Consider the following 57,671-nt stretch of genomic DNA (forward strand, 5'->3'; position numbering starts at 1 on the left):
TGTAAGCTATGCTGGTTTCAGCGCATTCTGATGTATCCCCTGACCCTTCTACTCGGGATCGCCTATTTTCGAGGGGATTCGGGGATACGCCGTTATGTCATGCCGTTGGCTATCATTGGAGGTGCGATTTCGGCCTATCATTTTACCATTCAGCGCATCCATGCAGCCGCCAAAGCAGCTACGCAAACTTCAACTTCCTGCGGCAGAGTATCCTGTGAACAGGATTACCTAAACTGGTTCGATTTCATCACCATTCCTTTTCTCGCACTGATCGCCTTTATCCTTATTATTGTAGCCATGGGTTATATCATACGAAAGGAGAAAAAGTCAGCTCAGGGAGAGGTACAAGCAACAGAACTCGCATAAGTATGAAAGAGACCCAATTATAGGGCCAGTGTTATCACCAAGAGGCGTATAATCCGCTTGCCGGGGGAGAGACTGTAACTAAATATATCCATTGCATATGTGGTATAATGTGAAAGGTTTGCAGTCTGTCCAATAACGCTTATATTCCTTATAGAGGGGGCCAGTCCATGTTTCATATTAGCACCCCATTGCTGCAATATGGCGCAACCTTCGGTATGATCTTAATCGCTATATCGGCTATTTTCATCCGTATGAAGACAGGTCATCGCCCGATTAATGCCAAAAAAATCATCATCCCTCCGCTCGGCATGAGCACCGGTTTTATGATGTTCGTGGTACCGGAAGTACGGGTTCCCTGGCTTTGGGCGCTGGGCGCTTTTCTGGTCGGCTGGTTTATTTTTTCTTACCCGTTGATCCGCAGCACCAAATTTGAGTTGCAAGAAGGGCTGGTTTTCGTGCAACGCTCACGTACCTTCTTCTTTATCCTATTCAGCCTGCTGATCGTCCGATTGCTGCTGCATGAATTTATTCAGCATTACATTACCATTCCGCAGACAGCAGGGCTATTTTTCATCCTAGCCTTCGGCACCTTGTTACACTGGCGGCTCCGTATGTATTTTCAATATCGTCAATTCGTTCCGGACGAGACAGAAGTCCGCATCTGACCAACGGTTTTTTAACATGCTTGCTAGCATATTGCTGTATAGACCAAAAAAGGACACGTTCTCCCAGCCAGGAGGCCGTGCCTTTTTGGTCTTTTCGTCTTTTTAGTCTATCGGAGGCTACATTTCCGTCTTGCCCGGACGCCGGGCGCTAGGCACTTACTGGGAGCTTTCTTTTGTAAACAGCGTGCTGCCGTTTATGTTGTTCTGCGGAGCATAAGCGCCGTCCCAGGTGATAAAGAAGCTTGCTCCGGTGTAGATTTCATTCAGGGCCTTGTTCCAAAGCGAATAATCGAATTCCTTGAGCTGATTATTGTTGCGATCCACATGGTCGCCACCCACGGCTGGTCCAATTTCGCAGAAGCCATAAGTTTTTCCAAGTCCTTTGATGTCATTGTAAGCCATCTTAATTTCATTGTCATTGGACGGATCGTCGCTGTAAGCGTCGATGCCAATCCAGGTGACATAGCTGGAGCCGGGGTAATAAGCAGCCGCGTTGGCTCCTTTATTTGGAGCATAGACAAAATTGACGTTGGACATGCCATTGGTCGTCACAATGTAATTGTACAGATTGATGTACAGGTTCTTATAGTCCGTCGTGTTCTTGTCCCCCCACCAGAACCAGCCTCCGTTCATTTCATGGAAGGGTCTGTAGTAAACGGGGGATGAGTTAAACTTTTGCAGGCCGTTCACGACGTTGTCAACCTGGGCCTTATAATTTTGCAGCCATGCGGGGCTGGACGAATTGATGGATGAAATGTCTGTATTAGCCAAGATCTCGAAATCGGAATCAGACATCGGGGCGTTTACATTTCCACCCTGGGGATTGGGCATGTGGGTGGAAACGGTGACGATTTTCCCCAAGGCTTGGATGGCGGAGGCGCTATTGGAAGTAATGGAGGCTGCATCGGTTCCCCCCTGGTTCCAGTTCAGCAGATCATAGGAGACGATGTCAGGGTTGTAGGTCCAGACAGGACTGGTGTTTACACTTCCGTCATAGCCCAGGAACATGCCAGTATAGTTGATATTGCTCTCCGCGCCTGCCGTCATTGGTAGCGAGAATAATAATGCAGCCCCGGTCAGGGCGCTGATCAAGCTCTTCGTTTTCTTGAATGAATTCATAATGGTTATCCTCCTGATGTTTATATCTTGCTGTTTGTAATCGCAAGACTTAAGATGTGACCGATATTCCCCTAGGACAATCTGACTCGCAACCTACATGTTTTTCGTTTTAGCGAGTGGATCTCCATCTTCCTAAAGGAATACGTTTTTGTGATCCTCAATTACATCGACATCAAGGAAAAAAGTTGAAATAGTTCTATTAGAGCAAAAAAATAATTCATATAACAATGAACAAACAATTTCTGCAAAATGTGGTAGGGACTAAATGTGTAATAAAGGAAATTTTTTCATTTCATTCTTATGAATTTGTTTTCAAATTATTGTTATTTTTGTACTATATAGAAGATTCATAATCACACACTTAGCGTATCCTAGCGTCCAGAACTAAGCTGATCACTCTGATGGCATAGTGTATATTTCGTTAAAATGGTGGCCTGGCACTCATGAAATGAAAAAAACCGATATTCGCCTTTTGGCCAAAATCGGTTTTTGGAGGTGAAACCATTATTCCCCGCAGTAAGGCACGAATGTTCCGGGCTAAAAGCTCAGGTTCTTCACCCGCCGCAGCAATTTTTTTGTACTGGACCTTTATAGAATGCACGTAGCAAAAGGGACTGTCCTCTGGACAGCCCCTTTTCTGTAATATGTCCAGACCATTCACCACGGTAGTCTGTATGCTTGCGGTGGATGCCTGCTTTTATTATTGCTGGGTCAAAATGATCGGACCCTCTGCTGTAATGGCCAGCGTATGCTCGTATTGCGCAGACAAGCCGCCGTCCAACGTGCGTGCGGTCCAGCCGTCCGCATCAATTTTACTGCGGTATGTGCCTGTGTTGAGCATCGGCTCAATTGTAATGACCATACCCTCTTTTAAGCGTGGTCCACGGTGTGGAGGTCCGTAATGTGGAACCTGCGGTTGCTCATGCATCTCTTCTCCGATACCGTGCCCAATAAATTCGCGTACGACCGAGAAGCCTTCCGCTTCCGCGTAGGTTTGTATCGCATGGGAAATATCACCGATCCGGTTACCGATAACGGCTTGCTCAATCCCTTTATACAGCGATTCCTTGGTAACATCCAGCAGCTTTTGCGCCTGCTCAGACACATTACCCACCGCATACGACCAAGCGGAATCTGCCAGCCAGCCATTCAGGTTCACAACCATGTCGATCGTCACGATGTCCCCGTCCTTCAACGGTGTCTTATTCGGAAAGCCGTGGCAAATCACATCGTTAGGTGAGCCACAAGTTGCAAACTGGTAGCCGTTATAGCCCTTTTGCTCCGGTGTTGCGCCATGCTTCTTCATAAAGGATTCCGCAAAGGCGTCAATTTCCAGTGTCGTAATGCCCGGCTTGATCATTTTGGCAATTTCCCGGTGGCAAGCAGCCAAAATGTCTCCAGCTTTTTTCATATTTTCAATTTGTTCTTTGGTTTTAATGATAATCATTAAACGGTCTCCTTCTTTTCCGTGTTCGTTCCACTTTTCACTGCTTCTTTTTTCTGCTTCTATTGTAACGCTAAAAGCAGCGAAATGGAACCGATGTCAACTGATACCGTTTACAATGATCTTAAACGGGGTATATAATATTCCATAACTTGTATACCAGTATGCAAAATCATTTCCTAGATAGGAGTATCCTATGAAATATCCAACAACCTGGTTACAGGGCGCATCGCTTGGGGAAAGGATTGCTTGTGAACTTCGGCTTCAGATTATACGCGGCGTTCAGACACCAGGCACTGTGCTATCTGAGAATCAGATTGCTGCCGATTTTGGTACCAGTCGTTCTCCGGTGCGTGAAGCCTTGAAGGCACTCTCAGGCGAAGGACTGATCCGTTTGGAGCGCATGGGGGCGATTGTCGTCGGCATGACACCCGGTGATATGGAGGAGCTATTCGATGTGCGAATGCTGATTGAACATTTTGTTGTACAAAGGTATGTACATAGTGATAATGCCACATTGGTGACTGTTTTGAATCAGATGATTGACAAAATGGAAGTCGCTCTCAAGTACAGGGATGTCGTTGAATTTTCTCTTCAGGATTTTAATTTTCATGAAGCTCTGGTTCTGGAAGCTGGCCATACCCGTATTCTTCATACCTGGAACGGCATGAGACAGCTAATCCTGACGGTCATGTTAGCTGCAACAGAACAACGATTTGCGTCCAACATCGAAGAATCACAAGTCACGATTCACAAACATCGAACCTTTGCAAACGCTTTAAATCAGGGGGATGCTCAGGAGTTGTCAGGATTTATTGAGGATCATTATCGAGATACCCGCAACGCGGTTAACGATAGCGTCCTGTCTCCCTACAGAAGAAAGACATCGTCCTAGCCACAATATGCGTGACAAAGAGCAGATGTACCGCGCTTTATGCGTTTCTCGCTGGCGCGGCTCTCTTTTAATTGAAGTTGTCGACAAGTATACATTTAGCTATACATATAAGAATAAGGAGGCATACCTTCATGAACACATTATTCGGCTTAAGCCATAACGCGTCCCTGCTCATATGGGCGCTAGTTACCGTCATTCTTTTGATTTTGCTGATTGCTAAATTCAAATGGAATCCCTTCGTTTCACTGCTGCTTTCGTCGGTATTTCTCGGACTGGTTAACGGGATGTCTGGACATGAAGTTACTGCCTCCATCACCAAAGGGCTCGGCAGTACACTCGGCTCCATCGCCATCGTGATCGGTTTAGGCACAATGCTCGGTAAAATGATGGCAGAATCCGGCGGCGCCGAACGCATCGCGACTACACTGATGGATCGTTTTGGTGAAAAACGCGTTCATTGGGCGATGATGATCGTAGGCTTTATCGTGGGAATTCCGGTGTTTTTTGAGGTTGGTATTATTTTATTAATTCCCATCCTGTTCACGGTTGCCCGTAAAATGAACATGTCTCTGCTGAAAATCGGTATTCCAATGCTGGCAGGACTATCGACGGTACACGGCCTTTTACCACCCCACCCGGCTCCGATGATCGCGATTGAAGCCTTTAACGCCAATATTGGACGCACGATAGGATATGCACTCATCGTGGGCATCCCATCCGCCATTATTGCAGGCCCGGTCTTCGGCGCTTGGATTGGCAAAAGAATCATGGTCAGACCTTCCGAGAGGCTGGACGAGCAGTTCAGAAATACGACGGGGCGGTCGTTGCCTCCCTTTTGGATTACTTTGTTCACCATTTTGTTACCTGTTATTCTAATGCTTAGCAGATCAGTCGCTGAAATTGTAGACCCGGCCAATACACATCCGCTCACTGTATTTTTCAAATTCATTGGTGATGAGGTTATGGCATTACTGATTGCGGCCGTGTTTTCTTTTTTCTCGCTAGGCTATGCACGTGGTCTAAAGAAAGAGGACTTGTCCCGTTTTACCAGTGAATGTCTGGCACCAACAGCCTCTATTATCTTAATTATCGGGAGCGGTGGTGCATTTAAAACGGTATTGATCAACAGCGGTGTAGGTCAGGCCATTGCAGCGGTCGCTACAGGAGCCCATATGAATGTGATTGTATTTGCTTTTCTGGTCGCTGCGCTCATTCGTGTAGCCACTGGGTCAGCGACAGTCGCGATGACGACAGGCTCCGGTATTGTTGCACCTGTGCTGGCACTTACACCCAGCGCGAATGTCGAACTGGTCGTCCTTGCTACAGGAGCAGGGTCGCTGATCTTGTCTCATGTGAATGACGCCGGTTTTTGGATGATTAAAGAATTTTTCAATATGACGGTTCCGCAGACTCTAAAATCATGGACCGTTATGGAAACCATCCTCTCCCTGGTCGCTTTCGGTTTGATTATGCTGCTGAGTGTGTTAACTTAACGATAATGAGCTAATAACGGTAAGTGAAGGGGAGATTGAATATGACAGACACCCGATATATGATCGGCGTCGATATCGGTACGACCAGTACCAAAGCAGTTCTTTTCGAAGAAAACGGCAATATTGCCGCCCAGCACCATGTGGGCTATCCGCTCCATACACCTGAGCCGGATGCGGCAGAACAAGATCCGGAAGATATTTTCAAAGCTGTTGTGACGACGGTGCAAGAGGTCATGAAACAAAGCGGAGTGTCAGCTGAGCATGTACTGTTCGTCTCCTTCAGTTCGGCCATGCACAGCGTACTGGCAGTGGATAAGAACGGCAAACCGCTGACCGCCTCTATCACTTGGGCAGATAACCGTAGCGCCAAATGGGCCGAAGCGCTCAAACATGAATACAACGGACACGATATTTACTTACGTACCGGAACGCCTATTCATCCTATGTCACCGCTCACAAAACTAATGTGGATTACACGGGATTTACCAGATGTTGCGACCCAGACGTACAAATTCATTTCCATTAAGGAGTACGTTTTTGCCCGGTTATTCCACCAATATGTCGTGGACCACTCGATTGCCTCTGCAACCGGACTCATGAATTTGCAGCAGTTGGACTGGGACGAGGAAGCGCTGCATATTGCAGGTGTGACGAAGGAGCAGCTATCCGAGCTGGTGCCGACAACTCATGTGCTCAAAGGGCTGGATGAGACCTATGCACATGACATGGGCCTACTGAAGACGACTCCTTTTGTGATCGGGGCCAGCGACGGTGTCTTGTCCAACCTCGGTGTGAATGCGATCAAGCCTGGAGTTGTCGCTGTTACCATCGGCACCAGCGGAGCCATCCGCACCGTAGTTGATAAGCCGCTCACGGATGCCAAAGGGCGCTTTTTCTGTTACGCCTTGACCGAAAAGCTGTGGGTCATCGGCGGCCCGGTGAACAACGGAGGTATAGTCTTCCGCTGGATCCGGGATGAATTTGCAGCCTCCGAAGTGGAAACGGCCAAACGACTGGGACTTGATCCATATCATGTGCTGACCCAAATTGCGGAACAGGTACGTCCTGGCTCCGACGGTCTGCTCTTTCTTCCGTACTTATCCGGTGAACGTGCGCCCCTATGGGACCCGAATGCTCGCGGCTCCTTCTTCGGTCTGTCCCTGCGTCACAAAAAAGAGCATATGATTCGCGCCGCTCTGGAGGGTGTGCTGTTCAATTTGTATACCGTCATGCTCGCCATGGAAGAAGTCATCGACAGACCGTCAGTCATTCACGCCACGGGTGGATTTGCACGCTCGGAGCTATGGAGACAGCTCATGGCAGATATATTTGATCAGGAAGTCATTATTCCCGAAAGTCTGGAAAGCTCATGTCTGGGTGCAGCTATTCTAGGCTTGTACGCACTGGGACGGATTGATTCGCTGGATGCTGTGTCTGGTATGATTGGTACCACTCACCAGCACAAACCGGTAGCAGAACACGTGGATATTTATCGCGATTTACTGCCGATTTATATTCGCATTTCACGTAAATTCGAAGAAGAATTCAAGGATATTGCGGAATTTCAAGCCAAGTCCCTACAGTCTTGAGTTACAAGGTAAACCGAATGGAGTTACAGCAGCGAAGCCATAGGCCCTTAAACTTGTAAAGCGAAGACCCTTCTCATCAAGGGTCTTCGCTTTATTGTTGTGCGCCCTTCGTCACGTAGAGCAGCATTCGTGCATTTTACAGGAAATCGGCCAAGACCGAAATTACAGAAACAGGGTTTTAGAGATGATCACCAACAAAATAAACAGAACCAGAATCGCTCCTACAGAGGTCCATGCGCCTACGCCGCAACCCATACCGCCTACTCCGCACATATGACTCATTTACAACACTCCCTTCGCTCATTTACAGGATCATTGTATGTAGACCTGGTCAAATGCGTAAGGGGGGCATTCCCCCATTTTTACGGCGAATGCCTGTTTATTTTGGAGACTAGCATTATGTATTAACCTCAAAATTATAGAACCCCTCAAGTGTTGCTCTCTTCATCATCAATACTGCACAAGTCCCAAGGAATCCACTCAGCAAGCCACACCTCATGCCCTGCATAATAAAATGCGATTCCCTCTTCTCTTGCTTTAATCGTGTTTACCTTGAGCATGACCAATTCACCTCTTCGGCTCCCTGCTAATGCTGCAAAGTTAGTGCTTTCAGATAAATGTACATACTTTCTGCCAACAGGATCTAAACCATCCGCCATAATAAATGGCAATGCTTGCTTATTCGTACCATGGTATAGTACATCTGGTGGATTCCCGGGAGTATACTCTATCTTTTGATAGCTATGTCCATATCTAGCTCTGATTCTACCGTTATGGATTTCAAAACGCTGCTTATCTGAATTGCGCACGATCCGCTCAATATCAGTCTGCTTTACACCTGACCAGCCTGGCAAGCTTTGAATGATTTGAAGTAAGTGTTCCACAGTACAAGAGCCGTCTGTAATGTCTAACTTTAGCCCGGATTCCTCGGGTTTGTGTCGCAGCATTTTGCTCATTATTTTACTTAGCTTCATATCTTCCTTTTGTTTCTTCATTGAATTTCTCCTTCCTTTAATATAGTAGATCAAAAGATATTTCTACATAAAATTAAGGATTCCTCTTATTTCTTCTTTATACGCTAAAAGACCATCAGAACCGGGAAGGTCTGATGGTCTTTATCAGAAAAGATGCTAGTTATGCCTCTCTGCGTCTGCGTGGTGTCAGACCAAGCCAGGACAACAACGAACTGCGCGATTTTCGTTGTCTGCCCTGGTAGGTACGCAAATTCGTAATTAACTGCCGATCCCGTTCCTCGTCGATCTTTTCTTTCATCCAGCGTTTTTGATCCTCCAGTTGGTTAGACAAGTTGATATTCTTTTCCACCAAACGGCTGTGCTCTGCTTCCAGTTCCTCCAAACGGCTCCGCATTTCCAACAAAGCGTTTTGCACCATGTCCTGCATCTGCGCCAGTTCTTGTGGCTCTACGGACTCCTGTGTTTGTACAGATACAGGCGCTTGCTTCAATCTATACTCAATAGTTGATGCCAAAGTCTGGAACTCTTCCTGCAACTGTAGCTGCATGGGTTCTTCTGACAGTGTCTGAGCATTCATTTCATCCTGTAACTCTGTCAGTTCAACCGTAGCAGCGACTTGAGCCTGCATGACCGTCTCTTCCCTGCCTTCAGCCGCCGCCATTATTTCTTCCCAGGTTGCGGTCAGTGACTCAGCATCCGAGATGGGTGGCAAGCGGAATTCCTCATCCTCCATTGGAAAGGGAGCGGTCACTCTCTCAAGCACCACCTGAACCGCCTGCTCCATCGTCATATGCTGCTCACGCAACGCCCTCCGCATCACCTTCAAGCACTCAACATCCTCAGCACTGAACATTCTTGATTGATTCGCGGAACGCTGAAACACATACCCCTGCTCCTCCAGCGCCGCTGCATATTTACGAAGGGTACTCGCCCCGATTCCCAACTGTTTTGCTGCTTCCGTCGTCGATTTGATTTCTTCCATTTAATCATTACCTCCCCGGATGGTATGGAAAGAAATAAGCTTGTATATGTAGAATTCGCGAAATCCATTGGAAACCCTTTGGCAAAAATGTTCTAATATTGCAGACTGCTAAGAACCTTTGTCATAACGGAATCTTTGTAGAAATACAAGAAACGACATTGCAGAGAATACTTCGTTCTATGTACACTAAAGACTCTTTAAAGAGCGTCACATAAATGTCATACTTTTATAATTCCTATGGCACTATTCCTTCCATCAACATAGTTCATGTTATAATTTATACAGCGGTCACCTTAAATATAAATTGAAATGCAATCTCCTACCTTCCAGTAAAAGTATTGATAATTTACGTTGATTCTACAATTAATCGCAGAAAGACACCTCTTTCACAGTTCATTTTTAATTTTCCGGAATGGAGACAAAAAAATGGATATTTTCAAAAGATCAGCAATATGTTATGTTATGTAACGTAAAATGGATTTCAGGCATAATTTGTAGCATATTAACGTTCGCTGGAACGAGGAGGCAACATAGATGAAGGGGAAGGCAAGGAAAGTAGCTATTGTCGGCGCGGGAATGGTCGGTTCGAGCTGTGCCTACTCAATGGTTAATCAGTCCATTTGTGATGAAATCATGATGATTGACCGCACGTATGATCGGGCTTTGGCCCATGCACTGGATCTGTCCCATTGTATGGAGTTTACGTCCACACGCACTAAGGTACGTGCAGGCACGTATGCAGACTGCACGGATATGGACGTGGTGATTATAACGGCTGGAGCCAACCCTAGACCAGGTCAAGACCGCCTGTCTGTACTGGACGACGCAGTGCTTATCACCAGAGAGATTGTAACAGCGATTATGGAGGGTGGCTTCGACGGTATATTCGTCATTGCCGCTAATCCTGTCGACATTGTAACGTATATGGTACAAAGTATATCCGGTCTGCCGCGCAACAAGGTGATCGGCACGGGCACCTCTATCGACTCGTCCCGGCTCAAGACGTTGCTTTCTGAGGTGTTTTCCATAGATCCGCGCAGCGTACAAGGATATGCTCTTGGCGAGCATGGCGAATCCCAATTCGTTGCCTGGTCACACGTAACGATTGGCGGTAAGCCGCTTTTACACATTTTACGGCAGCATAAGGAACGATTCAGCCACGTCGATCTGGACGACATTGCCCGTAAAACCAGGGATGCAGGCTGGGAAATCTTCACCCGCAAAGGCGCCACTTATTTTGGTATTGCCAATGCTCTGGCATACATTACCCGTTCCATTTTAAATGATGATGGTAAAATTATAGCGGTCTCTGCTGTATTGGACGGCGAGTACGGGCACACCGATGTCTGCACGGGCGTTCCAGCGATTATCGGCAGCGGAGGAATTCAAGAGGTCATCGAGTTGGAACTAAGTCCAGAGGAACAAGCGAAGTTCGACGCCTCTTGCCACTTTATCAGCAATAATATCCGTGCCATTTCAGACTTAGTGTAAACCAATAGCACAGAAAAAAACTCCTTACCCTCATTGAGGATAAGGAGTTTTTGCAATCCCCGTATTTCGCCCTATATCTCTTTATAACGAAATACCGTCAGTCCCGCCAACGTAAATACGACAAAGCTGCCCATTATAACCGTCAATAGTGTATCAGTTGGCACCATGAACGCCCCAAAGTTGTCTCTTCCACTCGGCATCATCGCCAATAAAGGCTGTGTCCATGGATAGTACGGACCGTAGGTTTGAGAATTGGCGACCAGAATATTCGGCACGGTGAACACAAAATTCAACGCAAGCGGTGCGGCAAAGCTGGACCACAAGAAGGATACCATCAACTGCAACGCAGCCAGCGGCAGGCAGGCCACCCAGCCTGCGAGCAGACTTTGAGCGATCACAGCCCAAGGAATCGGTCCGTTCATCCCCTGCACAGCTCCAACACTCAGCAACGCTCCCCCGAACAGTAGCTGGGTCAATCCGACCAAGGCCATAATGATAGTCAGCTTAGCTGCGTACAGACTGGTGCGGGACAATGGCAATGACATCAGCTGCTTCCAGCCGCCGCCCCCATGCTCGAAACGGCAGACCAGAGACCCAAACACGGCCGTCAGCATCGGCAGGAACAGCAGCGCATGAACTGTAAGCATGGCTGACAACAGCAACAGCCAGTTCCCTCCCGGATTCGCCAGCAAACCAATCAGGACGGCAATCGCCGGGCTGACGAGCGCGAGCAGCCAGACGGGCGATTTCGCCATTTTCAACCGTTCAACAGAAAGTAACCGTGCATATCCTCCGAACATTACGCCACATCCTTTCGGCTAAAATGGGCCGCTGTCAGCAGGCTGAGAAGCATACCCGTTCCGCACCCGACGGACGCAAACATCCACGCTTGAGGTGCAACCCAGGCGAATTGAGGCCAGGCCAATGGAAACCATTCGGACAGCTGTGAAGCAAACAAGCTGCCAATGCCTAACGTAATGCCCAGTGTTACAGGTAGCGCTTGATTATGGAATGTGACTGTTAACCACAACAATAATACGAGCATAGGCAGCGTGCCGCCCAAGGGCCAAAACCCGAGTCGTAGCAGTTCTCCTACGGGTGCAGGTTCTCCCCCGAAGCCAAGGATCATTCCCAACACCCAAGTCCCTACCGTCAGGAGTAGACAGGACACACACAGCATCCCAATCGCCAACGTCAGCTTGGCCATATAGACGCTGAATTTGGAAATCGGCAAGGCCAGCAACTGCTTCCATGAGTTAGATGTATGCTCCACATTCGCCAACATGGAAGCCACCATAGTAGCTCCTAGCACCAGCGCAAGGGGTACAAAAAGAGCGATGTTATCCATCAAAACTTCCCACAGATGACCCTTGTTACGCGGAATCAGATAGTCATATCGAAGTCCAAAGTTGAGCGCCTGCATGGCCACCAGCCCAAGGGGACCGAGGAACACCAAGAACCAGATTCCCTTTCTGCGTGCTTTGAGCAGATCCGCCGTGAGTGCTCGCAGCATCATAAGGAAGCCCCTCCTTTGCCCACCACCTGCATGAACATATCCTCCAGCGATTTGCGGCGTTCCTCCACACGGTATACGGCATGCGTATTTTCGACCAATCTTCTGACCAGCAGCGCAACAGCCGCATCATTCATGTTCTCGAACTCCAGCGCCGATCCGTCCTTCACCGAATGGTAGCCCTGCTCACGCGCAATCAATTGGGCTGCTTCCGGTTCCGACACGACGATCCGAATTCCGCCCGCGGATTCCTGACGGAGATTATGAATCGTGTTTTGGAAGACCAGCTCTCCTTCACGAATAATACCTACGGTATTCGCCATATGCTCTACCTCGCTCAACAGATGGCTGGACACCAGTACGGTGATCCCCCGTTGCTTGGGCATCGCCTGAATCAATGTGCGCATTTCCTGAATACCCTCCGGGTCCAAACCATTCGTAGGCTCATCCAAAATGAGCACTTCTGGATTCCCAAGCAGGGCTGCTGCAATACCAAGTCTCTGCTTCATACCCAGCGAGTAGCCTTTGACTGGACGTTTGGCATGCTTGGTCAGTCGGACGACCTCTAACACTTCCGCAATGTTTTGCTTGGGTACATTCAAAATACGGCGAATGGCCTCCAGATTTTCAATGGCGTTCAAATGACCATAATACGAAGGATACTCCACCAACGAGCCGACTTTACGCAAAATATCAAGCTTATGTCTGCGAATATCTTTGCCGAATATACGGATCGTTCCTCGAGTTGGGCGAATAAGTCCAAGCAGCATGCGGATCGTTGTCGTTTTCCCTGCTCCATTTGGACCCAGAAATCCGTAAATATCTCCCCGAGCTATTTTCAGGTCCAGCTGATTAACCGCCGCGCGGCCTTTGTATATTTTGCTGAGACTGTTCGTTTCAATAATGTATTCGTTCAAGTTCCTCACCTCGACACCTATCGTAACGTGCCAAGTTTAAAGCCAAGGGAACTCTGAGTTTAAGTTTTGTTTAAAAAACGGATTCGGGTCCCGGCTGATGAACTGAAAATCTCCCTCTCCAAATTCATTTCGCGAGCCAGCAGTTCTGTAATCGCCAACCCAATCCCGGCTCCTTTTTCACTGGACTGTTGCTCCATACCAGGCCCTTTATCTGTGATAACCAATGCCTCTGTCCCATTATCCTTCTGGACTTGAACACCAATATATCGGCCTGAGGCAGCATGGCGAACTACATTTTGAAAGAGATTGTCCAGCAGACGACGGAAGCCTTGCTCATCGACATTCCACACCATACTATGCTCAGGCAGGTCGATATCCACTTCAAAGCCCTCCTTCTCCCACACCGGATACCAGCTGGCTACACACTCCCGCACTAGCCGCAGGATATCACGCGGTGTGTTATTCATGGTGTATTTGCCACTGGATAGGAGATTATAGGTCAGCAAGTTGTCGATCAGACTCCCAAGGTCCTTTAGCTTGTTTTCCATTAGTGTAATCGACTGTTTCCCTCTGCTGCTGAGATTTTCACCATCTAGTGTATACAGATGGCTACGCACGACCGTAAGCGGCGTCCGAATATCGTGTGACAGATCCGCGACCAGTCTCTTCCGTAGCTCTTCCTCCTGACGCTCACGTCCCCGACTCTCTGCCAACTGCTCGACCATCTGATTAAATGCTTCTTCCAGCTTGCCGATTTCATCCGGGCGTCCAGTGGCAACAAGAATAGGCAAGCCGTCCTCTCCTCGCTGCGACATGGCGGCCTGAAGCTGCAACAGTCTACGCCGAATGTCTCCAAAAAACAGAAGAGATACGGATATAAAAGCGCCCAAAATCAATACAATAAAAAAGAAATAGTACATCAACATACTACTATCAGTAGGTGGCTGTTCAAAGAACGAACGAGGCACTTTTAATACCATATAGCCCTGATTTACATCATTCTTGCCCCCGCCAATAAAGGCTACTACCGTAAACGGCCCCTCATAGCTTGCTTGCTTCATAAAAGCTATAGCCTGCGCAGCGTTCCATTGTTTTGGCAGGTTAGGTTGGGTCGGTAACTCCAACCTAGTTAACCCTGCGGTATCCACCCAAAATATTTGGGATTTAGGGAACATATCTTGTTGTATTTTGCGCAGATGGACTGAGATTTGCTCTGGTGTGGCTCCCTTCAAGGCTACAGCTTCGCGATGCCAGCTATTTTCGGTATGGGTAGCAGAGGGATAGTAAGCGTTTTTAGGCTTGGACCCCGCACCCCAATTGAATAACACGCTATATATCAAGGCTGTAGCAGGCAACACAATGGGCAACAGCATCATAGCAACCACAATGATGACCAGATAACGGAACAACAGTGAACTGCGAAACCGACCTCCCTGATCCGGCTTAGAGCTGGGATGCAACCTCCTCCAACCCTTGCGCGTCCTGTTCATTATGCTTTCACCCGATATCCTACACCACGGATCGTCTCAATGATGCGAGGTGTCGCAGGATCAATCTCCAGCTTTTCGCGCAGGTGTCGGATGTGAACCATTAAAGTTTTGTCTCCGTCGATATATGGATCTCCCCATACCGCTTCATACATTTGCTCTTTCGTCATAATCTGGCCCAAATGCCGCAGTAAATAAGCAAAAATGTGATATTGCTTGCCTGTCAGTGTAATTTCCTCCCCGGTATCACGGTTCACAATACGGTTATCAGGAGAGAACACAGAGAGATGCCCCAGTTGTAAGGATTCTTCAGGCACGGTTCCTGATCGGCGCAGCAAAATCTCCATACGTGCTATGAGCTCGTCCGGGTGAAAGGGCTTGGTTACATAATCGTCGGCGAAATCCAGTCCTTGCAGTTTATCGTCTATGGAGGTACGAGCAGACAACATGAGAATGGGAAGCTCCGGGTACTCTTTCTTGAGCCGTTTCCCTATGGTGAATCCATCCAGACCAGGTAACATCACATCCAAAATCACGAGTTGGCACGTACGGGCTGCCTCCACAGCCCCATCCCCGCTGCGAAGCCATACTACAGCGTAATTCCGCTCTTCCAAATACTGATGCGTCCAAGCACCGATATCCTGGTCATCTTCGATGTATAACACATTTGTTTTCATCATGAGCACCTACTTATCGTTTTTCTTTTATGTAATGGGCATTATAGCATTTATGGTACATAACCCACTTAAAAAGGTTAATAACTATCTTATACGACATACGCTTCACATTTTCAAATTTGAATGCTTATGAAAAAAGGAGGCCTACCCGATGCTGCTGGAAGCTATATACCATCACCCGAAACGCAATTGGGCTTTTGGTTATAATGATGAAACGATATTTCTACGGCTACGTGCGAAGAAAAATGACCTGAACACCGTTCATGCTCTCACCGGAGATAAATACGATTGGGACCGCACCCAACAGCTTGTCCCGATGTCCAAATTCGCTACTGATGGCAGGTTTGATTACTATGAGTGCAGTATAAAACCTACTCACCGTCGGCTGAAATATGGATTTTTGCTAGAAGACGGTGAGGAACGTATTTGGATGAACGAGGACGACTTTACTACCCAAGAACCCGAAAATGCAGATAAACTGTTCCAATATCCGTTCTTGAACCCGATTGATATTCTGAAGCCACCTGCATGGGTGAAGGATGCGGTATTTTATCAGATTTTCCCGGAACGATTTGCGAACGGTGACCCCTCCATCAGCCCAGAAGGTGCAGAGACATGGGGTGGAACCCCACAAAGAGACAATTTTTTCGGTGGCGATCTACAGGGGATTCTGGATCACCTAGACCACCTGAACGAGCTGGGAATTAACGCCATATATATGACTCCTGTCTTCAAGGCGACGACCAATCATAAATATGATACAGAGGATTATATGGAGGTGGACCCACATTTCGGGGACAAAAAGACATTGAAAAAACTGGTCGATGCCTGCCACGATCGAGGAATTCGGGTACTGCTTGATGCGGTGTTCAACCATTCAGGGCGTACTTTTAAACCGTTCGTCGACGTCCAGGAAAAAGGCGAAGCCTCGCCTTACAAGGACTGGTTCCATGTACATAGCTTTCCCCTGAAAGTGGTGGATGGCATACCGACGTACGATACATTCGGGCTGGAACCGATGATGCCCAAGCTGAACACCGAACATCCTGAGGTAAAAAAGTACCTGCTGGATGTGGCAAAGCACTGGATCGAAGAAATCGGCATCGATGGTTGGCGGTTGGATGTGGCAGACGAGGTGGACCACGCCTTTTGGCGGGAATTCCGCACTACGGTCAAGCAGGCCAATCCGGATGCGTACATTTTGGGTGAAATGTGGAATGAATCGTCTGAATGGCTTCAGGGGGACCAATTCGATGCAACGATGAATTATCCGTTCACCTACGCGGTGAATGATTTTTTCGTCAAAAAAGTGACCGATGCCCAAAGCTTTGCCTACGCCATCGGACGACAGCTGGCCCGCTATCCACAGCAAGCATCCGAGGTTGCTTTCAATCTGCTGGATAGCCATGATACACCGCGCCTACTGACGCTGTGCGGGGGCGACAAGCGACTGATGCGGCTGGCTGCTTTGTTCCAGTTCACGTATATGGGCGCACCCTGCATTTTTTACGGCGATGAGATCGGCCTGGATGGAGATGCCGATCCAGGCTGCCGCCAGTGCATGGAGTGGGATGCCGATAAGCAGGACCACGAGCTGTTCGACTTTTACCGCGAGCTGATTGCGCTTCGTAAGGGGCACCCGGTCCTCCGTGACCAAGGAAGCATCACTTTCCTGGAGGCACAGCCGGAGGGTGCCTCACTTGCCTACGAGCGCCGCAGCGAGGAAGAAGTGCTGCTCGTGCTGCTCAATCGTTCCGATGAGGATCACGTTTTTGAATTGGACATTCCTGAGCAGGAATGGCAATTAGCCTTTGGCGAAAGCCAGTGGTCCGTAGGACCGAAGGGACTGCATGCCGAGCTTCCTCCTTACGGATATGCTGTGCTGAAGGCAACGCCTGTGCGATCAATCAACTCTGCAAAAGAAGTCGACAACAAGACGCAAAGCAAGGCATAGGCTATGTAGACGCGGATGCTGATGAAAGTACCTGCCGAATACGGCAAAAAAAAAAGCAAGACCACCAGTAACAAGATAGTTAACTTGTTCCTGGTGGTCTTTTTACGTTAAATATGAGCTTCTATCCAAGTCGATTATTTGTTTTTAACATCTGTTCTTACTACCCCAACGTCTGAAGCATTGATAGAAATGGGATTGCCGCCTTGCCCTGTTTGAGCTGAAGAAGATTGTCTAACGTCCACCCTAATTCTTTTGCCCTTAAAGCCAGTTCGTCTCCTTTTTCCCAATGCAGTGGCCTCCTTAAGTCTTCATGGCTTCATAAACCTCTCAATATGACCTAACTGTGGAGAGATATGCTATATGCATATGCCGCTGAAGAAAACAGGTCTCGGCGAATATCAGATCATAGAGAAAAGAGGCTATTAGTACCCGAGCTGGCAAGCTCCTCCAAGAAATTGCAACGAACATACTAACAGCAAAAGAGCGGAACCTGCTTTTACAGGCTCAATGTGGCTTTAAAACCATCATTGAGCCTGTAATGATTAATGATATAGAATCATTGCTTATATCAGCTATCAACAAGCCAGCAGCCTTTCATGACTATCGTTGAACGCTAGCAGATTCGCTTGTAGATAATTGAATATTTTAATCCGTAAAATTTAAAGCGTTTACAAGTTAAGCGGCAGGTTGCCGGTCAGAGACGGCTGCTTGACCGGATCACTTTACAAATTGGCTTAAGCCAATACACCAAGAGCGTATCCAATAATTCCTATTGCGAATAAAGCAAAAATCAGAGCTATAGCATTTACTTTCTTTTTGAGCAGTCTCATGCATAAAAAAGTCAGCAAGAGAGGTAACAGACCAGGTATCAATTGATCCAGAATCATCTGTATCGTCGTAACAACCTCTACTCCATCCGAACGGGTATATCGGGATACTTCGAGTGGTATATTCAGAGTAGTCCATTTGGATACGAGGGCGCCCATAACAAATAGTCCCAGGATGGAGGCCGATTCCGTAAGCTTTTGCAGTCGGTTTCCGGACATGTCGGACACAATCTCCGTCCCTTTTTTGTAGCCGTATTTCAGTCCGTACCACTTAGTGGCCAGGCGAATAACATTAAAAAGCAAGAAAAATAGGACAGGCCCGATAACGCTTCCGGACAACGCAATGGAAGCTCCTAATGCAGCCAGAACGGGGCGTAATGTTCCCCAGAAAATAGGGTCTCCTACTCCAGCCAAAGGTCCCATTAAGCCAACTTTCACACCACTTATGGTAGCATTATCAATCGGCTGGCCATTGGCTTTCTGCTCCTCCATAGCGGCCGTTACCCCCATAATCGGTGCAGAGATAAACGGTTGAGTATTAAAAAACTCCAAATGCCGCTTTAGTGCTTCTTTTTGGTCTTCCTTCTTGCTGTATAACCGCTTGATTGCCGGAATCAAGGTGACACAAAAACCAATCGACTGCATACGCTCAAAGTTAAACGAGCCCAGCAGGAACCATGAACGGAAAAACATTTTGTTTAAATCGCTTTTGGTCAACTTTTTTTCTTCCATAGTACCCCACTCTTTCATTAAGAATTTCTTTAGAGCTCTTCAATTTCACCCACTTGATCTTTGAGCTGGCTATATTTAGGATTGAGCTGGATATACAGCAGAGCCAGAACCGCTCCCATGATTCCAAAGCCAACCAGATTGATGCTTGTAAATGCCGCGATGACAAAGCCCAAGAAAAAGAAAGGCATCAGATATTTGGCTGCCATCATGTTAATAACCATGGCATATCCTACAACGACGATGAATCCCCCTGCAATTTGCAGCCCTTTTGTAATGACCTCCGGGATGGCATCCAGCAAAGTCGTAACTAGACCGGTTTCTGCTGCAATAGCCACCAATACGGCAGGCAAAGCGACACGTAATCCCTGAAGAAGGAGGGCTATGAAGTGACATAATTCAATTCCTTTGAAATTTGAAGATTCGGCATATTTATCTGCCAGATGCTGAAAGAACACGGTAATCGTTCTAACAAAGATAGTTAACACTTGTCCGCCAGCCGCAATCGGAATCGCAACGGCAATTCCCGCACCGATCGATTGGTGCCCGACAATAACCAATATGGTTGAGACTACACTGGCCAAAGCCGCATCCGGAGCCATGGACGCTCCGACATTCATCCAGCCCAAAGCCAACAATTCCAGCGTACCGCCTAGAATAATACCGGTTTTGAGATCTCCCAGGACCAGACCGATCAGTGTACACGCAACTATAGGACGATGAGTCTGTCCTTCATCCAAAACACTGCCCATTCCGCAAATGGCTGCAACCAGCGTGACCATTACGATTTCAAAAACACTCATGTTTGACCCCCTCTCTTATGCGTACGTGTTGTTAAAACTGGACATTTTGGAGCTTGTTAATCAAATTAATTTTAGGATCACTGGCCACTTTTCTAATCTCCAGTTCTATCCCCTTTTCGTGCAATTTATAAAATGCCTCTACATCCTGCTTGTCTACGGACACTGCTCCGGTAATTTGTGTTTTGCCTTCTTTGAAGCACATTCCACCTACATTTACCGATGTAAACGGTACCCCACCTTCTACAACCCGCAGTACATCCGTGGGATTGGTAAACAGGAACAAGGTCTTGAAATCGTTATATTTAGGATTGTTATAAGCTTCAATCGCTTTCGCAATCGTGACAACATAAGCTTTAATCCCCGGCGGTGCCACTTGTAACAATAAGGTTTTGCGCAGCGTATCCGCAGCGACCTCATTGCTGACGGCGATAATTTTGTTACACTTCGTTTCCTTCACCCACACAGTAGCCACCTGACCATGAATTAGACGGTCATCAATACGAACAAATGATATTTCCATACCTATAATTCCTCCTCTGTTTGTATGTCCCGGATGACACGAAAAGACTTCATTGAATCCTGACCCGCACGGATGGCCAGATCACTTAGATTCTCCACGTTCTCCAGCCCTCTATTAGTCAGCAGGTCTACGATCATTGGCAGGTTCACCCCTGTTACAATGTCCATTTTTTCATACCTGGCCACAATCCTACTGGCCGCATTATAGGGACTGCCACCAAACAAATCGACGAGAAAAATCAATCCGTCCGTCCAATCAATTGTTTCCAAGGCCGCTTTGTACTTCTCAACAAGTCCGTTAACACTTTCACCTGGTTCAAACGTTACACCCACCACATTTTCCAGATGGCCAAAAATCATTTCCGTGGATCTTAGGATCTCTTCAGAAAATTTTCCATGAGTGCCAACAATAACACCTATCATTTGTTTCACCCCCTCCTTGCATCCTTCGCCTATACTTATATGCAAGTCTCATGCCAAGATTCTGTATGATGCGATTAACTATCAAAAAAAAGACCAAACCCTCGGCTGCTCCGGGAATTTGGCCTTTTCTCACCAACTACTTATTATCCTTATCCGCATGATTAATACACATCCAGCATCGTTTTATACACTTGCGCCACTACTTGGGGATACAGTTATATACTTCGCTTAGGATTTCGCAAATATAATATTTTTCATCATTAGTCAGCTTAATGTTAATACTGGAGGCAAATATATTGCAGGAACGGTTCACCACATCGATTAATCGTTGGTCAAGCAAGGATACATCCTCCTGATACACTAGCCCTTCTCCAATGACCATTCGTTCCAGCGCATGAGCCGTATGAACAGCAAGCTGAACCTTCTTTGCATAATGGAAATCAGCCTCCAGTTCCTGTTCCAGCTGCTCGATAAATTTCATCAAAATCCCCAAAATTTTGTGAGGATTCAAATAAGTCATAAACTCCTTTAGCGTATCCTCACATAGATCTCTTACGATCACGCTTCCGTGTTCATGCATAACAGGCAACTGATTGTTGAGCAACAATTCTCTTAATGCCTGTTCACCGCTTGCCTCGATCAGTTTTTCCAAAGGGATAAACGGTACATTGAGCTCGCTTGGCCGCTTAACCCCAATCACCGCAAGAAGCGTATGCTTGGCCCGTAAATCCTTCACCACTTTATCCAATTCCCTGACCTTTGCCGGTACAACAACTATTTTCTCTTCGGTTAAGTCATAAACAACCTTCTCTACAAACTCCTTTAGCTTGGCGGCGGCACCTTTGCCGGAGGAACAGACCGTCACGATTACCTTATTACTGGTCTTTTCCGCTTTCACTCCAGCATTTCCAGTGTTATATCCACGAAAATCCTTCAAAGATTGATAAATTTCCTCTATATTCATATCAAAAATACTGGCCTTTCGCACAGCCTCCAACACAAGCGGGGTTGAAACCATATCGATAGTCTTCACCTTAATCCCGACACGTTCCATAATGGTTGCTTCAAGATTGAGCAAGGAGCCCATATCAACCAGCAGCAATACGCCTCTGCCATTGTCAATGTCCTTCACTTTTTCCACAATAACTTCCAGGATTTCTCTGGGGCTAACATCCAAAGGCATGTCTACTGCGCAAATATTTGAGCTCCCCAGCAGGCTGTCGACAACGCTAACGACACTGCTTGCCGTACTGTTGCCATGTGCAGCTACGATGATTCCCACATTTCCCTGGTGCTCCTCTTCTACCGATTTCAGAAGAATCGCCACATAGGTGGTCTCGGCATCGGGTACGCTGACTTCAAACTTGGACTCGATCAAATCCTTGATAATGAGTGCCAGTCTGTATTCTTCATCCTGATCATTCATCGGTTCATAGATTTGTTTACTGACATATTTTTTCTCCCGGATTCGCTTTAAAAAAGCACTTAAATGAAGACTGAAGGCATAAACAAACCTGTCGCTGTAATTTCTGTTCAATTCTTTTTGAGCCATCTCTTGCACCTGTTCAGCGAACTCTAGGATATTTCTGCCTACGATCTTAAGGATCCGTTCCCTTCCCCCTTTGATGTTATAAAATCGGTTATAGAAGCTTTTGATGTGAATATTGACATCTGTAGTAATAAACTTATTGATAAAACTGTCGTCGAGTCCTTCTTCTTTGAGCATCCCTATCTTGTCTTCAATCAATTTGTACAAGTTGAACGGCAGTTCAAAAGCGTCTACTTCATCCATTCCTTTGCTGCCTTCAGGAGTAATATACAGCGAGGAGTTGACCATCTCCATTTCGGCAATCTCCTTGCGGTTCTTCCCCATATTAAATAGACCTTCCTTGATATTTCCGGGCAAAATTTTAAAATCAAGTTCAATCTCTTCCTTATTTTCATGTATGCTGTTCAAAAATCCTTTGGCACACACAAGCTGAATGTTCGATTTCAACTGACCGATATTTCCATAGGTTACGCTGCCAATCAGTGCTTTTACAGTTTCCAATTCAACCCTAATAGGCTTGTTCACACGATGGGCTTCGTTTGCAAAGAGATGCTTCAGGATCAAAAACCTCTCTTCAACAGTTCGCTCTTGCAAGGAAGGAATGTTGATCGTAATCGGTATCCGTCTGATAAAGGTTTTCAGCATGGAAGAACCGGGGTCTTCGGTCGTAGCGCCGATGAGCAGCACATTCGCTTCCCGCTTGCGCTCCGACTCGCCCAATTTGTTGTAACTGTTCGTGTCCATGAAATAAAATATCATTTCTTGGCCTTCTGGGGGCAGCCGATGAATCTCATCCAAAAACAGAATGCCCCCATCCGCTTTCTCGACCAGTCCCTCTTTCTCCCGATCAGCCCCGGTAAATGCTCCTTTTACATGACCAAAAATGTGGGAAAGTAGCAGCTGAGGGTTATTGTAATAATCAGCGCAGTTAAATACGATAAACGGTGCTTGCTCTGAAAAGCGCTTCATATATTTCCCATAATTATACATCAACCTAGCGAACATTGTTTTTCCAACGCCAGTCTGTCCCACAATCAGCGTATGTAGGCCCTTCGGCGGGTATAATATTGCCGCTTTTCCCTGCTCAACCTGGTTCCTCATACTCCCCATGAAACCAATTAAGGCGTGAAACGGATCCACTTGCTCTCCAGGCAGCAATATTTCATGAATACTGTTGACTTGGATTTGTTTCTCTTTAAGCTGAACCCGAAAGGTCTCCTCGATCACCTGCTTGTGCAAAAACTTGACGGGTCTCCCCTTGATTTTAATAATCAAGTCGGCGCGAAGTAGGCTATTAAGCTCCTTGCTTACATTATTTCTTAACATATTCTGTTGATCGGCTATTTCCGCAGCCGTAATTCCACCGCCGTCCTGCAAGGCCTCTACCGACAGTTTCTTTGTCCCATTGGCAATATACTCTAAGATCTCATCAATTCGTTTCACGGTATTCCCCCATGCTGACTAGTTCTTATTTAATTAGTATATAAAAAAAGAAATAATCCTCTACAAGAAAATAAACTGACAAGTTAATCATTAATCTGATACCCTTTTTATTGAATCTATCCAAAACTCAAATTCAGCCCATTCCATTCACTTCTTTTCCAAGATCAAAGGTTGGCAGTATAATTGCATAAGCTTCACGAATAAGCTGCATAAAAAGTTATTTTTGTTTCCCAGTAAGGAGCTGAGATAAAATAATGCGCTACGGATTACAGCAAGAGCAAACATTCAGGCTGGCTATGACTCCAGAATTACGACAAGCCATCACGATTCTTCAATATTCTTCGGTCGATCTGATGTCATATCTTCATGAGCAAGCAAATGAAAATCCGATCATTGACTTGGCAGAGATCGATATGTCCATCGAAAGAATCAACACAGAAGAAGAATATTCGCTACGAAAAAATGATAATCCGGTAGACCTTCTGGACTTTGTCTCTAATCCCGCAGATAATTTATATAGACATCTCAAAGCGCAGCTTGGGATGGTCCGCGGGCTATCCAAACTACAACAGATGATTGGCATGTTTCTAATTGGGAATTTAAATGAAAAAGGCTACCTTGAGCTGGATGTAAATACAGCTGCCGGAATACTTGACGTCCCCACCGATGAGGTTGAAAATATACTTGCCCTGATCCAAGGCTTTGAACCGGCAGGAATCGCTGCCCGCAGTCTGGAGGAATGTCTTCTTTTGCAGCTGCGATATGCCGGGAATGATGATGTTTACCTGGAAGAAATCGTGCGACATCACATGGTCAATCTTTCATGTAACCGCATACAAAAAATCGCGGATGCTCTAGGGATCGACATTCACATGGTACAACAAATGATCGATCAGATACGCAAGCTGAATCCTTGTCCGGGAGCGGCATTTGCTCCATATGAACGCCAGTATCATATAGCAGATATCTCAGTGGAGAAATCCAAAAACGACTACGTTGTGACAGTTAATGATATCACAGTCCCACGCGTCGGGATTAATCCTTTTTACCAAAGTATGCTTCGAAAGCCGGCGATGGAGGAAGAGAAACGATTTCTTCGTGAGAAGATGAATACAGCATTATGGCTTATTCATAGCCTTGAGCAGCGCCGCCTGACCCTGATGCGTGTGGCCCAGGCTATTGTTGATAGGCAACGGGAATTTTTTGAGCATGGCGTTTATCATCTGAAATCGATGACCCAAAAGGAGATTGCTGGAATAACCGGCCTGCATGAATCCACGATCAGCCGGGCGGTCAGTAATAAATACATGCAGACGCCCCGTGGATTGTTTGAACTCAAATATTTCTTCACCTCCGCCCTAGGATCGAAAGACGGGGATGCTACTTCATCAGAGAGCGCAAAAATGCGGATAAAGCAGATCATCGACAGTGAAGAGAAGCAAAAACCATTTTCAGATCAGGCAATCACAGAGCGGATGGCAAAGGAAGGACTAGAGCTGTCACGCAGAACGGTAGCCAAATACCGTGAAGAATTGGGGTATTTATCCTCCGCCAGGAGAAAAGTGTATTAAAGCTTCAGCAAACGGTTGTGAAAACTAAAAAGCAGCGCTATCACATTCTCCCGGCTGCCTCCCTCGTAGAATCTCCAATAGAATAGGCCAACCAGTAATCTCCGGTTGGCCTATTCATACGACCTGAGCCAGTACAGCCGTTTACGCAGGTAGCGTCTGTGTTTTTAATTGCACGTATAACTGATGCGTCACCTGCTGCGGTTCAATACCCAACTCATCTTCCAGTATATTGGCGAAGCTTTCATAATGCTTTTGCGCAGCGGTATAATCGCCCAGTTGGGCATAGGCGGTCAGCAGCAGACTGCAGATATCGTCTGAGTACGGCTCCCGCTGCTGTAGGCTGAGCAAGCGCTGAACAGACTGCCGGGTACGACCTGAGCGAAGCTCTTCTCTCGCCAGCTCAGAAGCACATGCCAGATACATACTGCGCAGCTTCTCCCTTTTTGCATACGCCCACGGGTAATCGTGCTCCTCCAGGTAGTTGCCACGGTATAGAGCCAACAGGCTATCAATACGCGGCGTACCGCCGCTACCGGATGCAGCCCATTCGGATATTCCCCGCTCGAAGAGCTCCACATCTGTAATCCAGCCATTGCGGTTCAAGCGGTAGCGATCCAGATTGTATTCCAGCTTCGTATCTTGCATCCGTTCTTTCAACGCCTTGCGAATTTGATAAATGGACGTGTGCAGGTGAACAACAGCCTTGTCCAAATGATATTCAGGCCACAGCGCATCCAGCAATTGTTCTTTGCTCACCCATTCCCCTTCATGGTGTAGTAAAAAGGAAAATAGCTCCTGTGACTTTAATGTGCGCCATTTGAGTGGTTTCGCTCCTACTGCTTCCTGTCCAACCTCCAAAATTTCAAGTTTTTGAAAACAACGTACCTTGGGGGATTGCTCTCCCGCAATTCCCTTGCTGGAAGAACGGGAATCAGCCAGCGTGGCTGCAATCCGATCTATCGTTTTGGATAGCCGCCGGGCATGAACAGGCTTTAACAAGTAATCCAGTGCTTGCAGCTCGAACGCTTCAATAGCATATTCCGAGTACGCGGTCACAAAGACGATATGAATATGGGAATCCAGCTGTTGAATCCACTCGGCGGCCTCCAGACCGTTCATCTCTGGCATTCCGATATCTATAAAAACAATATCCGCACGTTCTGACGCCAGATGATCCAGCCCCGCTTGTGCAGACGTATATTTCCCCATTACCGTTAACCGTCCGTCCGCCTCCAGCAACCGTTCCAAGTAGGTTAATGCCGACCTCTCATCATCAATCAAAATCGCCTTCATTTGTGTCCGTGCTCCCTTCCTGCTGCAACCATCCATCATGATGCTCTATCTACATGCTATCTGCTTTATCCTTACGAATTTTAATCTCTTATATTTTATATATCGTATCGTCGCGGGCGTGACATTAGCTTTTCCGACGAATGTACTGTACTTTTTTTATTCATCGGTATTCCGGGGCGAAATCGTTTCCGGCACACGGAAGCTTACCGTCGTCCCTTGCATAGGATTACTTTCAATCCGCAGTCCTTCTCCATACATATGGATAAGACGGCGATGGATATTACGCAGTCCCACGCTGGAAGATATATGATCATCCGACAGCAGTTGTTCCAGTCGCTCCGGTGGAATCCCTACGCCGTCATCGGTCACGCTGACCACAAAATCGGTTCCATCCTCCTGCACAACCACTCGCACGGTTCCACCTGTTGCCCGTTGCATCACACCATGCCGTATCGCATTTTCCACGATGGGTTGAATACTTAACGGCGGGATGAGCGACCGGATGTTCCTCCCTACCTCTACGGTTACCTGCAAACGTTCTTCAAATCGTGCTTTTTCCAGTGCCACATACGATTCTACCAATTCCAGCTCCTTGGATAACGGTACCGTATTCTCTCTGTTCTGAAAATCAAAGCTCCCCCGCAAATACTGGCTTAGCTCCATGAGCAGCTCCGCTGCTTTGTCCGGGTCTACGGCTACGGTCGAAACAATGACATTCAAGGCATTGTACAGAAAATGCGGCTTGATTTGTGCCTGTAAAAAGGCCATTTCAGAACGCACCGCTTCCTCCGCTGAATGGCGCATGTTCAGCAGCGTGCGCACACGTGCCTTTAATTCCTCAGCATCAACAGGCTTACGTAGAAAATCATTCGCTCCGGCCATAAAACCTGCGCGGATATCGCCGGGCAGATCGCGTGCCGTCAGGAGCAACACCGGTAGCTCGGACAGGGAATACCGTTCCCTTATCCGTCGGCACAGCTCAATACCGGACATTTCCGGCATCATCCAGTCCGTAATGACCAGGTCAAATCGGGTACGGCCATTCAGCATGTGAAGTGCCTCCTCGGCATGATCCACAGCCACCACGCTACAACCTGTGGCATATAATAGTTCCTCCAGCACCCGAAGGTTAACCTCGTCGTCATCTACAGCCAGCACTTTGTAAGGGACAGTCTGGACTCGCTCCAGTGCATCCTCTTCATGCGGAATCACATTCTGACCCGACGTCACGCCAGGCTGCAATATAACCGCAGGCGAAACATCTTTTTGAGCTTCATGTCCCAACGTTCCGGTCTGCGCCAAGGGCAGTGTAAAATAAAAGGTCGAACCCTTACCTAATCTAGATTCTACCCGGATATGACCCCCATGCAGTTCCACCAGACGACGGACTATGCCTAATCCAAGCCCTGTCCCACTGTATCCTTCATCCTCAGCATTCGCCCCTCGGTTAAAAGGTTCAAATATATGCGAAAGATGCTCCTGGGCAATACCGGAGCCGGTATCCTTTATACTGATTTCCATTTCACGGGTCCCCGCTTTGGCAGAGATTACGATTTTGCCTTCCTCCGTAAATTTCACCGCATTACCCAATAAATTGTATAAAATCTGAATCAGCCGATCCTCATCCGCATCTACTTTGGGCAACGAACTGGGCCATTCTTTGACGAATTGAAGCTTTTTCTTACCCACCGTATGCCCCAATACCTCCAGCACGGAATTCACAGCTGCCTGTACATTGACAGGCCGACGATTTAAGGCTAATCTGCCATTTTTCAAATTAGAAAAATCCAGAATATCGTTAATTAAATAAGAAAGTCTGCGTCCTACATTCGCAATCAAGGCCAAATTGTGCTTTTGCGGCTCATTGAATTGTGTCCCGTAGCGGTCTAGCATGGATTGAGCGATATTAATAATTCCATGCAGAGGAGTGCGCAGTTCATGTGACGTGTTCGCCAGAAATTCGTTTTTCAACCCATCCAGTGTGAGCAATCGTCGTGACAGGTTCTCAACCTCCATAAACGAATGTACAAAACGTTTGGCCAGCAGCAGCGTTTGAGCCAATACGAATATGAGCATTTCATAGGCTGTCACCCCACGTACATCTCCCCAGCCCAGAATATACACAAAACTAGTCACTACAATCATAAGAATGCTCATAATACTAATGACTAGCAGTGCAGCGTCATCCGTCTGTTGAAGAAGCCCACGAATCAAGATTAGTAACACGTATCCCACACTGACTACACCAAAAAGAAGAATAAACAATTCAAAGGATGAGAGTACCAATGTAGGCAAAAATAGCCCCATACCCAGCATCAGTGCGGTTGTAATATGATAGAAGCGCAGCACGATCCGATTCATAACAATCTGCGTCGAAAGATGAACATAGCGGATCAGAAAATAGTAGAACAGCGTTGACGAGAACGACTGTATTTTCAGTACCCATTCATAAGGTAAATCCGGTATTCCCCAAACCAGCAGCTTTTCTCCATGTGTCAGAATATAAAATAAAGCCGCGATGCAGAAGCATCCTAAGTAAAGTAATGCCTTCTCCTTTTTACGCAAAAGGTATAGCATGATAAAAAATACGGTAGGAATAAAAAATCCTGCGATCAGTACGGTGTCCTCTGCCATTGCAACTTCCCGGCTATGCGTAATACTCTCGTAATCCCCAAATAACAGTGGATAAATAATCCCACCAGAGGAATAGCTATAATTAGCCACATGCACGGTAATATCAGCCGAATGTCCATCTACCGATGCAAACCCAACATAGGGAACATTGCCCTGCTTACCCTTGTCGGCAGAAACAGAGGGAATACCACTCGCTCCGACGTTTTCTCCGTCAATCCATACTTGGCTGGCACTGCGAATGTTTTGCATATAGATGCCGTACAGATTTTCCGCTTTTTCAGGCAACAGCACACGGATATGATAGGTTCCATATCCGGTCGCCTGTCCCTTAGGCATCCACTGATTCCATCTACCTGGCACATCCACAATCTTGGCAGAAGATCTCGTTTCCATCCCCAACTCTGAAGAACTCTGATGACTTTCCCAATCCTTATCTTGTTGCATTTCATGAAAGGATAAAGGTTGCACAAGCTGATTAGGGTAAAATTCCCACTCCCCTCCCAGCTGTACAGGGCCTTCCTTATGAGGGTCCCAATTACGCAAATCAATAATACCGTTATGAGCTTTCCAATGACTGTTTCCGGATAAAACACCCGACACTAACGGATACACTGGTAACGCAACAGCAAGCAGAAGTATAATAAAAAATAAAACACCCTGTTTTTTCATAAATCCTCCGCTCTTTTCAATAACGTCTATCTTTTGTATCGGTTATTCTATTCAGCTACATTAGAAGCGTTGTCCATACAAAAAAGGACGCCCGCCGCAGATAAAATCTGTGCGGAATCGTCCCCTTCAATACGTACTTGTAGTTTCTAGCCTCTCCTATTAAGGAATCATAACGCCATCAATACTACCGCCAGGAATCGAGCTTGAATCGTCTCCACTGTTATCGCTCGGCGGTGTTGCTCCACTGCTGCTGTCGCCGCTTCCTGTTCCGTTGCTATCGCTCGGCGGTGTTGCTCCGCTGCTACTGTCGCCGCTTCCTGTTCCGTTGCTATCGCTCGGCGGTGTTGCTCCGCTGCTACTGTCGCCGCTTCCTGTTCCGTTGCTATCGCTCGGCGGTGTTGCTCCACTGCTGCTGTCGCTGCTTCCTGTTCCGTCGCTATCGCTCGGCGGCGTTGGTCGACCGTTACTGTCACTGCTTCCTGTTCCGCTGTTTTGTTGCTGGCTGGCTACAAAATCTTTATACTCCTGAATCGCATCTTCCAGATCCATGTAATTTTTCTTAAGTTCTGGCATAGGCAAATACTGGTCCAAACGATTGAATGCATCCACTACTCTGTGAAAGTAGACCGTCGTAGGATCTGTACCATTTACTGTAAGCAGATTGTTCGCAATGTTCTTAAGCTCATTGATATCAAGATCAGTTACGATCCATTTGAATTGGTAGTTCGCAAACGCTGTAATCAGATCCGTATTAGCTTGGTCTACCTGTACCTGTGTGCTATCCGGATTATTAAGCACAAGGTTTGCCAGATTAATCTGCCCTTGAAGTTCTTCGTTATCTTGTTCCGTATAATGACGGCCGAACGTCAAAATTTCATTATTGGCCAAATTGATATTGTGATTCAACAACGTAGTATCCACCGTTATAGGTGCAGCATACTGGCTCTGTACTTGTTGCAGCTCCTCATATACAGGAACAACGTCTTGTAATTCAAAGCTGGACAAGCCTAAGAAAGTAGAGGCATGCTCTGAAGCAGAAGACAAGGCTTGCTGAGCCTCAGCGCTTAATGCGCCTGAATTTTGCAGCAAAATTCCATTGATCGAAGTCTGCATTTCAATGACTTTGTCTCTCAATTGTAGTCTTTTCTCGTTATATTTTTCAAGATAGGTCCCTTTAGCCTGACTTAATTGATTATAAGAGATGACCAATTGCTCCTCAGGAGTAAATGGCATAATGAGTGCAAAGTTGGCTTGTCCTGTTTGTTGCTCTAAAGACAGCATTTCCGTATTCAAGTAATTACGAGCCACAGGGTTAGACAGCAGTTTTAGTTGAATATCTTGAACCAGCTGCTGCAGTTTTTCCCGAGTTGTAGCAGGCAATGGCACAGTGAACTCCGTAAGCCTTTGACTCAGCTCCATGTTCAAGTTCAATACGTCCTGCTGGGTCATAGCAGTGTGCATCTTCTCTGTATATTCCTGAATCAAGTTATCTAGTTCAGCATTTTGAGAACCATTCTGATCGTAGATAACCTGCGCTTCTTGTAAAGTATTCTTAAGCACCGAGAAGTCCGCTGCTTGCAGTGCCAAGAATGATTCTGTAGCAAGATCTATTTTTTGTGTCCATTCTTCCAACTGCTCAGTTGTAGCCAATGGATTCACATATACATTTGATCCTTCTCTTACTAAGGACTTGTAACGCGCTTTATCTGTTTTCAAATTATCCACACGATCCGTTACATCGACAAAATGCAGATAGGCATCTCTGAGTTTTACTGATGCTTTGTATACCTTTATTACTCGACGCAAGCTTTCTGCTTCCCGATCCACAATATTTTGAGGCGCATTTCCTTCCAACACATTGTTGCCAAATTGAATCGCTTGACTTAGTGAGTCGTCCCAAAGAGGTGGAAATTCATCACCAACCATTCGGTTTTGTTCAAGGGTAGTCGAAGCTAACTGAACCAGTCTAGTTAATTCCTGTGTTCCAATCACCGGCTCTGTGGCTGAGGTTGTGTACACAGAAACATCCTGTTTCAATGTGCTGAGCGCTTGATCTACTTCTGCCTGTGTAGCTGCCGTATTGTTCAGTACCAGCATAGCCTGATTGATTGCTATGGACAGGTTTTCCTTCGCTGCGACCGTGTAAAGCGCCTGATCCAGTCCCCCCTCACCTGCACGCTCCAACAGTTCTTTGGCTGCATGGACTTCCGTCTCCAACTGACTGCGGTCTATACTGACGATATCACTGTCACGTTTTTTCTTATCTTTGCTATCTGTGTCCGTGACAACCGATCCAACAGAGGATGAGTTCTTCGTACCATTTACGAGACTAACTGCTTCCTTCATCGCATTATAGTTAACAATAACATCCTGCGGCTGTTTTTGTTCCGGCAGATTGAGCTGGTTGATTGCAGCCCCCTTGGCCAGTGTGATAAAAGGAACACCCACATATTGTGATGCATCCAGCAAACCAATACTTCCGCTCACCAACAGCTTGCCTAGTCCCTGTTGCAATGAAACACGACTAATCGCTGCATCCCCCTCGGTCCCGATCGATGCATCATTTTTCAGCGTAAGGTTGTCAATCTTTGTCGTCCCGGTTGCAGTCAGTTTGGCATCCTTGGAGCCCAGTTCTACACCGGACCATGTCGTATTTTCCAAAATGGCCGATACAGGCTGGGTCCCTGAGCCTTTGATTTCTAATACGTTTGTGGAGGACATGTTTTTCAAGGTTACCGAACCATTGACGATCAGGCGTCCATCAAAAGACACACCCTTACCGTCAAATACACCACCGTCTGCGTTAATTTCCAGCTTATTTACACCTGTGAGTGTACGCAAATTACGGTTAAGATCGATTTTTGCCCCTTTTAATACAGCTTTGTTATTTTCACCAAACAAGCCTTGCAAAGATCCTTCCAACTGGTACGGGATATTTCCGATTCGAACGGTATTGCCCTCTGATTTCACTTCTCCTACCGGATGATCCAGCAGGCTGACGAATACTTCTGCACCACTCTCCCGGTTCAATGGATTTTTCAAATCCGTTGCAGAAGCATCCTCTGATAACAGACCGTAAGAGCGGGCAACCTGAACTGCATTTTGCTGTGCATCCGCAGTACTTGTATCCTGCAAGTGCATTGCACGTACGAGCGAAACAATCAGTTCTTCCTTGGTAATGGCATCCCCCGGACGGAAGAGTTCTCCGTTACCTGTCATATACCCGGCTGCACGTACGGCCTCAATATAGGGAGCGCCCCATGCATCGGACGATACATCCATAAAAGAAGTCTGCGGCTGATTGTTAACTTCCAACTGGAACAGACCGCACAAAATTTTGGCCGCTTCAGCGCGGGTCAAATTCTTTTGTGCCATAAAATCGCCCTGATTCCCACCTGTCATCAAACCCAAAGTACGAGCTTGTGCTACAAATCCAGTTTCACTTTGTGTATCTGCTGTCGCTGCATAAGCAGTCTGAGCGCCCCCCAGCCAAGGCAAAGATACGATGGAGCCTGAAGCAATCCCCAATACCATCGCAGATGCAATCCATTTATTTCGATTTATAAGTTTCAACATTTCCACTCCTAGACGCTATTTATTGGCATATATCCTGTTTTATCAAAGTCTTTAGTCATGTTTAGTTCTACGGATTATGCAACCAAGGAACTATGCTAAGAGAATTATACGAAACCCCACTGAACCGATTCTGAACAATTAGTCCTATATGAAGGCATCACGCAACAAAATCGCTTGACTTGGAGTGAACTCCAAATGTAATAATATCCGGTGTAAGTAGCTGGAGTAGAACATTTGAAGAAAACAATATCTAGGAAAGAGAGGTATAATCAAATGGACTATATGAAACTTGGAAATACCGGCTTGGATGTATCCCGGCTTTGTCTTGGGTGTATGGGCTTTGGGGTTGCAGAACGATGGATTCATCCATGGATATTAGATGAAGAGCGCAGTCGTCCCATTATAAAAAAGGCCCTGGAGCTAGGCATCAATTTTTTTGATACCGCGAATGTATATTCAGACGGAACTAGCGAAGAAATCGTCGGACGGGCTTTAAAAGATTTTGCGAATCGAGATGAAATTGTCCTTGCAACGAAGGTTCATTTCCGTATGCATCAAGGCCCCAATGGTGCGGGACTTTCTCGAAAGGCTATTATGAGTGAAATCGATAAGAGCCTTAAGCGACTGGGGACAGATTATGTGGATCTGTACCAAATTCATCGCTGGGATTACACTACCCCTATTGAAGAGACGATGGAAGCATTACATGATGTGGTGAAGGCTGGGAAGGCAAGATATATCGGAGCTTCTGCCATGTACGCATGGCAGTTTCTAAAGGCTTTGCATATAGCTGAGAAGAATGGATGGACCCGGTTTGTATCGATGCAAAATCATTTAAACCTCTTATATCGTGAAGAGGAGAGAGAGATGCTGCCGCTTTGTAAGGAAGAAAAAATCGGTGTGATTCCATACAGCCCACTTGCAGGTGGAAGATTGACGCGTGATGCGCAGGAAACAACACATCGTTCCGAAACCGATCAAGTGGCAAAATCTAAATACGATGCGACTGCAGATACCGATCGATTGATCGTGGAGCAGGTTGCGGCCATCGCAGAAAAACGCGGAGTTCCCCGCGTTCAAATCGCACTTGCCTGGTTGCTACAGAAAGAACCGGTAACAGCTCCGATTATCGGTGCTACGAAAACGTCTCATCTTGAAGATGCAGTAGCTGCTCTTTCGATTACGTTAACACCTGAAGAAATCGCATTGCTGGAAGAGCCTTATGTTCCTCATCCGGTAGTTGGCGCCCAGTAAATATGGATGAAATGACAGTTTCGAAATAAGAAACGACAAGAACGCCCTATCCATTTACATAGGGCGTTTCTTGATCAGAAATCAGGAGGTGAAGTCTGCATGTTGATCGCAGAAGTAAGCAAAAAATTCGAACTATCTCAGGATACACTCCGCTATTATGAACGCATCGGACTTATTCCGCGTGTGAACCGTAATAAAAGTGGCATCAGAGATTACACGGAAGAAGATTGCAGATGGGTTGAATATATTAAATGTATGCGAGAAAAGAACTCCTAATAGAGCAGCGCAAGCAGCTCATTGCAAAAATGAAAGATATGAACAACGTATTGGAACGCATGGATTATAAAATTACAAGCTATGAACAGACAATAGGTGAAAAAAAACATCTAATTTAACCCCTGCGTGCTTTACGGGACAATAGGTTCCCCAAGGACTGAACACCTTGTACAAACAAGACTAGAATGATGACGGTAATCAGCATAACCAGCGTATCAAAACGTTGATAGCCATATGCGATCGCCAGATCGCCAATTCCGCCTCCGCCGACCGCACCAGCCATAGCAGTAGCACCAATCAGACCAATGGCTGCTGTCGTTAACGACAAAATCAGAGAACTGAATGCCTCAGGAAGCAAAAAGTATCGAATGACCTGGAACGGGGTCGCCCCCATCGCATCTGCTGCCTCCAATATCCCCGGATTCACCTCCAACAGCGAGTTTTCGACCAGCCTTCCGATATATGGCGCAATATATATAATCAAGGGGACAATTGCCGCGCTGGTCCCAATGGATGTATGCACAATCAGACGGGTTAACGGAATGATCGCAATCAGTAAGATAATAAACGGTAAGGAACGAACAATGTTAATGATCGGATTCAAAATATTGTGCAGCCATTTGTTCTCCAGAATTCCGCCCGGGCGTGTGATGACGAGTAAAATACCGATAGGGATACCGATCAGGGCGCCAATGAATAAGGATATGCTGACCATGAGCACGGATTCATACAAAGCTTCCCACAGTTGATCCCAGGTTATCGTGGTTCCTGTAATCATCATAGACTCTCTACCTCCTGAATATGGACTCCTTTGCTCTTGATAAAATCAACAGCCTGCTGAATGGAATGCTGTCCACCACGCAGTTGGATTGTCATATAGCCAATCGTCGTTTCTTGAATCTCCGTCATGTTGGCAAACAAAATGTTCACATGGATATCATGCTGCCGAATTAATTCATGAACTACCGGATCAGAAGCAACCTGTCCTATAAATTCCAGCTTGTAAATCCGCTGTGATTCTTGCTGTTCGAACGTTTGTAGCACACTCTCGGGTACTGCATCGTGAATGACCGTGCGTACAAAGCTCTGCGTCGTCGGGTGCTGCGGCTGTCCGAATACCTCCAGGACATTGCCCTGCTCGATGATTTCCCCTTTTTCCATTACGGCAACCTTGTTGCAAATTCGCTGAATCACCGACATCTCATGGGTAATGATCAATATGGTGATCTTGTATTCCTTGTTGATTTTGCGAAGCAAGTCGAGAATAGACTGTGTGGTCTGCGGATCAAGTGCCGAGGTCGCCTCATCACAGAGCAAAATGGATGGGTTGCTCGCAAGCGCCCGTGCAATCCCGACACGTTGCTTTTGTCCGCCGGAAAGCTCGTTGGGATAGCTGTCCGCCTTGTCCGACAATCCTATGAACGCCAAAAGCTCTTTCACACGCCCCTCTATTTCGCGTTTGTTGCGCTTAAGCAGCACCAACGGAATTGCAATGTTGTCGAACACCGTTTTTGATTCCAGCAGATTAAAATGCTGAAAAATCATTCCAATCTTCTTCCTTACCTTCCGCAGTCCAGAGGTAGAATAGGTATTTAACTGCTCCCCTTCAACAAGAACCTCTCCGCTGGTTACTTTCTCAAGACGATTGACCAAACGGATTAGCGTACTTTTCCCTGCGCCACTGAATCCGATAAATCCGAAGATGTCCCCTTTATCCACTTTGATATTTATATTTTTTAACGCTTCAATACTTAGGCCTTTTCTCACGTAGGTTTTAGATACATTCCTAAGTTCAATCATGAGTCCTAACTCCTTCCGTTCTTACAAGTATGTAAGATATTCTGAGCTGATGCTTTTCTTCGGCATAAACGATCGAATTAAATCCGAGTATTCTAGTGAGTTTTATAAAGTATACTACTTCGATTTAATATTCATGTCAATATGAGTTTTACATTCGGTCAAAGCATGTCCTTGCATAAATCAGTACGATATTGCAGATGGTATGAAATATGTCGAAGCATACACACCTTACCCGAACGGGACGAAAGCGGAGGAACATAGATGAAGCGAATATTTACCTTGTGGCTATGCATTGCAGTAACGGGTATGTTGGCAGTTACGGCGGAACCCGCATGGGCTACTCAGACTGTTGACGGACAGCCTTATCATTTTGGGTTTAAAAAAAGTAAAGGAGGGGAGCTGCCTTCCATCGCACAAGAAGGCTTTATGCACCTGATCGAAAGACAAGGTGGCATCTTTCTGGGGGATACGACTAAAAAAGAATTATTTCTCACTTTCGACAACGGCTATGAGAATGGGTATACTCCGAAAGTGCTGGATGTATTGAAGGCCAAAAAGGTTCCGGCCGCCTTCTTTGTGACGGGGCATTTTGTAAAAGACCAGCCAGCTTTGATGCGACGCATGGCGAGTGAGGGCCATATTATCGGCAACCATTCATGGAGCCATCCTGATATGAGCACCATTTCTTCGGCAGAGATCCGGTCTGAGCTGGATCGGGTACGAAATGCATCGGCAGAGCTAACCGGGCAAAAAGAAATGAAATATGTCCGGCCGCCTCGCGGTATTTTTAGTGAAAAAGCATTGGCTTCCTGTCGAGAAGCCGGATATACGAGCGTATTCTGGTCTGTGGCTTACAAGGACTGGGACACAAAAATTCAGCAAGGAACGGACTATGCCTATCGTCAAGTCATGAAGCAGCTCCACCCTGGAGCGGTCATTTTGCTCCATTCCGTATCCAAGGATAATGCCGAGGCGCTTGCTTCTATCATCGACGAGGCTCGCAAGCAAGGGTATGAGTTTAAAAGTCTAGACGACCTTAAGGTGAAACATTATCACTAAAAAGTAACTACATTTAATGAGACCATATCATAATGAGCCCGATCCACACCTGCCCATGGTAGCCAGTGTGGATTGGGCTTTTTAGTTTACTCCAAGGAAGGGAAGGCTCTATGGGCCTTCCCTTCTTTTACCATTCTAAAGATAGCAAAGCCTAATGCATGGTTAGCTTATACACTCTGGCTTCATAAGGCCGCAGCTTCAAGGCATGCAGTTGTTCCCCTTGTACCGGTTCGTAGTTGGAGAGAAGTAGTTCCGCCTTGGCGGCAGGAAGCTCCTCACCTTCGGGCCAGTGGAACACCGGATCACGGTCAAAGAAATTCAAAATGACCAGCAAACGCTCTTTTCCCAACATACGAGTGAATACATACAGCTCTGTATCCAGTGGCAACAGAAGCTTGTATTCGCCATAGACTATGACCTCATGTTGTTTGCGCAGAGCAATCAACTTACGATAATAGTGGAAAATCGAGCCTGGATTATTTCTTTCAGCCTCTGCATTAATGTGTGTGTAGTTATCGTTAATCTTCATCCACGGCTCTCCATCGGTAAATCCGGCCGCAGGACCAGCATCCCACTGCATCGGAGTGCGTGCATTATCCCGGCTTTTTCGCCAGATTGCCGCCATAATCTGCTCCTCCGGCTCACCAATCTTTCGTTGCTGCTCATAATAGTTTAACGTTTCCACATCCCGATAATCATCAATCGACGGGAATGCAATATTCGTCATCCCAATTTCCTCACCCTGATAAATATAAGGCGTACCCTCAAGCATATGTGTGAAGGTTGCCAGCATTTTGGCGGATTCCACACGATATTGTCCATCATTCGCAAATCTGGAGAGAGCCCGAGGTTGATCATGATTGTTGAGATAATTGGCATTCCATCCTTCCTGATGAAGCACTGTCTGCCAACTGCTCATTATTTTTTTCAGCTCCACCAGCGTCCATGGCTTGGATTTCCATTTTTCCGTCCCTAGACCTTGTGCATCAATAAACATGTGTTCAAACTGGAAGACCATATTCAATTCATGCCGCTGGTCTCCCACATAATCAAGCGCCTGTTCCGGTCCTAAGCCAGACGTTTCGCCAACTGTCATTAAGGGATAACATTCCAGCACCTTTTCATTCAGCATCCGTAGAAGCACATGTACCTGTTCCAGATTGGAAAAGAGCTGATAAGCCCGTACCAAGGTTCGTTTGTCGGGATTATCGGCATCCGGCAGCCCTTCGGCTTTGACAATATGGGCAATAGCGTCAAAACGGAAGCCATCGACTCCCTTTTTCAGCCACCATTCCACCATGCGGTAGAGCTCGCCCACCATCTCTTCATTTTCCCAGTTCAGATCCGGCTGATGCTCGGAATATAGATGCATGTAATATTCGTCTGTAAGCTTGTCATATTTCCACACTGAGCCAGAAAAATACGATTCCCAGTTGTTCGGATATCCGCCATTTTTGCCTGTTCGCCATATGTAGTAGTCCCGCTTCGGATTATCCTTGGACGAGCGTGACTCCGTAAACCACGGATGCTCATCCGATGTATGGTTTAATACCAAATCCATCATGATTTTGATACCTCGTTCATGCGCCTGGTGAAGCAGTTCGTCAAAATCCTCCATTGTTCCAAACTCATCCATAATGGCATAATAATCGCTAATATCATATCCATTATCGTGATTGGGCGATTTATATACCGGACAAATCCAGATAACATCAATACCCAGTTCACACAAATAATCCAACCTGGACAAAATGCCTCGCAAGTCCCCTTTACCGTCTCCGTCAGAATCCTGAAAACTGATCGGGTAAATCTGATATACAACGGCTTCCTTCCACCATATTTTTTTAGGCATGTTTCCCTCCTGTAGCTTCTCTGTACATCCAATAGCTTATGCTCTTAACATACACGCAATACCTGGCTGCGAATCGTTGGTGATTGGGAACAAGAGTCTTGTAAGCTTGCTTCGATGCATTAGCAGAACCGCTATAATCTGCGGAGGTTTATTTTAAAAAAATATTTTGTAAAACAGGTTGTATAAATGGATCTGGCGTTACCTATATTTATGAACTGCCCATATACATGTACCCAAAGCGGTGCCACTTTTGAATAAAAGGAGGAATTTACATGAACCATCGATCCAAGGAGCCAAAGGATCTGATTGTGGAAACTGCCGTGATCCCGCCCAACATCCATGTGGATGTGGAGTCAGCCACTGAGGGCGGAACACGCCGCCTGATGCTTAGCGATAACCCGGAGACGCTTACCCATGTGACGGTACCTACCGAGCAAGCCACCCTGTGGCATGACATGGTTCGCTCGACAACCCGAACAGTCAAACATCGCATTTTCGGCTGGCATTATAACAAAATCGACAGCCCTGTTAAACTGGGCATCACTGTAGAGAACAGGAGCGCTGCTAAACTGGAAGTACGCCATATTGAACGCGCTCTTAAGATTGTGCCTGAGGACGGCAACTGGATTATTGATGTCGGGCAGTCTATTGCCAAAAGCTGTTTGGCGGGTACGATGGAACGTGTGAGGCCAGCAGACCGTCATAAATTCGGCAAAGGCACCGCTCTGCTGGAGGAATTTGAGCTGCCCGAGGGATCGCTGGCCGGATTCATCTATGACCTTACCGTAGAATTTGCTGAAGGCCACGGTACGCTGGATTATGTGATTCGCACCGTGATCAGCAAGGACACGCAGACCGATCTGCGCCAGATTCATATGGATGCGCTTCCTCCCGTACCTCCACCACAGGCGCATCCACGAGGGGTGTGGTCCTTTTCCGAAACGAATGCGCGGATGCCAGAGTACGTGGTGGGACAGAGCGCCAACTATCGGGCGTGTGCCACCAAAAAGCTGAACGGTGAGGCTCCTGCCGATCTGCTGTTTACCGGGGCACGCAGCGAGCTGGGGCCTGCGCTAGATAATCGCGGACAATTCGGAACCATATACAACGCGACCATTCCCATCGTTAACGACAGTGACGAGGTACGTATCGTCAGAATCTACGCGAATCCACGTGGGGGCGCGTTCGCCGGGGCTGTACGCGTGGATGATCGTGTATATGGTATCCCTTTGCTACGAGATAATACCAAGGTATGCCGATTAGCTGATATCAGCGTTCCCCCCGGCAGATCCAGCTATTCTCTCAGCTTCATGGTTGCAGGTAGCGCAACTACGCCGCTAGGTCTGTACGTCATTACACTATAGCTGTGCTCACGATGACTGGATGAGCGAACGTGGGGCCAAAATGTTACGGGATATGGTCTCCTCTATAGTAAATGGAGCTATCCCAAAGTGGTTTTAAACTTTATTGGACAGTCACGCTTCATCATTAGTATAAAAAAGCGCGAGTGCAAGGTTATTCCCCCCTGTAGCTCGCGCTTTTTGGTTCATGCTCACCCGGTTTATGTCAGAATAAATATCGCTCTATTTGAACCGCTGGACCTGCCTCGAAGGCATAATGGTCAACTCTGGAATATTGACATGCTCCGGCTGCTCTAGTGCATAAAGGGCAGCTTCTGCAACATCATCGGGATGCAGCGGCAAAACGCTCGAAGCAAACGCCCGAATTTCCTGCTCGGGATATCCGGCCACCTGCGAAAACTCCGTCGCCACCGCCCCGGGGTGAATCGCAGTTACACGAATTCCTTGCGTACTGGTCTCCAAACGCAATGCAGAGGCTATGGCGCTAACGCCGTACTTGGTAGCGCTGTATAGTCCTCCTCCGGCAACCACTTCCTTCGCTGCAATAGAGGAGACAATGACAACATCCCCCTTGGCCTGTTCCCTCATTGGCTGAAGTCCGTACTTCAGTGTCAGGACAAGACCGTGCACATTCGTCTTGTAAAGCTCCTCCCAGCGCTCCAGTTCCACCTCTGCCAGCGGACTTCGATACCCGAAGCCGGCATTGGCAACGATAATGTCAAGCCGCCCCCAGCGTTCAAGAATGGCGTGGACCGCCTGCTGTATGTCTTCAGCCTTTTGGATATCGGCAGGTATTGCCATGACCTCATACAATTCCTCTTGGTGCAAGTCGCGAACCAATTCATCCAATCGCTCCTGACGGCGCGCCAATACAGCTACATACGCGCCACGCTTTGCCAGTTTTTTTGCAATCGATGCCCCAATGCCGCTGCTTGCGCCTGTTACCAAAGCTACTTTCCCGGCCAGGCTTTCCTTCGCTTTCCAGGATAATTTCAACTCATCCAATATCATGTTAAACCCTCCCCAAGCTTATTTGGTTAAAAGCACTCGATGAACACCCTGGCTGCCTCCAGGAGCTGTACCTATATATAAATATCCGTCATGGTTTACAGCCGTGGTTACCCCATAAAGCGAGCCTTCAGGATCATGCCAGCTTCCGATGAATTTACCCTGCGGATTAAGCTCCACAGCAAGTCCATGCTTCACAGGTGCGCTTGCACCGCTGAGCAGCGATTGAGGCAATTTGGCCATCATTCCAGCCAGCCACGGGCTTCCATGCATCTGATCTACAAAGGGAATACGTGTCGTGAAGAGACCGACCCAGAAATGGCCTTGATCATCACGCGTAATGTTATCCGGAAAACCGGCGAGATTATCCGCAAAAATATCCGAAGTCCCTTTCTTCGGCCCTTTGAGCCAGTATCGGGTCAATTGGTAGTGATACGACTCTGCCACAAGTACAAAATCTTCATCCGCAGACAAGGCAACCCCGTTCGCAAAATAAAGACCTTCCAACAGAACTGTCGTCTGCTTGGTCGCCGGATTATATTTCAGCAAACGTCCATGCGGCTTGTTCTCGGCGATTTCTTTGAAGACTACACTGCCATAATTGGAGGTGTCAGAAAAATAAATGGTACCATCTTTGGCAATATCCAGCTCGTTGGCCAAATAGATCGGTGTGTCGTCGACTTGATTGGCCAACACCGTCACGTTTCCGGATGGATCTACCGACAGCAGCCCCTTCTTAACATCCGTAACGATCAGATTTCCACTTGCATCAAACATAAGTCCATTGGGCGTTCCTTTGGTATCTGCATATAGCTGGGCCTTTTGCGGATTGCCCTTTGTATCAAAGACAACCTTATAAATTTTCCCATCGGAGTCTCCCGTATATAAATTTCCTTCCTTGTCAAAGGTGATAAATTCCGGAAACTTAGGGGCATCTGTAACAAGCTCTGCGGAGCTGAGTTTGTTGTTTTGTTGCCATGGACCCGCTTGTTCAAAAGAGGGGGCCGAAGGTGCAAGCCATTTTGCAGGCTGTACAGGGGAAGGGATGAGCATAAAAATAACCACTCCCAGAAGGATTACCGACAGCAGCCATAATCCGGTTCTGCGTACCCACTTACGCGGTTTTTTATTCTTTCTTTCTTGAGAATCTTTGACAGATAAATCAGGTTTACTGGGCATTAGAGTGCCTCCTATGTGATTTGAATAATATTTCAGCATTTTGCATAATTCAATTCCCAACGCTCGAAAGTACACTATATAGACGAACTAAACCGTTTCGATCTATATATTACTGATTTGAAATCGCTCTTGGGATTTATGCAAAATGCTCATTTATATTTGAACGACGATTTTACCGAAATACTGTTTTCCTTCAGCCAAAAGTGCGAAGGCTTCGCCGATTCGGCTGAGCGGGAATACCCGGTCGATGACAGGATGTAAACGATGGCGGGAAATGGCACGATTCATGTTTTCGAAATGTTCCCGGTTACCAACCTGGCTACCGCGAATCGTTGCAGCCTTCTGCAAAATGCTAGTGACATCGAACTCAGGAATGGTCAAGCCCGATAAGAATCCGACCATGCTCACAGTCCCTCCGGTACGAAGTGCATTGATGGATTGCGCCATTGTTGCCGCTCCCCCTACATCCAGGACATGGTCGACTCCGCCGTCTGTCAGCTCCAGAGCCACCTTATCCCACTTTGGAACCTCCGAATAGTTGATTGTCTGCCATGCGCCGAGAGCCTTTGCCCGTTCCAGCTTGTCATTGCTGCTCGATGTGATAATTACCCGTGCTCCCGCCATCAGAGAGAATTGAAGCCCAAAGATGGAAACACCGCCTGTTCCTTGCAAGAGCACCGTATCTCCCGCTCGCAGCCCACCGGATTCCATCAGCATGCTCCATGCGGTTAATGCCGCAATCGGCAAAGTGGAAGCCTCCTCCCAAGATAGATGATCCGGAATGGCGACGACCCCCTCTTCATGCAGAACGATATATTCAGCCGCCACTCCACTGAGCGGGCCTCCCAGACTGTCCTTTAAGACCTCCGCTCTCGTGCTCCCGCCAATGAATTTCTGTTGTAAATTTGCCGCTACTCTTTGTCCTACCTGAAATTTTGTCACCCCTTCGCCCACAGCTACAATTTCACCCGCTCCATCGGATAACGGAATGAAGGGAAATTGAATGCCGATCGGCATGACTCCGTTAATAATTACCAAATCACGGTAATTGAGGGACGCTGCCCTTATGCGGATCAGAACTTCCAGCCGTCCCGGCACCGGTGTGTCAAGTTCCATCAAGGTTAACTCTTCAAAGCCAAAACCGTTTTTCAGTTGCACTGCTTTCATTTTGGTTGTCCTCCCTGTATTGTTAAACCTTTTACCTAATATAGATACAGTGTATCACAAATGAAACACTGTTTCCTATATAGTACACTGTATTCAATTGTCTTCAAAACGTCAATCTTTACTTTTAAAAAAAACGGTCGTAAACTGCTTCCGGGCTTTTAACGTCCCTTACCAAGTAAAATTGGAGACTGGATGGCTTTGCTTGCCAGAGCTTGTTCAGGTGGGCAAGCATGACCAAAAAACGCGAGTTGCAGGGGTGAAATAACCTCTGCACTCGCGTTTTTTACATTAATGCTTATACGATAGCCTTATTTAAGCTCCAATTTTTATAAACTACATCTACTTAAATTTGTTCCTGACTATATTACGCTGCTAAGCATAAAATTGGAGGGCGGACCGGGCTCCGGCTTGCCAAACAAATAACCCTGAGCCAGTGACACACCTGCTTCACGACAAAATTCAAAATCCTCTATCTGCTCTACTCCTTCAGCCAACACTTGGCCTCCAAAACGAAAAGCCGATTCTACAATTCCTGTGATTTGCCGTTTCTGATTACTGTTACTATGACAGCCGTCAATTATACTACGGTCAATTTTGACATAATCCGGCTGAAGGCAATTCATAAGCTCTGTCGTAGAATAGCCTGCCCCCACATCGTCCAGGGCAACTGAAACTCCTCGATTACGATATTGCTCAAAGATATGATGCAAAAAATTAAGGTCGTCTATCTCTTCCGTTTCTACGACCTCAAATACAAAATCCTTCGTACTCATGGATAACCGATCAATCGTCTCAAAGGTGTGATTCAAGCAATAAGCCGGATTATAAATGGTGGAAGGGAGAAAGTTAATAAAACGTTTAATCCCCGCCGGAAGGCATGTTGCACTTTTTTCAATAGCGGAAAAACGAGCCGAGCGATCCAGATGAGCATGCAAGCCAGCTTCACGGGCGATTTCAAACAGTCGGAAAGGCTGAAAAGGTCTTTCCGCATGTGACGGACGCAGCAAAAACTCAAACCCGATAATATCCAGCTTGTGGTCAACAATAGGCTGCATATGGCTGGAAAAACTTTGATCCTTAATAATACTCACGATATCCGGATGTTGCAGTCTGGCTTGCAATTGACTAAATAAAAGCCAGTCCTCATATCCTTCGACATGATGCAAGCCAGTCACCACAACTTGTATATGGTTCAAGTATTCCTGCGGCAGACGAGCCAGTCCGTTAACCAGCTGTTCCAACTCTGAACGGCTCTCATAGCGAAACTCTATGCCGCCCTCACGCTCATGTTGCTGCTTCATTTGTTCCGATAGCATGCCCAAACCATCTAATGCTGGAGTAAGCGACACCCTGGAATACCTAATTCTAAGCAATCCTTGATCCTTTATAGGTAATATGATGCTGCAATTGCTGCATGTCATAATGGTCCTCCTCGGAACAATTTTCCGGTTTTTTCACCATTATATCACAAATAACTAGAACAAAAGTACTATATAATTACGTTTTTTTACAAAAAAGCAGCTTTTTTTAACGATAACTTAGGACTTAAGTACATATTCGACAAAAACAAAACCTTTTTACACTCATAATAATTCGGGGCTGTTTTTTGATATTAAAAAAAGCAGCAAATCTCTTGGTTAAAGAGACTTGCTGCTTCATTCTGATATTAAACGAAAACTAAAATTCGAAGTTATTTGGATGCCTTTGGCTTTGTTGTTTTAGCTGGTTTAACAACCGCCGGTTTGGTCGTTTTAACAGCTGGCTTTGCTGTTGCTTTCGCGGGAGCCACAGCTTCCTTTACAGAAGTCGTTGCTGTACTAGGCTTAGCGCCAGCTTTTAAGCTGTATTTGGCAAAACCGTCTGCCGCGCTGCTCAAGTATGAAATTTGTTGATTGCCTGCCAGCACGTCTTTGGCATCAGGAGAGGACTCGAAAGTAACCTTTGCCTGACCAAAAGAAGCAATAGACCAGTTGCCATCCGCCGATGGATTAATCGTTCCGTTCGTACGGATATAGTCAACAACGACTTGACGACTTTCATCCGGTGCTGCCATCACAATTCGTTTGCCATCTGGGTTGGCCAGTTTGGATGAGGAAGCACGATAGTTATTGGTGGCTACGATAAATTTCTGTGCAGGATCTATAGCCTTTCCATTGTATTGCAGATCCTTGATACGATGCGCTGAAGAATCAATAATAGTTCCCTTGGCATCATACCGTGCAGGCTGCGTTACATCAATCTGATAATTCACACCATCAATGACATCAAAATTGTAGGTTGGGAAATCCTTGTTGATCAGCGATTGCTCCTCAGTTTGCTTTGGATCAATACGGTTGAACTGACCCGCAGACCACTCCAGCCATTCCTGAATTTCAGCACCGGTCACTTCTACAGCATGAACCGTGTTCGGGTACACATACAGGTCGGACACGTTTTTAATCGCTACCGTACCTTCAGGAATATTAGTGTAATACTCGGCTCCGTTTCGACCGCCGGCCTTGAATGGAGCGCCTGCCGACAATACTGGAAGATTTTCGTATTCAGTTCCTTTAAGATGGTTTTGAACATACCATTTCTGTGCATTCGTCACAATTTGAATGGAAGGGTCGTCCTGCACTAATGCAAAATAGCTGGTAATTGGCGCCGTCGTTGTTCCTACAGGCTGGCGAATATAATCCAGCGTTCCTTGATGCTCTTCTTTGACCGCATCAATCAGTTTGAATTCAGGCGTAAACTTCACAGTCTGATTGGTAGTACTCACTACCGGACGCACTTGAGACTGAGAGTCGATTACGTTCCATTCACTCTTTTCCTTTTCCAGAGTCAGGTCAATAATGCCCAAATCCTTGCCCCATGAAGAAGCTTCCACGGCCGGTACGCCATTAATGGTTCCCTTATCCAGATCTACACCCTTCATATCTTTAAAATCAGGGCCTGGGAAAGATTTATGAGCATGCCCAAACAGAATCGCGTTAATTCCTTCCACCTGGCTCAAATATTTAACAGCATTCTCCATCATTGGCGTTTGTGGCACATCCTCATAACCTGTGTGCGCAAGCACGACAATAATGTCGGCACCTTCCGTTTTCATTTGAGGAATAAACTTTTTCGCCGTTTCCACAATATCCTTCGTAACGACCTTATCCTTTAAATTGGCTTCATCCCATTGCATAATTTGAGGTGTTACCAGGCCGATTACACCCACTTTGAGTGTATGCTGATCACCTTTTTCATCCGTTACTGTTTTATCAAGAATCTGATAAGGGGTAAAATAATTTTTAGTAGCTTGACCCCCCTTGTCAACATAAACATTCGCATTTACGTAAGGGAAATCGGCTCCCTTGAGCGATTTCTCCAGAAAGCCTAGACCATAGTTGAATTCGTGGTTGCCCACTGTAGCCGCATCATAGCCCATCAAGTTCATCATCTTGTAGACCGGATGGACGCCGCCTTCTTTCTCGAAGGTTTTATTTCTGGCCATATAATCACCTAATGGATTGCCCTGCAATAAATCACCGTTATCGAACAACATGCTGTTTCTCGCTTCACTACGCGCCTGTTGGATTAGTCCGGCTGTGTTAATCAAGCCATATTCGTTGGTTTCTTTGTCCGAGTAGTAATCGTAGTTCATCAGGGACGCATGAATATCCGTTGTTTCCATGATCCGCAGATTCACCGTAGCTTCATCGCGGGATTTGTTAGCTGCCCAAGATGGAGCGGTCGAAAACACCAGCATGCTACAAGCTACAACTGCTGCTGTAAACCCTTTAAACCAATTTTTACGTAATAACAAAATATACCCCTCCTCATTAAGGTGTATGCCTCATATACATACTTTTGCACATATATGTAAGCCTTGAACCCACCATTTCTATTTTAATCCAACGCCAGACAAAAGAGTAGTCATTTACTTAAAATTATTTATGAAAAAATAATTATTTTTCTCAAACATAAAAAAACCAGCAAACCTCCTAATAAAAACTCGGAGATTCACTGGTTTATCCATTTATATTCGTATTATTTCTTCCACACCTGGCGCTCCGTTTGCTGACCCACATACTCAATGCGAGTCGGATTCACGTCCAGAATGACATAATCGGGATCATCCGGTCCGGAGAACCATTCCTTCAAGGAATCGTTCCACACTTGTTTGCGCAGCCCCTCATCAGCTGTAATCTGGACGGTAGCCTCCACTTCTACAACTTCCTTCGTACCGCCAACCTCATAACCCAGCAGCAGATAAGCATTCGGATTGTCCTTTAGCTCATCCACTTTATGCGTTTTGCGATCTGTCGCCAGATGAATGTTCATTCCATCGTTAAAAAGGGCCATATAGCGTACTTTCGGTTTGCCACCCTCTACCGTACCTAACGAACAAAATTTGTTGTTATCCAAAGCCTTCACAATGGCTTGTTCCAGTTGGTTGCGATCCAATGTTTCCGTTTTACCCACAGTACAACAACTCCTTTTCACAAATTAGAATTCTCTACGGCCATGCCATTGGGCACCAGCCCATCTGAACCTACCTGCGCAGCTGTTCTGAAAATAACATGACCGGATCGAATCGGATTGATTCATACTCATTTTCAGATCAAAGCTCACAGTAAAAGTGTACCCTGTCGTTCGGCAAATGAACCGTTATCTCTCCCTTCATGCTGGACAGACCCGCATTCAAAGCATATAATCGTCGTAGTAAACCCGAATAAATGAACCCATTAAACCATACAATGCCAGGGGTGCTGGAATCGGCCGGCTGAGAGTGTGTCCCAAGACACTGACCCTTACAACCTGATCTGGGTAATGCCAGCGTAGGAATGCTTAAGCAAGATGTGCCTTCTTTACATAGGACCATCCCTTACTTTGGTATATACAAGCGCAAGCGTCCCGGAAACTCGGGGCGCTTTTTTGTTGAGGATTAAGTTGTTGGAAAGATCGCGTCCGGCAGATGTTATTTTTATGAAAATGGGAAACTTAAGCTGTCTGATTGGATGGATAACGGGTAATCAAAAGGAGAGAACACTAACGATGAAGCGCATGAAAATATTAAGCCTGGGACTGATCAGTCTGTGGCTCATGGCCCTGACCCTGACCGCTTGCGGTGGAAGTCCCCCTACATCCCAAGAAGCAGCTTCCGCTACCGACACTCAAACGTCTACTCCGGCAAAGGGGCTCAAAGATGTTAAAATCGTGCTCGACTGGACACCCAATACGAATCATACGGGACTCTATGTCGCCAAGGACAAAGGATTTTACGAAAAAGCAGGTTTGAATGTCCAAATTGTTCAACCTGGTTCAGGCGGAGCCGATCAAATGGTTGCTTCTAATGCTGCACCTTTTGGTATCAGCTACCAAGAAGGCGTCACACAGGCCCGCACGCAAGGTGTGCCGCTTGTATCCATCGCTGCGGTGATTCAGCATAATACCTCAGGCTTCGCAGCCCCGGTAGATCGCGGAATTAAAAGCCCGAAAGATTTTGAAGGTAAAAAATACGGCGGTTGGGGCTCTCCCGTAGAAGAAGCGGTCATGAAATCCATCATGGATTCAGACAAAGGCGATGTGAGCAAAGTGAAGATCGTCAACATGGGCAATGCAGACTATTTTACAGCCGTGAAGCGGGATATCGACTTTGCCTGGATTTTCTACGCATGGACCGGAATCGAGGCCCAACTTCGAGATGAGCCATTGGATATGCTGTATGTAAAAGATTATTCCAAAAGCCTCGACTACTATACGCCTGTAATTGTGAGCAACGAACAGACGATAAAAAATGATCCCGAGCTGGTCAAAGCGTTCATGGACGCTACCGCCCAAGGCTATGAATACACTATCGCCCATCCGGAAGAAGCCGCGGACATCTTAAGCAAAGCTGTACCGGAGCTGGATAAAAAACTGGTACTTGCCAGCCAAAAATGGCTAAGCCCACGTTATCAGGATGATGCCGCGCAATGGGGCGTGCAAAAAGCGGAGGTATGGCAAAACTATTCGGACTGGATGTACGAACGCAAGCTGCTCAGCAAGCCTTTGGAAGTCGATAAGGCCTTCACAAACGACTTCTTGCCCAAGCGCTGACCATTTGTTAAAACGCTAAATAAGACTGAACTAGAGAAGTGAACGAAGCCCCACTACGCAGTCGGATGGTGCTTCCCATCGCCACCACCCCGGATTTCTTAATAAAAACTTATGATTAATGTAGAAATCCGGGGAGGTTATGCTTCCGAAGCGAGCTTTCCTACGGAAAGCTTTTAAAGCGAACGCTAACGCTTGTACAGCACCATTCCGCCCACTTCGTTCTCGTTCAACTTGGTTTATTCTTTAGTTTCATATTATCTAAGCGCTAAGTAGGTGCGCTTGTGTGTTAAAAATGCCGCACAAACCAGCTTTAAAAATAGGGTGCTTTTAAGGCGGGCAGCAGCGGAGCGGTTCATTTGAATCTGGAGAAGCGGAGCGTTCGCCTTTGCAGGGGAATTCTTACCTTTGAAAACTTAAATAATCCAAGAATCCCCCTGCAACAGCGATCGTAAGACCAAATGAAACGCGGAGCGGTCTCAAACGCCTTAAACCACCCTATTTTCTCTAAAACACTCCAAATGAAGGACAGGTGAATTTGCATGGCTAATACACTGCTCAGTATTCAAGTAATCCCTAAAACTCCTAATAACGAGGACTCTTACCCGTATGTAGATAAGGCGATTGAGGTCATTCAGCGCTCCGGTGTCAAACATCAGGTGAACCCATTGGATACGACCATGGAGGGCGAGCTCGACGAGTTGCTGAAAGTGGTTAAAGAAATGCATGAGGCTTTGACGGAAGCGGGCAGTCCCAGCGTCATTTCACAGATCAAAATCGCACATAACCCACAAGGCATCAGCATGAACAAGCTGACCGAGAAATATCGCCCATGAATCCGAAAGGCAAGAACGCATCCTGGTGGAAAAGCGTATGGCCGCCCCTTGTGGCGGTCCTCTTCTTTTTAGCAGCCTGGCAGGGGGCGGTTTCCTATTTACATATTGAATCCTGGCTACTGCCAGCTCCATCCCTCATCGTACAGGAGGGCATGGCCCAGACGGCGCTGCTTGGTGCCCATACATGGGCTACAATTCGCCTGACACTTGTGGGATTCGCTATAGGGACAGCAACGGGACTGTTGATCGCCATCGTTCTTCATACCATTCCTTTTCTCAAATCCGCCCTGTATCCGCTGCTTATCCTGAGCCAAAACATTCCGATCATCGCCCTGGGGCCGCTGCTCATGGTGTGGTTTGGTTTTGGCATGCTGCCCAAGCTGATGGTCATTACCTTAGTATGCTTTTTTCCCGTGGCTGTAGCGACCATGGACGGGCTGACACGGACGGACCGTATGATGATGAACTATATGCAGATGTCGGGTGCAGGTCGCATGGCTATTTTTATGAAGCTGGAGTTGCCACACTCGTTGCCGCAAGTATTCTCCGGCATCAAGATTGCTGCCACCTACAGTGTGATGGGCGCAATTATTGCCGAATGGATTGGTGCGAGCGAAGGAATCGGATATTATATGCTGCTGCAAAAATCGGCCTATCGCACGGACCTCATTTTTGCCGCCATCGGCATCATTGTCGCGCTCAGTTTACTGATGTTTGTCATCATAGTACTACTGGAAAAATGGCTGGTTCGCTGGAAACCGGATCAGGAATAGCTTCCTCCTTGAATTAAATACAGCAAAGAAAGGACGTGGCACATATGAGTCTGCATCCGACTGACTTATCATCACACAACGTTGCTAATGAACAACGAGCCGGGGACCAGCAGAGTCCTTCGACTGCCCCTTCTGCTCTGGAATTGGACGGGATCAGCCTCGCCTTCCGCGAAAAGCGAAGCTTACTGCCCGTGCTGCAGGATGTATCCCTCACAGTCAAGCCGGGAGAATTCGTTTCTCTCATCGGTCCGTCAGGCAGCGGAAAAAGTACGCTGTTTCACATCATCGGCGGGCTACTCAAACCACAGCAGGGACGTATCCGTATGCACGGACGAGACATGACTGGTGAACGTGGGCATATCAGCTATATGCCACAGCAGCCCGCCCTTTTCCCGTGGCGCACCACGCTGGATAATGTACTGCTTGGGCAGGAAAATGCTCCACGTAAAAATACAGCAGTCCCCCCTCAGTACGCCAGTGAACGCGAACGTCGCAAAGAAGCCCTGCAATGGCTCGAGCAGGTTGGACTAGGCAAATTCGCCAAGGCGTATCCACATACGCTGTCTGGTGGAATGCAACAGCGTGCAGCCTTTCTTCGCGCACTGCTCAGCCCGCAGGAATTAATGCTGCTGGATGAGCCGTTCAGCGCACTCGACGCGCTGACACGTGCAGATATGCAGCAATGGTTATTGCGGATGTGGGAGAAGAACCGCCGCTCTGTGCTGTTCATTACCCACAGCATTGAAGAAGCGTTGCTGCTCTCCGACCGCATTTATGTGCTGTCAGCGCGACCTGCTTCGGTGGTGCATGTCGTAGATGTCCCTTTTCCCCGCCCGCGTAGGGAAGAAATCACCCTCGATCCACTCTTTATTGAATGGAAGCGAACCATGACCGGCTGGATGCGTGAGGAAAAGTACAAACTGGACGGCGACATGGACAATGCTCAGAGCGTTCACAAGAATATCCCGGAAGATGGATTGAATCGGCATGAGTGACGTAAAAGTTCGATGTGCATCGAAATGGAACAGCCAAACAAAGCTAGGCTTGGATTTGACCACAACAAGACCCGCTCCATTAATCGACGCGCACATTCATGTAGACAGCTACCCGCCCGAACAACAGAAGCTATTGCTCGCTTCACTTGCTGATAGCAGCGTCCAAGCTGTGATAGCCGTGTCGATGCATCTGGACTCCAGCCGAGCCAATCTACGGTTAGCCGAGCGTTACCCTGGGCTAGTACGGCCAGCCTTTGGCTTTCATCCCGAACAGGCCCTTCCACCGCAAACTGAGCTTGACCTCTTGTTCGACTGGATGGACGAACATGTACAGCAGATGGTCGCCGTGGGTGAAGTCGGCTTACCCTATTACAATCGGCTAGAAGCCTCGCAGAGCGGTTCACCTTTTGACCTCGCTCCCTACATAGTGCTACTGGAGCGTTTCATCCAGTTTGCAAGCAAGCATAGCAAGCCCATTGTCCTGCACGCCGTTTATGAAGACGCAGACATCGCCTGTGACCTTCTGGAACGTCACGGCGTCACGCAGGCGCATTTTCACTGGTTTAAAGGCTCTGCCGCCACGACCGAACGTATCGCCCGGAACGGCTATTATGTCTCCTTCACACCGGATCTCCTGTACGAAGAAGAGATCCGCAGTTTGGCAAGGCAGTATCCGTCTGATCAGATCATGGCAGAGACAGACGGTCCCTGGCCGTTCGAGGGTCCTTTTACCGGACAACAGACACATCCCCGGATGACTGCCGACGTCATTCGCGCGTACAGCAAGCTGACCCAGCAAGATGAATCTGCCGTCCATCAATTATTTTATGAAAATACGAGACGCTTTTACTCACTATCTGATGGATAAAGGTATACCAGCTGTTTACTGACTGGAAGGTTTACAACCACAACATGCAACCAAAGCAAAGAACCTCCTTATTTACGCGGAACTTCATCATACGTAAATAAGGAGGTTCTTGTATTTTCAAACGTATATAGCTCAAATACTACTTGTATTTTGCAGAGTTTTTTATCACTACTCAACTTTTATTGCTTCAAGAAACCCTTCTGTTCCAAAAATGGCTTCAACTGCAAGCGTGCTGGCTCGGTCAATCTTCCGGCCATTTGCTCAGACCATGGCGTAGAGCGTTGACCGCCCGTACGTTCCTTCAAATATTCCGCTGATGTGTGATCGTATACCTCTACAGCTTTCATCGTCTGATTTTTGTCGTAGCCGTTCATATGCAAAACACCGGACAGCGGAAGGCGTGGACGCAAGCCCGTTTCCTGATCCGGTACACCAATACACATACCGAATACTGGATACACCAGCTCTGGCAACCCTAACAACTCAGACACCTCTGCTATGTTAGTACGAATGCCGCCAATGTAGACGATGCCCAAGCCCAGTGATTCAGCGGCTACCGCTGCATTTTGTGCAGCTAACGCGGCATCAATGGTCGCAACCGTATAATTTTCAACGGACCCCTCATAGGAAGGCTGACCTGGCTGATGGTGGAGCGTGACCTGTTTCAAGCGATACAGGTCTGCGCACCATACCAAAAACGCAGGGCATTGCTCAACGTAAGCCTGCCCTCCTGCCAACTCCGCCAGTTTTGTTTTCAAAGAAGGCTCGGTAACGGCGATAACGGTATATGCCTGCACATTGCTGGACGAGGAAGCCATTTGGCCAGCTGCCACAATAGCTGCGAGCTGCTCGTCGGTAATGGGGGCTGACTTGAATTTTCGCACAGACCGGTGATTCATCAACAAGGAAATCGTATCATTCATGACTGCTTCACTCCTAATCCATAATATAAGCTCTTTATCTACTTCAAGCTGTGAGTATACGAAGAAGTTCTTGCATGCTTGCATGGCACTCCTACAAATATTATGGAACTTTCGCGAATGATAAGCAACCTGACGTAATGAAAGTTGAATGGTTTTAAAAAACCAAACACAACAAAAAGCAAGCACGCAGAGAAACCAACCAATTGCGCGTACTTGCTCTATACTCTGATAATAACTTTATCTCGATACAGAAGTCCGACAGCACGTTATCCTGCCGATACATCCATACACTTACAGCTTTACTCGTTGGAGACGCAGCGCATTCAGCACAACTGAAACAGAGCTAAATGCCATGGCCGCTCCCGCCAACCATGGGGCAAGGAAGCCCAAAGCAGCTATCGGAATACCGATCACGTTATACCCGAGCGCCCAAAACAGATTTTGCCGTATGTTTGTCATGGTCCGGCGGCTCATTTCAATCGCGTCAGGAATGCTGTTCAGGTTGCCGCGCATGAGGGTAATATCCGCCGCCTCCATGGCCACATCCGTTCCCGTACCCATCGCCATCCCAATATTAGCAGTAGCCAGCGCAGGCGCATCGTTAATACCATCCCCAACCATAGCTACGATCATGCCTTGTTCCTGAAGCCGTTTCACTTCCTCAGCCTTTCCTTCAGGTAGCACCTCCGCCAGCACTCGTTCAATTCCGGCCTCGGCGGCAACAGCCCGCGCAGTCCGTTCATTGTCACCCGTAATCATGATGACTTCAATGTTCATCGCCCGCAGACGAGCAACGGCCTCCCGTGACGTTTCTTTAATCGTGTCCGCTACGGCCACCAGTCCGGCATAGGAACCGTCCACAGCGACCAGCATCGCGGTTTTCCCTTCTTTTTCCAGATTGTTCATATACTGCTCAGCTAAGTCATCTATTGCGATGCCTTCCCTGCTCATCAATCGGCGTGTACCGGCCAATACCTGTTTACCTTCCACATGTGCCTTCACACCATAACCCGGAATATTTTCAAAATCTGTCGGTCCTACCAGCTCAATGCCTCGATCTGCAATCCCCTTTACAATGGCTTCCGCCAGCGGATGCTCTGAGCTTTTTTCTGCCGCACCGAGCAACCGCAGCATATCCTTTTCAGCCATGCCGCTTGCTCCAACCATAACATCCGTCAGCTCGGGCTTGCCATTCGTAACTGTACCTGTCTTATCCAACACCACTGCGTTGACTGAACGGGTCATCTCCAAATGCTCGCCGCCCTTGAACAGAATACCATATTCAGCGGCACGTCCCGATCCTGCCATAATGGACGTTGGAGTTGCCAATCCGAGCGCACAAGGGCAAGCAATGACGAGAACTGCAATCATTTTCTCCAGTGAGCCTGCAAAATCAGTCGGCGTCACAAGGAAAAACCAGACGATAAAGGCCAACACAGCGATAGCAACAACAATGGGGACAAAAATACCGGAAATCTGATCCGCAATCCGCTGAATGGGAGCCTTGGAGCTTTGCGCATCTTCCACGACCTTAATAATACGGGACAACGCCGTATCACCACCCACACGCTCAGCCTGGATACGTAGAACCCCGTTTTTATTGAGCGTCGCCCCTGTAACTGCGGAACCGGCTTCTTTTTCAACCGGAAGACTCTCACCACTTAACATGGATTCGTCCACTGCCGAACGTCCGTCTACGACCACACCATCGACAGGAATTTTCTCGCCGGGTCGTACAATAAAGATATCCTTCACACGTACCTGTTCAATCGGAATATCAAGCTCTTGCCCATCACGTACTACACGTGCCGTTGTCGCCTGTAGACTCATCAGGCTCTTGATCGCCTCGGACGAACGCCCTTTGGCTACCGCTTCGAACCATTTACCAACCAAAATAAGCGTAATTAGCACCGCGCTTGTCTCGTAATACAGCTCTGGCATGGTCATGACAGGCATTCCCGCCATCCCCTCCATAACATCAGCCGGACGCAGAGTAAGGTACAAGCTGTAAAAATAAGCCGCAGACGTACCCAGTGCAACTAACACATCCATATTCGAACTGCCGTTACGAAGCGCTTTGTACGCGCCCACATAAAACTGCCAACCAATGACGAACTGAATCGGCGTTGTCAGCACTAGTTGGAACCATGGATTCAAGAACAGTTCTGGCACATAAATCCATGATGTAAAGGAAAAATGAGCCACCATCGCCCACAACAACGGCAACGACAGCACTGCGGACACAATCCACTTCCATTTTTTACGATGGATATCCTTACTGCGGACATCCGCGATATTGTCCTCAGCGCTCTGCGGGATCGCTCCGTAGCCTAGCTGTTCAATCTTGCTCACCAGATCACCAACCGCAATACTCCCCGCGGCATATTCCACATGAGCGGTTTCCATCGCCAAATTTACCGTGGCACCTGTTACACCAGGCATCCGATTCAATCCCTTTTCAATCCGGGTTGCACAGGCCGCGCAAGTCATGCCCGTTACATTCAGATTGGCTTCTTCACTTACAGTTCCAAACCCAAGAGAAGCAATTTTATCGCGGAATTCAGCGATCTCCACCTGCTTGGGATCATAGGATATCGACGCCTGCTCCAAAGCCAAATTCACATTAGCCTGTGCCACACCATCTATTCGCTT

45 protein-coding genes, 1 pseudogene and 1 riboswitch (2 of these 47 only partly in view) are annotated in these 57,671 nt (G+C 47.1%); of the genes and pseudogenes, 17 read left to right on the forward strand and 29 right to left on the reverse strand.

The annotated features are described in order from the left end of the window. A protein-coding gene (locus tag ACEN8J_RS19865) for a disulfide oxidoreductase (RefSeq protein WP_342427833.1) crosses the window boundary here: on the forward strand, window positions 1-366 show its 3' portion. The gene continues 111 nt to the left of window position 1, outside the view; 366 of the gene's 477 nt are visible here — the last part of the coding sequence; its start codon lies off the left edge, out of view; it ends in the stop codon at window positions 364-366. A gap of 167 nt (window positions 367-533) precedes the next feature. Beyond that, on the forward strand, window positions 534-1,031 hold the full coding sequence (locus tag ACEN8J_RS19870) for a CcdC family protein (RefSeq protein ID WP_029514725.1): 498 nt from the start codon (window positions 534-536) through the stop codon (window positions 1,029-1,031). 156 nt (window positions 1,032-1,187) lie between these two features. On the opposite strand, the gene ACEN8J_RS19875 is transcribed toward ACEN8J_RS19870, so the two are convergent. Both ACEN8J_RS19875 and map read right to left on the reverse strand, forming a co-directional pair. Continuing rightward, window positions 1,188-2,150, reverse strand: coding sequence for a glycoside hydrolase family 26 protein (locus tag ACEN8J_RS19875; RefSeq protein ID WP_318627649.1), 963 nt, complete (start codon window positions 2,148-2,150; stop codon window positions 1,188-1,190). A gap of 700 nt (window positions 2,151-2,850) precedes the next feature. After that, window positions 2,851-3,597 carry a type I methionyl aminopeptidase gene (map, locus tag ACEN8J_RS19880; protein ID WP_013308498.1) on the reverse strand — a complete coding sequence of 249 codons (747 nt, stop codon included), beginning with the start codon at window positions 3,595-3,597 and terminating at the stop codon, window positions 2,851-2,853. Window positions 3,598-3,790: 193 nt separating this feature from the next. On the opposite strand from map, the gene ACEN8J_RS19885 reads away from it, so the two are divergent. The 3 genes from ACEN8J_RS19885 to gntK all read left to right on the forward strand — a co-directional run bounded on the left by ACEN8J_RS19885 (window position 3,791) and on the right by gntK (window position 7,571). Further along, window positions 3,791-4,489 (forward strand): GntR family transcriptional regulator, encoded by a 699-nt coding sequence (locus ACEN8J_RS19885; protein ID WP_165147990.1) that lies wholly within the window; start codon window positions 3,791-3,793, stop codon window positions 4,487-4,489. A 131-nt stretch (window positions 4,490-4,620) separates the two neighbouring features. Continuing rightward, entirely contained in the window at window positions 4,621-5,982 is a 1,362-nt protein-coding gene (locus ACEN8J_RS19890) for a GntP family permease (RefSeq protein WP_495593883.1), read from the forward strand. 41 nt (window positions 5,983-6,023) lie between these two features. Continuing rightward, a complete protein-coding gene (gntK, locus tag ACEN8J_RS19895; protein ID WP_459759837.1) occupies window positions 6,024-7,571 on the forward strand; it encodes a gluconokinase in 1,548 nt (515 codons plus the stop codon). A 162-nt stretch (window positions 7,572-7,733) separates the two neighbouring features. On the opposite strand, the gene ACEN8J_RS19900 is transcribed toward gntK, so the two are convergent. From ACEN8J_RS19900 to ACEN8J_RS19910, 3 genes are all read right to left on the reverse strand, one after another. Then, window positions 7,734-7,853, reverse strand: coding sequence for a hypothetical protein (locus tag ACEN8J_RS19900; protein WP_013369112.1), 120 nt, complete (start codon window positions 7,851-7,853; stop codon window positions 7,734-7,736). A gap of 146 nt (window positions 7,854-7,999) precedes the next feature. After that, window positions 8,000-8,566 carry an RNA 2'-phosphotransferase gene (locus tag ACEN8J_RS19905; RefSeq protein ID WP_029514720.1) on the reverse strand — a complete coding sequence of 189 codons (567 nt, stop codon included), beginning with the start codon at window positions 8,564-8,566 and terminating at the stop codon, window positions 8,000-8,002. 139 nt (window positions 8,567-8,705) lie between these two features. Continuing rightward, a complete protein-coding gene (locus ACEN8J_RS19910; RefSeq protein ID WP_029514719.1) occupies window positions 8,706-9,527 on the reverse strand; it encodes a MerR family transcriptional regulator in 822 nt (273 codons plus the stop codon). A 534-nt stretch (window positions 9,528-10,061) separates the two neighbouring features. On the opposite strand from ACEN8J_RS19910, the gene ACEN8J_RS19915 reads away from it, so the two are divergent. Further along, window positions 10,062-11,018: an L-lactate dehydrogenase gene (locus ACEN8J_RS19915; RefSeq protein WP_029514718.1), complete on the forward strand. Its 957-nt coding sequence runs from the start codon at window positions 10,062-10,064 to the stop codon at window positions 11,016-11,018. A gap of 71 nt (window positions 11,019-11,089) precedes the next feature. Here ACEN8J_RS19915 and ACEN8J_RS19920 read toward each other — a convergent pair whose 3' ends face one another. From ACEN8J_RS19920 to ACEN8J_RS19940, 5 genes are read right to left on the reverse strand one after another with little or no spacing between them, the layout of a single operon-like run. Further along, entirely contained in the window at window positions 11,090-11,818 is a 729-nt protein-coding gene (locus ACEN8J_RS19920; protein ID WP_069010775.1) for an ABC transporter permease, read from the reverse strand. Then, window positions 11,818-12,534, reverse strand: a complete 717-nt coding sequence (locus ACEN8J_RS19925) for an ABC transporter permease (protein WP_029514716.1) — start codon at window positions 12,532-12,534, stop codon at window positions 11,818-11,820. Before ACEN8J_RS19925 ends, ACEN8J_RS19920 begins: the two co-directional genes overlap by 1 nt. Next, window positions 12,531-13,448, reverse strand: coding sequence for an ABC transporter ATP-binding protein (locus tag ACEN8J_RS19930; RefSeq protein ID WP_069010774.1), 918 nt, complete (start codon window positions 13,446-13,448; stop codon window positions 12,531-12,533). The genes ACEN8J_RS19925 and ACEN8J_RS19930 overlap by 4 nt, the downstream gene beginning before the upstream one ends. A 59-nt stretch (window positions 13,449-13,507) precedes the next feature. Continuing rightward, a complete protein-coding gene (locus tag ACEN8J_RS19935) occupies window positions 13,508-14,938 on the reverse strand; it encodes a sensor histidine kinase (RefSeq protein ID WP_029514714.1) in 1,431 nt (476 codons plus the stop codon). Continuing rightward, window positions 14,938-15,612, reverse strand: coding sequence for a response regulator transcription factor (locus ACEN8J_RS19940; RefSeq protein ID WP_029514713.1), 675 nt, complete (start codon window positions 15,610-15,612; stop codon window positions 14,938-14,940). The genes ACEN8J_RS19935 and ACEN8J_RS19940 overlap by 1 nt, the downstream gene beginning before the upstream one ends. A gap of 151 nt (window positions 15,613-15,763) precedes the next feature. Between ACEN8J_RS19940 and ACEN8J_RS19945 the strand changes: the two genes are divergently transcribed. Beyond that, window positions 15,764-17,566: an alpha-glycosidase gene (locus tag ACEN8J_RS19945; protein WP_495593884.1), complete on the forward strand. Its 1,803-nt coding sequence runs from the start codon at window positions 15,764-15,766 to the stop codon at window positions 17,564-17,566. Between the two features lie 734 nt (window positions 17,567-18,300). Here the strand turns inward: ACEN8J_RS19945 and manZ are convergent. The 5 genes from manZ to ACEN8J_RS19970 all read right to left on the reverse strand — a co-directional run bounded on the left by manZ (window position 18,301) and on the right by ACEN8J_RS19970 (window position 23,859). Beyond that, window positions 18,301-19,143, reverse strand: a complete 843-nt coding sequence (gene manZ, locus ACEN8J_RS19950; RefSeq protein ID WP_275041127.1) for a PTS mannose transporter subunit IID — start codon at window positions 19,141-19,143, stop codon at window positions 18,301-18,303. An 11-nt stretch (window positions 19,144-19,154) separates the two neighbouring features. Further along, entirely contained in the window at window positions 19,155-19,925 is a 771-nt protein-coding gene (locus tag ACEN8J_RS19955; RefSeq protein ID WP_318627655.1) for a PTS mannose/fructose/sorbose transporter subunit IIC, read from the reverse strand. Between the two features lie 31 nt (window positions 19,926-19,956). Then, the gene (locus ACEN8J_RS19960; RefSeq protein ID WP_013369100.1) at window positions 19,957-20,445 is read right to left on the reverse strand and encodes a mannose/fructose/sorbose PTS transporter subunit IIB; all 489 of its coding nucleotides are present in this window, start codon (window positions 20,443-20,445) and stop codon (window positions 19,957-19,959) included. Between the two features lie 2 nt (window positions 20,446-20,447). Further along, the gene (locus ACEN8J_RS19965; RefSeq protein WP_013369099.1) at window positions 20,448-20,867 is read right to left on the reverse strand and encodes a PTS sugar transporter subunit IIA; all 420 of its coding nucleotides are present in this window, start codon (window positions 20,865-20,867) and stop codon (window positions 20,448-20,450) included. Window positions 20,868-21,066: 199 nt separating this feature from the next. Continuing rightward, on the reverse strand, window positions 21,067-23,859 hold the full coding sequence (locus tag ACEN8J_RS19970; RefSeq protein WP_069010772.1) for a sigma-54-dependent transcriptional regulator: 2,793 nt from the start codon (window positions 23,857-23,859) through the stop codon (window positions 21,067-21,069). Between the two features lie 254 nt (window positions 23,860-24,113). On the opposite strand from ACEN8J_RS19970, the gene rpoN reads away from it, so the two are divergent. Next, window positions 24,114-25,430 carry an RNA polymerase factor sigma-54 gene (gene rpoN / locus ACEN8J_RS19975; RefSeq protein ID WP_340884172.1) on the forward strand — a complete coding sequence of 439 codons (1,317 nt, stop codon included), beginning with the start codon at window positions 24,114-24,116 and terminating at the stop codon, window positions 25,428-25,430. Between the two features lie 141 nt (window positions 25,431-25,571). On the opposite strand, the gene ACEN8J_RS19980 is transcribed toward rpoN, so the two are convergent. The 3 genes from ACEN8J_RS19980 to ACEN8J_RS19990 form a co-directional block, all read right to left on the reverse strand. Beyond that, entirely contained in the window at window positions 25,572-26,723 is a 1,152-nt protein-coding gene (locus tag ACEN8J_RS19980; protein WP_495593886.1) for a response regulator, read from the reverse strand. A 156-nt stretch (window positions 26,724-26,879) separates the two neighbouring features. After that, window positions 26,880-30,026 carry an ATP-binding protein gene (locus ACEN8J_RS19985; protein WP_069010769.1) on the reverse strand — a complete coding sequence of 1,049 codons (3,147 nt, stop codon included), beginning with the start codon at window positions 30,024-30,026 and terminating at the stop codon, window positions 26,880-26,882. Between the two features lie 159 nt (window positions 30,027-30,185). Continuing rightward, complete coding sequence (locus ACEN8J_RS19990; RefSeq protein ID WP_495593887.1) at window positions 30,186-33,602, reverse strand: S-layer homology domain-containing protein; 3,417 nt, start codon at window positions 33,600-33,602, stop codon at window positions 30,186-30,188. A gap of 273 nt (window positions 33,603-33,875) precedes the next feature. On the opposite strand from ACEN8J_RS19990, the gene ACEN8J_RS19995 reads away from it, so the two are divergent. Together ACEN8J_RS19995 and ACEN8J_RS20000 are read left to right on the forward strand one after the other, a co-directional pair. Then, window positions 33,876-34,856 carry an aldo/keto reductase gene (locus ACEN8J_RS19995; RefSeq protein WP_165147951.1) on the forward strand — a complete coding sequence of 327 codons (981 nt, stop codon included), beginning with the start codon at window positions 33,876-33,878 and terminating at the stop codon, window positions 34,854-34,856. 99 nt (window positions 34,857-34,955) lie between these two features. Continuing rightward, window positions 34,956-35,251: pseudogene (locus ACEN8J_RS20000) on the forward strand (MerR family transcriptional regulator). On the opposite strand, the gene ACEN8J_RS20005 reads toward ACEN8J_RS20000, so the two are convergent. After that, complete coding sequence (locus ACEN8J_RS20005) at window positions 35,248-35,913, reverse strand: methionine ABC transporter permease (protein ID WP_029514704.1); 666 nt, start codon at window positions 35,911-35,913, stop codon at window positions 35,248-35,250. The pseudogene ACEN8J_RS20000 and the gene ACEN8J_RS20005 overlap by 4 nt on opposite strands. Further along, window positions 35,910-36,932 carry a methionine ABC transporter ATP-binding protein gene (locus ACEN8J_RS20010; protein WP_069010766.1) on the reverse strand — a complete coding sequence of 341 codons (1,023 nt, stop codon included), beginning with the start codon at window positions 36,930-36,932 and terminating at the stop codon, window positions 35,910-35,912. Before ACEN8J_RS20010 ends, ACEN8J_RS20005 begins: the two co-directional genes overlap by 4 nt. Window positions 36,933-37,193: 261 nt before the next feature. Here ACEN8J_RS20010 and pdaA point away from each other — a divergent pair, with 261 nt between their 5' ends. Next, on the forward strand, window positions 37,194-37,991 hold the full coding sequence (pdaA, locus tag ACEN8J_RS20015) for a delta-lactam-biosynthetic de-N-acetylase (RefSeq protein WP_069010765.1): 798 nt from the start codon (window positions 37,194-37,196) through the stop codon (window positions 37,989-37,991). Between the two features lie 151 nt (window positions 37,992-38,142). Here pdaA and ACEN8J_RS20020 read toward each other — a convergent pair whose 3' ends face one another. Beyond that, the gene (locus ACEN8J_RS20020; protein ID WP_029514702.1) at window positions 38,143-39,843 is read right to left on the reverse strand and encodes a glycoside hydrolase family 13 protein; all 1,701 of its coding nucleotides are present in this window, start codon (window positions 39,841-39,843) and stop codon (window positions 38,143-38,145) included. Between the two features lie 272 nt (window positions 39,844-40,115). On the opposite strand from ACEN8J_RS20020, the gene ACEN8J_RS20025 reads away from it, so the two are divergent. Then, window positions 40,116-41,207, forward strand: a complete 1,092-nt coding sequence (locus ACEN8J_RS20025) for a hypothetical protein (protein WP_029514701.1) — start codon at window positions 40,116-40,118, stop codon at window positions 41,205-41,207. A gap of 219 nt (window positions 41,208-41,426) precedes the next feature. Here the strand turns inward: ACEN8J_RS20025 and ACEN8J_RS20030 are convergent, their stop codons facing one another. From ACEN8J_RS20030 to ACEN8J_RS20055, 6 genes are all read right to left on the reverse strand, one after another. Beyond that, entirely contained in the window at window positions 41,427-42,215 is a 789-nt protein-coding gene (locus ACEN8J_RS20030; protein WP_029514700.1) for an SDR family oxidoreductase, read from the reverse strand. Window positions 42,216-42,233: 18 nt separating this feature from the next. Then, entirely contained in the window at window positions 42,234-43,391 is a 1,158-nt protein-coding gene (locus ACEN8J_RS20035; RefSeq protein ID WP_495593888.1) for an SMP-30/gluconolactonase/LRE family protein, read from the reverse strand. A gap of 153 nt (window positions 43,392-43,544) precedes the next feature. Further along, window positions 43,545-44,558 (reverse strand): zinc-dependent alcohol dehydrogenase family protein, encoded by a 1,014-nt coding sequence (locus tag ACEN8J_RS20040; protein ID WP_340931230.1) that lies wholly within the window; start codon window positions 44,556-44,558, stop codon window positions 43,545-43,547. Between the two features lie 359 nt (window positions 44,559-44,917). Beyond that, window positions 44,918-45,979 (reverse strand): EAL domain-containing protein, encoded by a 1,062-nt coding sequence (locus ACEN8J_RS20045; protein WP_029514697.1) that lies wholly within the window; start codon window positions 45,977-45,979, stop codon window positions 44,918-44,920. 269 nt (window positions 45,980-46,248) lie between these two features. Further along, window positions 46,249-48,351, reverse strand: a complete 2,103-nt coding sequence (locus ACEN8J_RS20050; RefSeq protein ID WP_495593889.1) for a bifunctional 2',3'-cyclic-nucleotide 2'-phosphodiesterase/3'-nucleotidase — start codon at window positions 48,349-48,351, stop codon at window positions 46,249-46,251. 224 nt (window positions 48,352-48,575) lie between these two features. Next, window positions 48,576-49,010, reverse strand: a complete 435-nt coding sequence (locus ACEN8J_RS20055; protein ID WP_029514695.1) for a pyridoxamine 5'-phosphate oxidase family protein — start codon at window positions 49,008-49,010, stop codon at window positions 48,576-48,578. A gap of 270 nt (window positions 49,011-49,280) precedes the next feature. Beyond that, window positions 49,281-49,390, forward strand: a riboswitch (TPP riboswitch). 193 nt (window positions 49,391-49,583) lie between these two features. Between ACEN8J_RS20055 and ACEN8J_RS20060 the strand changes: the two genes are divergently transcribed. The 5 genes from ACEN8J_RS20060 to ACEN8J_RS20080 all read left to right on the forward strand — a co-directional run bounded on the left by ACEN8J_RS20060 (window position 49,584) and on the right by ACEN8J_RS20080 (window position 54,096). Beyond that, complete coding sequence (locus ACEN8J_RS20060; protein ID WP_029514694.1) at window positions 49,584-50,627, forward strand: ABC transporter substrate-binding protein; 1,044 nt, start codon at window positions 49,584-49,586, stop codon at window positions 50,625-50,627. A gap of 539 nt (window positions 50,628-51,166) precedes the next feature. Beyond that, a complete protein-coding gene (locus ACEN8J_RS20065) occupies window positions 51,167-51,460 on the forward strand; it encodes an MTH1187 family thiamine-binding protein (protein WP_016818835.1) in 294 nt (97 codons plus the stop codon). Then, window positions 51,457-52,233: an ABC transporter permease gene (locus tag ACEN8J_RS20070; protein WP_029514693.1), complete on the forward strand. Its 777-nt coding sequence runs from the start codon at window positions 51,457-51,459 to the stop codon at window positions 52,231-52,233. Before ACEN8J_RS20065 ends, ACEN8J_RS20070 begins: the two co-directional genes overlap by 4 nt. A gap of 44 nt (window positions 52,234-52,277) precedes the next feature. Further along, a complete protein-coding gene (locus tag ACEN8J_RS20075; protein ID WP_069010756.1) occupies window positions 52,278-53,228 on the forward strand; it encodes an ABC transporter ATP-binding protein in 951 nt (316 codons plus the stop codon). A gap of 55 nt (window positions 53,229-53,283) precedes the next feature. Beyond that, a complete protein-coding gene (locus ACEN8J_RS20080) occupies window positions 53,284-54,096 on the forward strand; it encodes a TatD family hydrolase (protein WP_029514691.1) in 813 nt (270 codons plus the stop codon). Window positions 54,097-54,275: 179 nt separating this feature from the next. Here the strand turns inward: ACEN8J_RS20080 and nfsA are convergent, their stop codons facing one another. Both nfsA and ACEN8J_RS20090 read right to left on the reverse strand, forming a co-directional pair. Then, window positions 54,276-55,019 carry an oxygen-insensitive NADPH nitroreductase gene (nfsA, locus tag ACEN8J_RS20085; protein ID WP_318627665.1) on the reverse strand — a complete coding sequence of 248 codons (744 nt, stop codon included), beginning with the start codon at window positions 55,017-55,019 and terminating at the stop codon, window positions 54,276-54,278. Window positions 55,020-55,310: 291 nt separating this feature from the next. Next, window positions 55,311-57,671, reverse strand: partial view of a heavy metal translocating P-type ATPase gene (locus ACEN8J_RS20090; RefSeq protein ID WP_318627666.1) — the 3' portion only. It continues 96 nt past the right edge of the window; only the last 2,361 of its 2,457 coding nucleotides appear in the window; its start codon lies off the right edge, out of view; the stop codon is at window positions 55,311-55,313.

The organism is Paenibacillus sp. Paensp38, assembly GCF_059491915.1.

Coding starts and splice junctions, on each gene's coding strand:
- ACEN8J_RS20070 (WP_029514693.1), top strand. CDS start 51,457: ATGAATCCGAAAGGCAAGAACGCATCCTGGTGGAAAAGCGTATGGCCG.
- ACEN8J_RS20065 (WP_016818835.1), top strand. CDS start 51,167: ATGGCTAATACACTGCTCAGTATTCAAGTAATCCCTAAAACTCCTAAT.
- ACEN8J_RS19905 (WP_029514720.1), bottom strand. CDS start 8,566: ATGAAGAAACAAAAGGAAGATATGAAGCTAAGTAAAATAATGAGCAAA.
- ACEN8J_RS19995 (WP_165147951.1), top strand. CDS start 33,876: ATGGACTATATGAAACTTGGAAATACCGGCTTGGATGTATCCCGGCTT.
- ACEN8J_RS19920 (WP_069010775.1), bottom strand. CDS start 11,818: ATGTTCGGAGGATATGCACGGTTACTTTCTGTTGAACGGTTGAAAATG.
- ACEN8J_RS20025 (WP_029514701.1), top strand. CDS start 40,116: ATGAACCATCGATCCAAGGAGCCAAAGGATCTGATTGTGGAAACTGCC.
- ACEN8J_RS19910 (WP_029514719.1), bottom strand. CDS start 9,527: ATGGAAGAAATCAAATCGACGACGGAAGCAGCAAAACAGTTGGGAATC.
- ACEN8J_RS20010 (WP_069010766.1), bottom strand. CDS start 36,932: ATGATTGAACTTAGGAATGTATCTAAAACCTACGTGAGAAAAGGCCTA.
- ACEN8J_RS19940 (WP_029514713.1), bottom strand. CDS start 15,612: ATGAAAACAAATGTGTTATACATCGAAGATGACCAGGATATCGGTGCT.
- ACEN8J_RS19935 (WP_029514714.1), bottom strand. CDS start 14,938: ATGAACAGGACGCGCAAGGGTTGGAGGAGGTTGCATCCCAGCTCTAAG.
- ACEN8J_RS20045 (WP_029514697.1), bottom strand. CDS start 45,979: ATGACATGCAGCAATTGCAGCATCATATTACCTATAAAGGATCAAGGA.
- ACEN8J_RS19870 (WP_029514725.1), top strand. CDS start 534: ATGTTTCATATTAGCACCCCATTGCTGCAATATGGCGCAACCTTCGGT.
- rpoN (WP_340884172.1), top strand. CDS start 24,114: ATGCGCTACGGATTACAGCAAGAGCAAACATTCAGGCTGGCTATGACT.
- ACEN8J_RS20040 (WP_340931230.1), bottom strand. CDS start 44,558: ATGAAAGCAGTGCAACTGAAAAACGGTTTTGGCTTTGAAGAGTTAACC.
- ACEN8J_RS19955 (WP_318627655.1), bottom strand. CDS start 19,925: ATGAGTGTTTTTGAAATCGTAATGGTCACGCTGGTTGCAGCCATTTGC.
- nfsA (WP_318627665.1), bottom strand. CDS start 55,019: ATGAATGATACGATTTCCTTGTTGATGAATCACCGGTCTGTGCGAAAA.
- ACEN8J_RS20020 (WP_029514702.1), bottom strand. CDS start 39,843: ATGCCTAAAAAAATATGGTGGAAGGAAGCCGTTGTATATCAGATTTAC.
- ACEN8J_RS19965 (WP_013369099.1), bottom strand. CDS start 20,867: ATGATAGGTGTTATTGTTGGCACTCATGGAAAATTTTCTGAAGAGATC.
- ACEN8J_RS20005 (WP_029514704.1), bottom strand. CDS start 35,913: ATGATGATTACAGGAACCACGATAACCTGGGATCAACTGTGGGAAGCT.
- map (WP_013308498.1), bottom strand. CDS start 3,597: ATGATTATCATTAAAACCAAAGAACAAATTGAAAATATGAAAAAAGCT.
- manZ (WP_275041127.1), bottom strand. CDS start 19,143: ATGAAAGAGTGGGGTACTATGGAAGAAAAAAAGTTGACCAAAAGCGAT.
- pdaA (WP_069010765.1), top strand. CDS start 37,194: ATGAAGCGAATATTTACCTTGTGGCTATGCATTGCAGTAACGGGTATG.
- ACEN8J_RS19885 (WP_165147990.1), top strand. CDS start 3,791: ATGAAATATCCAACAACCTGGTTACAGGGCGCATCGCTTGGGGAAAGG.
- ACEN8J_RS19925 (WP_029514716.1), bottom strand. CDS start 12,534: ATGATGCTGCGAGCACTCACGGCGGATCTGCTCAAAGCACGCAGAAAG.
- ACEN8J_RS19945 (WP_495593884.1), top strand. CDS start 15,764: ATGCTGCTGGAAGCTATATACCATCACCCGAAACGCAATTGGGCTTTT.
- ACEN8J_RS19960 (WP_013369100.1), bottom strand. CDS start 20,445: ATGGAAATATCATTTGTTCGTATTGATGACCGTCTAATTCATGGTCAG.
- ACEN8J_RS19890 (WP_495593883.1), top strand. CDS start 4,621: ATGAACACATTATTCGGCTTAAGCCATAACGCGTCCCTGCTCATATGG.
- ACEN8J_RS19985 (WP_069010769.1), bottom strand. CDS start 30,026: ATGAAAAAACAGGGTGTTTTATTTTTTATTATACTTCTGCTTGCTGTT.
- ACEN8J_RS20030 (WP_029514700.1), bottom strand. CDS start 42,215: ATGATATTGGATGAGTTGAAATTATCCTGGAAAGCGAAGGAAAGCCTG.
- ACEN8J_RS19915 (WP_029514718.1), top strand. CDS start 10,062: ATGAAGGGGAAGGCAAGGAAAGTAGCTATTGTCGGCGCGGGAATGGTC.
- ACEN8J_RS19990 (WP_495593887.1), bottom strand. CDS start 33,602: ATGTTGAAACTTATAAATCGAAATAAATGGATTGCATCTGCGATGGTA.
- ACEN8J_RS19980 (WP_495593886.1), bottom strand. CDS start 26,723: ATGAAGGCGATTTTGATTGATGATGAGAGGTCGGCATTAACCTACTTG.
- ACEN8J_RS20060 (WP_029514694.1), top strand. CDS start 49,584: ATGAAGCGCATGAAAATATTAAGCCTGGGACTGATCAGTCTGTGGCTC.
- gntK (WP_459759837.1), top strand. CDS start 6,024: ATGACAGACACCCGATATATGATCGGCGTCGATATCGGTACGACCAGT.
- ACEN8J_RS19875 (WP_318627649.1), bottom strand. CDS start 2,150: ATGAATTCATTCAAGAAAACGAAGAGCTTGATCAGCGCCCTGACCGGG.
- ACEN8J_RS20035 (WP_495593888.1), bottom strand. CDS start 43,391: ATGCCCAGTAAACCTGATTTATCTGTCAAAGATTCTCAAGAAAGAAAG.
- ACEN8J_RS20075 (WP_069010756.1), top strand. CDS start 52,278: ATGAGTCTGCATCCGACTGACTTATCATCACACAACGTTGCTAATGAA.
- ACEN8J_RS19900 (WP_013369112.1), bottom strand. CDS start 7,853: ATGAGTCATATGTGCGGAGTAGGCGGTATGGGTTGCGGCGTAGGCGCA.